We start from the raw sequence: 57,671 nt of genomic DNA, 5'->3' as shown, positions 1-57,671 counted from the left end.
AATAGATCGTTTGGAACAAGAGAAGAAAGAGTTAAGTTCGAAACTAGCAGCAGCAGAAGAAAAAGTAACTCAAGTAAGTGAACAATTAAAGCTCAAAGAAACACAACCAATACAACAAACTCTCCCAGCTGGAGTTGGAAAGAATGTTGAGCCAATTGATGAACTACAAGTTAGTAATCCATTACATATTCATGGAAATGAAGGGGCGATGTCTGCTCATAGTCAACTCTCTTTGTTTGGTATGAAAAAATCAGCATCCACCGGAAATCTTATTGGCTTGATGCAAAAAGATATTTTAAGAGGAAATAGCGGCCTGTATTAATGCTTCTTAATACAGGCTTGCCCTGTTTATAGTGAAGAAGGAGTTAATGTAGCTTCGATGTCCAAAGAGATATCTTGTTCTAATGAACTTCCTTTTTTCTCTGAAGTAGCTAATAAACCATTCCTCATAAGCCCCTGTGTTACCATGTGCTTGGTCGCAGGTTGTTGCCAGACCGGTGCTGTAACCGGTATTTGTCCAAGAGCAATTGGTGGCTGGGGTATCGGCCTTCTTTCTGGATTAAGTTCATGTTCCTCTGCTTCCAGTAATTTAAGTTGCTCGGCGGTAGGCGTTTCGATTTGGCTTGTATAGATAAAAGGTAACATACGAAGTTTTAAAACCAACATAAATGCCTCGAATTTATTACTTAACTCACTATATCCATGTCGGGATGGAGCAGCAGATGTTGCCTGTAGTTGAGATGGTGATAAGATCTCTATGTGATTAAGATCGGTACGGTAATAAATTTTATTGTCGTCGCCTAACAAAAGTAAGGGCTGTGGTTGTCGGTATTCTTCATCAATATCAGGCATTTGTTCCAGGCCGCCATATTGTGTCTGTTGGGGCAATTTACTTCCGTTAAACACAAAGTTTAAATCTTGTAGTGAACATGCCATACCTGCCAAACAGGCTTGTTTATTAAAATAATTTTTTGCAACATCAAAATCATCATCACCACCTGCGGTAACCGGCGGCTCGCTTTTATCGGGTGATGGATCATAAATGCGTTTGGTGTAAACGGTTATTTTGTTTAATTCATCATGCAAACTGTTGACTAAAATACTTCCCCAAACCCCAAAGCGCTGTGGAAGCAGGGCACGTAAATCACCCACAAATGAAATATGACCAGCAGCAAAGTGGTCGGTATAATAGTGAAAACAGAAAAACTCCATACCCAATGCCAAAGCCTGATATCGATGGGCCAGATCCTGCAATTTGTCTCGATCCAAACCATGAGGAGTGTGTTTGAGAACCCTAAGAAGTGCATTGAATTCACTGTTCTTTGATTGATAATTTGTATGAGTAATATACTGTTTTAACTCATAATAAATGCGTGCATATTTGAGGGCTATAAGATGACCTATAGTGTAAACACGGACAGACCATGGGGTAAAATGTGATAAATTTCTATTCAAAATGTCACTGTAATTTTTTACCCGTAGAGCAAACATAAGTTGTTGCGCGTAGAAATTTAAAGTACTTGAAAATGGGATGTAATTACCATTATTTATAGTATAAATAGTATCAATATCACTTTGTTGTACGTTTTTATTTGCCAGCCTTTTATAAGAACTAATTAATTTTTGTTCCTCGCTCTCGGTAACTGGTTTTTTAATTAAATACTTCCCTAGCGTTTCACTGGTCCCTTTGCGATCAAAAGCTCTTCGATTAGCTTTAAACTCACCAATGCTTGGTAAATCAAGGGATACTTCTTTTCCACCAAAATAGTCGCCAGACATGGCGATAATGACGCCTGGAGATACGTTTAATCCAATGGGTTCAGGAAGCCCAATTTCATTAAACCCTTGGATCTGCAAATGCATGCTTCCTTGTACATCGAGCGTGATATATGGATTGCCTTGTAAGCTATCCCATTCTTGAAATCGTAATGCATCACCCAGTTCCGTGTGTTCATTTGTATTCATAAGCAAGCTCCATTTTTTATTTTTATTACGCTCAAAACAATGAACTTATTAGGCCAGTTACATTTCGACTATCCTGGTTAAAATGAGCAGTTATTGCGCGATGTAAAGAGGCCCCAATGCTATTCAAATATCAGTTTTAAAAAAAAGAAAGGTTAAAAAAATAAATATAGAAGTGGGATGCAATATTTTCAAATAGGATAATTTGCTTCTTGCTTTGTCTCATAGAGTTAGTATTTCGTATCTGTAATTAAAAATAATTCAGCCATGTCAATCGATAAATATTTGATTATTTTTATTTTCGATAATTTACAAATTTTCGAAAATAATTAATACTATCCGAAATTTTAAACTAAAGAACAATTTAAAATGTCGCAAATAAAAATAAAACAATCAAAGACGAGTACGGTATTAGAGAAATTGCGTCTAGATCTCGTGAGTGGCTATTTTGAGCCAGGCCAAAAATTGCAAATGGAACAATTAAAAGAGCGTTATGAAGTAGGATACAGTCCTTTACGTGAAGCGTTATCTCGCTTGGTAAGTCATGGCTTAGTCAGCTTTGAGGATTTATGTGGATTTTCTGTTCCTTATTTATCTTTAGCAGAATTATACGATCTTTATGCCGTCAGGTTTCAGATTGAAACACGTGCTCTGGAGTTATCCATAAAATATGGTGATGAATCTTGGGAGGCAGATATTATTGCCTGTTGGCATCGATATGCAAAATACCTTACCTCATCATCAAATAAACGATTAAATCCTATTGAATGGGATGCGCTACAAAAAGAATTTACCTTTACCCTTATCAAAGCCTGTCAATCTCCTTGGTTACTCAAAATCCAGGATATGTTGTATGACCATTCATCACGTTATCGCTTTTTATGCTTGGGGCACCATCATAACGATGAACAGGTATTAACGGAATTCAAACAAGAAAATGAGGAGTTAGTCGCCGCCGTATTAGCGAGGAATACTGAAAAAGCAATTCAGATTTCGCAAATTGGCTGGGATAACTCAATTCAAATTATGGCAGACAGTTTGAAGGATAAGGATATTTTGGAGTAACTCAATGACTGGACATAAAAAAAATTATTTGCTCATTCCCTCGGTACCTACACCTAATGGTCGTCTGCATTTAGGCCATATTGGCGGTCCATTTTTGAGTGCAGACATACTGGCAAGATACTTCCGACTTTGTGGGCATTGCGCGTGGATAATCTCAGGAACCGACAGTTATGAATCCTACGCAGCAGGAAAAGCGGAGGAGGAACATTTAAGCCCTGAGGTTACATGTCATCATTATCATGCCTTAATCGCACAGGATTTAGAACAAATGAATATTCAATGTGATGAATTTATTAATCCACTCGATAAGAAATGGAATGCATCCTATCAAGAATGGCATGAACAGATTGTTCAACAGTTATTAGATAACAACGCTACGACGCGCTTAAAAGAAAATATGCTTTGGGATGAAACAAATCAACGTTATCTCACAGGATACTGGCTTCAAGGGAATTGTCCTATATGCTATGAAAGAACAGCGAGTTATTTTTGTGAGAATTGTGGTGCCCATTTTCGACCAGAGGAAATAATTCATGAGGGCGGTTTAGAGCAAAAGGAGGTTGAAAATATTTTTTTACAGCTTCCAAGAGATGTTGATCTCATTTCCAAAGGAATTAATCAAAACATCCAAGCACTATTTCAAACTTATCAAGTGTTACAGAATCATCGATTCCGACTTACGACTCAGTGTGATTGGGGTTTAGCGGATAAGACTGATCCTAATCATTCAAGAACGTTGTTTAGTTATGGTTTTGTATTTGCCTATTTTTTGATGTTTGGGGAAATAGCGGCAAAAATCATGGGTATTAACAAAAATGCATTTGCTGTTGATTCTGATGTGATTACTATTTCCAGTTTTGGTATCGATAATGCATTACCCTTTTTAAGCAGTGCCTTGGGCATTAGTTCTGGATGCCCTCAATATAAATCATTTGATTATTACCTCATGAATTATTTTTATTATCTTGATGGCAGTAAATTTTCAACAAGCCGACAGCATATGATTGGAGTGGATGAGGCCATCAATCAAAAAGGACTTTCCAGTGATATTATTCGGCTGTACCTTGCTTCGATTGATGTACGAAATCAAACAGGAAATTTTGTTATGGATGATTTCATCCAATATTACAACAAAATTGTGGATTGGCTTGAACAGCGTGTTATTCAAGGTATACAAAATCTACCTGAGCGGGTCATTAATTCTTGCACTCAATCGTTGCAACATCAATTATTCGAACTGTTTACAACTCAGGAACATGTGTTACAACCCACTCAATTTTTACCCCATATAGGAGTTCAATCTCTAAATGACTGGATGGTTTTAAACCAAAGTATCGATCCTTGCACCGATGATTACTTCTGGTGGTTAAAAGGGTTTTCTATGGTGATTTATCCCTACATGCCAGAACTCGGTGAAACAATCTGGCATGCGCTGGGATATGAACAATTGCCTACGTACGCTGACTTTTTTGTTAAGCCAACTCAGTCATTACAGAAACAATTACAACTCACCCTAAAACCAATTACTCAGGAATTTGAGGCACAAGCAGAGGGAATCTGTTATGAACAAAATAAATCATGAAATTTCCGATTTACTTGGAGTCGGTGTTGGACCATTTAATTTAAGTTTAGCGGCGCTTTTGTCGTCAGTTGATGGGATTTCCAGTGTTTTTTTTGAACAAAATAAGGAAATGATTTGGCATCCTGGAATGTTATTTCCCAAAGCTGAAATTCAGGTTAGTTATTTAAATGATTTGGTTACGCTTGTTGATCCTACTAATCCTTATTCATTCATTGCGTATCTTGCAAAACACAAACGATTGTATCGTTTTATTAATGCGCAATTTAAACAGGTGTTACGAACTGAATTTAGCCATTATTTAAATTGGGTGAGTCGGTCATTACCTAATTTAGTGTTTAACGAAAAGGTTGAAGGCGTTTATTTTGATAAATCTCATTTTGTTATGCAAACAACGAAGAGAACAGTTAAGGGAAGGCATCTTATTTTGGGTAATGGCTTAACGGCAAAAGTTCCTGCTTGTGCCAAACGTTATTTAGGTAATAATGTATTACATAATAAGAATTTTTTACTTAATCCTATAAATTGGCAGGGAAAAAGAGTTGCTATTATTGGTGGCGGGCAAAGCGGTGCTGAAATTGTGCAACATATTTTATCTCATGGTGAGCAATTACCTGCTGAATTAAATTGGATTTCGAAGCGATATCAACTATTGCCGATGGATACTTCTCCATTTGTAAATGAGTTTTTCACTCCTAAATACGCCGAATATTTTTTTCATCTACCTGAAAAAGAAAAAGACTTTTTATTGCAGGAGCAACTCTTGGCCAGTGATGGTATTTCTTTGGATTTGTTACAAGCAATTTATCAAAAACTTTACAGCCTCGAATTTTTGGAAAGTAAAGCTAAGTTTTTTAAATTGTTCACTCGTCATGCATTAACAGATATGGAGATCGAGTCAGGCGCTTATCAGTTAATTTTGACCGAGCTTGGTACCATGGGAAAAAAAATAATTTCTGCGGACATTGTTATTCTATGCACAGGCTATCAGTGGGAATTTCCCTCTTATCTTTCCTCGATTGCAGATAAAATACCATTAAAGAATGGCGCATTTTGCATAAATCCGGATTTTTCCATTGTATGGGAGGGCCCCAAACAACATCGCATTTATGTCCAAAATGCAGCGCATCAGTCTTATGGGATCGCTGAGCCTAATTTAAGTGTTATGGCATGGCGAAGTGCAAAAATAATTAATAGCATTGCGCAAGCGCAAATCTATGATCTGAATCATGAGAGTACGGTCTTGGATTGGGAGCAGGAATTATTTCATGAGGAACAAAAATATGCCTCAATTGCCTGAATCTAATCTGTTTGTAAACCCCAGGTTGGTTTTTTCTAATCCCGAACATATTGCTCCCGGCGTTGTAGTAAACCCTATTGATTTTGCACAAAAAAAAGCATCCGCTCCTTTTCAAACAACTTATTTTGAAGTGATGCCTCAATGTGAAACGCCACTGGATTACCATCAAGAGCAAGAGGTTTGGATTGTATTAAATGGAAGTGGCATTTTGACTTATGAAGGAACTGTTCACTGCCTTAAAGCACATGATTTTTTTTACTTTGCGTCGTTAAAAAAGCATCAAATCCACAACCCTATGCAAATCCCGCTTCTTATTTGCTCTATTTATTGGTAAGGGATTATTGGGGGACGGCATTTGGGTAAGTGGTAAAAAAAATCCAATGGATGCGTTATAACTAATTGGGAATTTTAATGAAGAAATACAAGGTGCGATGGTTGCAGTCCATTGATGAAGAAAACTGGTTCGCAATGTGGCGTGAATATATGGAGTTTTATCAAGTATCTCTACCTCCAGAAGTAGTCAATAATACATTCGAAACATTACTTTCTGCAGATAAAAAAACAGGATGTATTATTGCCTGTGACTCCCAAAATATGGCAGTTGGGTTTCTTACTTTTATTATTCATTTAAGCACTTGGAGTATCGCCCCAGAATGTTATTTGCATGATTTATATGTAAAACCAGAACATCGAAAAGCTGGATTGGCTAGAATGCTCATCGAAGAGTTAAAACAAGTTAGCAAATTGCAGCATTGGCATAAAGTCTATTGGATCACCAAACCAGATAACCAGGTGGCTCGAACATTGTACGATAAAATTGGACGAGGCGAACCCTGGATCGTCTATGTTATGACAGATTAAGTTAGGACTTACGAAAAAAAACAATCTCTTCGTGATTAAATGTTTTTAATTCGGTCATTTAGTATATCTAAACTCCCCCATTTAAAACATTTTTTGCCTCGACCTAGGGGGGGCGTAAGTCCTGTAAGTTAATCCTCATTTTCCTCCCCACATCCTGGAGGAATTTTTAAATAGTTAAATAAGATATTTTTTGACGTTAAATTCTAATAGACTATTAGTTTCGATGAAAAATAGGGATATTTATGCGGGACTTCATCAAACCGGCACTTTTTAATGCACAGTTAGTAAGAAGTTTAGGATGTGCTACTTATCAAGGTGCTGAAATTGGAGAATGTTTTGCCATAGCAAATCAAATTGAGCCAGGTAATAAAGAAAGCTGGTATGACCGATGGACTGCCTTTGGTGATAGCAATTTCAGTATGGCTGAAACCTATCATAGTCAAGGGTTATACTATGATGCGAAAATGGCTTTTCTACGCGCATGCACTTATTATCGAACGGCGTTTTTTTTCCTGGAAGATGTACCTACTGATCCAAGGATTACACACGCATTACAATATAGCATTCGTGCTTTTCATAAAGCTCTTGAGTATTTTGAAACTCCGGTGGAAAAGGTAGAAATTCCCTTTGAAAATACGACATTGCCTGGATATCTTTACCTAAATCATACTCGGCCCAATCATCCGAAACCCATTTTAATAGACACGGGTGGGGGCGATGGCACTAAGGAAGAATTATATTTTAGTACGGCAGCTGAGGCGTTAAAGAGAGGTTTTCATTGCTTAAATTTTGAAGGTCCGGGCCAAGGTAGTATGCTGCGATTAAATAAAATACCCTTTATCCCAGATTGGGAGCGGGTAATTGAAAAAGTCGTCGATTTTATTATTAATCGCCCTGAAATCGATCCGAATAAGATTTTCTTAATTGGTCGAAGTTTTGGTGGTTATCTTGCTGCTCGAGCCGTAACAAAAGAACAACGAATTGCAGGCTGTATTGTTGATCCCGGTATATTTGATGCAAGTGGTAATCTCGAAGCCAAATTTAATTCCCTTAGGACTCAGTTCCCAGATCTGCAGGATGTTCCTTTAGAGCATGCTTTAACACACCTCCTGAAAACAGATGATCATTTACGCTTTATGCTGGAAAGTCGAACGTGGCGATTTGGTGCGAAAACCGTTGAAGAAATGCTCAATAGAACTCGTGCTTACACTTTGAATGGATTGGTCGAGCGCATTAAGTGCCCCATGCTGGTTTGTGATAATACCTTAGAATACATTACATTAGGCCAAGCAAAAAAATTATATGACCAGTTGCAATGCAAAAAACAATATATTCTTTTTCATGATGAAGACGGTACTGGTGGTCATTGTGAACCGCTTGCGCCAAGATTATTTAGTGCAAAAATCTATGCATGGCTAAATACACTATAAATTTTTTTCCGCGTTTACAATGAAATGCATTATCTAATAGACAACGCATAGGATGGGAATAAATGGATTTGCAATCGTTAGTTACTTTGGATAACCAAGCAATATTTGCCAAATTAAATAGTTCTTTTGCTGGATTAACCCACTCGGAAGTTCAAAAAAGGCAAACTTTATATGGATTTAATGAAATTACACAAAGTCCTTATCGACTTCTTATTATGGAAGCAATTTCACATTCGACTAATCCACTTGTCGCCATATTATTGATTGCCGCAGTAGTTTCCGCGTTTACTGGAAATGTTGTGAGTTCTGTTATTATTATCATTATGGTGATTATGAGTATTGGCCTGGATTATTTTCAAAGTCATCGCTCTTTAGTCGCGGTTAAAAAATTACAGAAGAATATTGCTTCCACTGCAAATGTTTTACGAGATGGCCAATGGAATGAAATTCCATGCCGCGAGTTAGTTCCTGGTGATATTGTCAAGCTCATAGCCGGTGATTTAATCCCTGCAGATGCGCTGTTGCTAAAAGCAAAAGACTTACATGTACAGCAAGCCGCGCTTACGGGTGAATCTTTGCCGGTTGAAAAAGAAGCCACCCAGGAACCTATGGTAGCTCAAAACATTGAAGAAGCAAAAAATGTAGTTTTTTCAGGCTCCTCAGTAGTGAGTGGTACTGCCACCGCAATTGTTGTTGCAACCGGTCAGAACACTCAGTTTGGTTACATCGTCAAAACCCTTTCCAAAGCCGCTCCGCATACTGAATTTGAAAAAGGCATTGTCCGCTTTGGATTGTTCATTATGAAAGTGGTCTTTTTTCTCGTTCTGTTTGTATTTGCAGTCAATATTTATTTAAAACGATCTTTGCTCGAATCGTTGCTATTTGCGGTCGCTTTAGCTGTGGGACTGACCCCGGAATTATTACCGATGATAACGACGGTAACGCTTGCTGCCGGCGCAGTCCATATGGCAAAGAAAAAAGTGATAGTCAAAAACCTATCTGCAATTCAGAATTTTGGCAGCATCGATATTCTGTGTAGTGATAAGACTGGTACTTTAACCAGTGGTGAAATGATCTTGGAACAACATATAGATCCATTAGGAAATAAATCAGAAAATGTAATGTTATTGGCTTATTTAAATAGCCTGTTTGGCACGGAAATTCCTAATCCATTTAATGCTGCGGTATTAAATAAAGTAAATATTAATCCTCTAGATGCAGCAATCCTAAAACATGATCATCCCGATGTGCAAACCTATCACAAAATCGACGAGATTCCTTTTGATTTTGAACGTCGTCGTTCCAGCGTTGTTGTTGACAAAAGCAATTCGCATATTCTCATTACCAAAGGCGCTCCTGAGTTTGTGATCCGTGATTGCACTTATTATGATTTGGCTGGAGAAATCCATCCATTAGATGAGGTGGCACGCAAAAAAATTGAATCTGTTTTTTTATCATTAAGTGAGCAAGGATATCGTACATTGGCCGTGGCGTACCGAACAATTGAGATCAAATCTTCATACCATGCTCCAGATGAGCAAAATATGGTCGTGGCTGGATTTCTTGCCTTTTTTGATCCTGCACTCAAGGAAACTCCGGCAATCATTAAGAAGTTGTCCCGGGAAGGGGTCAAGATAAAAATTTTGACCGGTGATAATGATCGTGTCACACGGCATATTTGCCAGCAAGTAGGCCTTGATGCAAGCCGCATGCTTCTGGGGGAAGAATTAAATCATATTACGGATGCGGCATTGGGTGACATCGCGGAAAAGGTCGATGTGTTTGCCCGCATTTCACCAATGCAAAAGCAGCGTATTATTAGCGTTCTTCGCGCGCGTGGGCATGTAGTGGGCTATATTGGTGATGGAATTAATGATGTTCCTTCTTTGCATACCGCAGATGTAGGAATTTCAGTTGCGGGAGCCGTGGATGTAGCTCGCGAAGCAGCGGATATTATCTTATTAAAACGTCATTTAAGCGTGTTGTTGGCTGGAATTCTTGAAGGGCGAAAGTCGTTCGGAAACGTCATGAAATATTTAATGATGGGAACCAGTTCCAATTTTGGGAATATGCTAAGCATGGCGGGTGCTATTCTCCTTTTACCGTTTTTACCGATGTTACCAACACAAATTCTTTTAAATAATCTTCTTTACGACACATCACAAATTGTAATTCCAACCGATAATGTAGATCCCAGTTTTGCACGCAAACCAAAGCATTGGGATATCGCGATTATTCGTAAGTTTATGTTTTATATTGGTCCTATAAGTTCTATTTTTGATTTTATTACTTTTTTTGTAATGCTGAAGGTTTTTGCAGCAACAGAAGCATTATTTCAAACCGGTTGGTTTGTAGAATCTTTAGCTACACAAACATTAGTCGTATTTGTAATTCGCTCGGTAAAAAGTCCATGGCAAAGCAGACCCAGTAATCCCTTAATCATTATGGTCTTATCTATAGTTTCGCTTGCTGCAGTATTGCCTTTTACACCGCTTGCAAAATTTTGGGGATTTGTCCCTTTACCGGCCACTTATTTCCTTTTTCTGATTGCTGCGACAATTGCTTATCTTTTCTTGGTAGAAATTATTAAAAAGAAATTAATGTGGAAATGGATAGAAGGAAAATAAGCGACCTAATTTGCTGAAAAATTAAACTATTTATGAAATTGGAATGTAAATTATAAGGTATTGCCATCGCATCTTATATACATGGGCTTGTTTTTTTGCTCATATTAAAAAAATACTTTAAATTAAAAGAATCTTATTTTTTCGACATCCAATTTTGATGTTTCATGGATAGATAATTATTTCATAAAAACAAGGAGTTAAGTTTTGAAAATAAAATCGATTGTAATTTTATTGACGGGAATTCTGGCAAAAAGTTCTTTGGCTGGAACTATGGGAGCTATTGAGCCCTCTTCATTCCCTTGGGTTGGGGCTCTCAGTATCGGCCCTGTTTGGGAAGATGGTGGTAAAAGTCAAAGCATTTTCCTAACTCCCGATATTGAAAAGACCTATGCTGCGGATAAATCAACGGATGCACTTGCAAATTTTGAGGTATTTTTAGGTTTGCACCGTTTATTTAATCCTACGATTCAGGGGCAATTAGGGGTGGCGGTTGCTGCAACTACCAATGCTAGTCTTTCCGGAGATATTTGGGATGATGCGGATCCAGAATTCGATAATTTTACCTACAGTTACAAAATTCAGCATACCCATGTTGCCTTAAAAGGGAAGTTATTGGCTGATATGGGATTCGTAGTGATGCCTTGGGTGAGCGGGAGTATTGGTGTAGGTTTTAATGAGGCGCGTTCTTTTCAAAATACTCCGAAGATTTTTGAAGCCTTACCTAATCCTAATTTTGCCTCACATACTCAAACTGCTTTTACCTATACTGTGGGCGCAGGAATACAAAAAGCATTGAATCAAAACTGGCAAGTAGGTGCAGGCTATGAGTTTTCTGACTGGGGTAAGAGTCGCCTTGGAAGGGCAGAAGGTCAAACCCAGAACTCAGGTATAACACTTAACCATTTATACACAAATGGCCTAATGTTTAATTTAACCTATACAGCGTAAGGATTACTGTATGATAAAGAATTTACCCGGTTTTTGTTTTTTTCTAGGATTAAGCTGCATGTCCTCTGTACAGGCGGGGCAGCCTCTGTGGACGATGACTTTAGAGGCTGGCAATAACAAACAGGCTCTTCCTGAAAATGTTACAGCGACGATTACTTATACGGTACAAAACCAATCAAGAAAATCGAAAATTTTAGCGCTACAACCCACACCAGGTCTTGTCCAGACTAACTCGTGTCGTCTGGCACCTAAAGGGGCTAAGGGAGATAGCTGTTCGGCCACATTTAAAATTATTGGACGCATGCTCCCGATTGCTGGTTTACATCATGGTCCAGTGCTATGCCAGGCAAATCCAGATGGAGGTGCTAATCCAAATCAGTGTTATCAACCTGATAAGAACAATATTTTGTCGATTACCAAAACGAAAGAATAGCGGATTGGAATAACTGGGGACAAAATATTCAAAATAGTCAGCACAATATCAACTCAGGTATTACTGTAGATAATGTGAAAAAAATCGTGGAATTATGCAAGATTGATTATACACAGGGTCTTGTACCTACTCCATCAAATACATCAAACTTTTCGAACAGTGCCAAACCAGTCATTGTAAATGACACTATATATTGGACTGGTTTTGCTGGAGTAATAGGAGCTCATCAAATTCAGCGAGATGAGTATGGTAACTTTATAGGATGTAATCAACTTTGGGTACAAAACGTAAGTACTTTAGTCGGTCTCGTTCTTCCTTTTGGGTATCTACCTTCAGTTCGTTCTTCACCAGCTTATTATGAGCGTGGTAATGGTCAGGGTACACTGCTATATACTGCTATTGATAGCATTTTTTCATTACCACCCAGTTTATGGTTTATAACCCCTCCCTTTGCAATCGCTCTTGATGCAAAAACTGGCGAAAAATTGTGGCAAATAGACTTGGTTGACCCAAGCGAGGTGGCTGTGGGAATGGATGCGGTTACACCAAGTACAACAGCAAGTCCTCGCATCTATAAAAATACAGCTTATCTTGGTTTTTCAAGTTTAAATAATGCTTTTGGTAACCTTCCGATGACTTTTAGAGGCCATATGATCGCCCTGGATTTAGGGGGGCAAGGTTTATCTCCAGATATGCCTTCAATCAAGTGGACTCAATACACTATTCCACCACGTCCGGCTAACTATCAACCTGGTACTTGGTTTGCGGGAGGTGGTGTTTGGGCTAGTGCCCCTTCTATTATTCCAGAGCTTGGTCTGGTTATTTATGGTTCGGGACAACTTTATAATTATCCAGATTTTGCTAGTGCATGTATGCAAAGACCGCAGTCGATTACCACGGCTACATTTAGTACTACGCAAAAGGGGCAAACAGGAAAAGGGGCTGCTGAATGTTTGAAAGAAGCAGAAGCTCGATTAAAGCAATTAGGAATTACACAACCACTTGCAACGAACTCTATAATTGCTTTGAACATGAAGGATGGTAGTTATGCTTGGCATGTGCCAACACAGGGGCTTGATAATTGGCAAGGTGCTTGTGGACTTAATATCGATCAACCTTGCAATGTTCCAGTTCCTGGTCCTGACTGGGATATTAGCGGTAGCTCTCCAATTGTGGCTGATCTCAAATCATTAGGTAAAGTGGTTATTTCCCATAATAAGGGAGGGGCGCTTTTTTGGATTAAGGCAGAGACTGGAAAGGTTATTAGAAAAGCTGATGTATGTGTAGGAAGCGCTATAGGGGGAACTCACTGGGGATTAAGTTACGATCCAAAAAATGAAACGATCTACGTCGCTTGTTCAGCAGGTGGAATTGTGCCTAACTTTGGAGGGATTGTAAATTATTTATCCATATTGGCGAATGGTCGGAAAACGTGTATGTCCGGTTATCTTAATGCGATTGACGCGAATACCGGGCAACTAAAATGGCAGACTCTACCTGCACGATCAGAGATCGTTGATGTCAATTCCTCTGGATGTCCCGATCAGCTTTATCCGGTCGATGAACGTTTTAAATATGGCTTAAATTTTGACATCGTAATAAAAAATAATCAGTTTAATGTACCAGTCAACGTAATGCCTAACAGCAGCAAAATTCCTTTAGCACATCAACAAAAAGCAAGAAGTAATGGTATACCTGCTAATGCGAATGACATTGTTTATTGGCCTGTCTATTATGGAACAGTGTATGCGCTAGATGCCAAAACAGGTGCCTATTTAAAGGAAATGAACTGTGATGAGGGTGCTTTGTATGTAGGACCATCTGTTGCCAAAGGTCTAGTTATGCTTGGTTGCGGTTATGGTAATTTTAATTCTGCTGATGTTGGTAAATCCATCATGGTTTATGGTTTGCCTAACATTATAACGAATCAGACCAAAAGTGCTGGATAGATCATAATTAATCTTCGATCAAGATTTGAATGCGTTATCACTATTCAAATCTTGATCCATCCTGAACAATTAAATAATTGTCATCAACAGAAGCATTTTTAGTACGGATTTAATGAAATAAATGCCTCGTGACTGTTTCTTTAATAAAAAAATAGATGAAGCCAAGATAAAAAAATAATCCCAGTATATCCTACAACAAGAACAAGCCATCTCGCTCTGCTAATCCCAGACTAAAAATAATAAGTAGTGTCGCAACGATAAATTACTTAACGGGATAGGCAAACCCGCATTAAGAGGATAGATTAGCCCAAAGGATTAGGAAATTTTTGTAGATAGAGCATTCCTAATTGGTATGAAGCATAATCTGTAATATGGCCTACATCACGATATATTGGAACGCCATTGATGTCTGCTTTGCAAATATTGTTTTCGCATTGTACTTCTTTAGGATCAATTATAATTAATTGCGGGTATTTATTTTTCATTTTATCAAATAACTGATGAAACCATGGAGCCTCATAAAAGGTAAAATCACATTCATGTGGCGCGTAGGATCTCCTTAATTTTATATGTTTAAAAACGCAATCATGAAAATTATTTTGCATTAAAGCGGTTGCGTGTATTAATACAGGTTTTGCTCCCGAACTGGTAATGATTGATAGTGCTTTATCCAAAGCTTCTTCCAATCGCTTTTTGGTCAAGATTAAAGAGCGTTGATCATCCAAATTATTTATGATGTTTTCTGACAAATAATCGGCCCATAATTGCCCAATGATGACATAATCATAATGATTACTTTGAATCATTTGATAATATTTTTGGGTTAGTTCATGGCAGAGTGTATAAACTTGATTTTTAAAGTGCCACCAGTCATAAAGATAAATATCAGGTAAGGTTAAGCAGGATGATACGGTTTGCATTAAAATGGAGACATTTGCTGCTTGCCCTAATACATCCGCAAAACCCCAATAATGATTTGAAAATGAATCTCCGATCATTAATGCGCGTTTACTATCTGATTTCTTTGCACCGGCGAGACATTGCATATTGATTTCATGCAGATGATCGGTAACACACAAATCCCTTAGAGGGTTGTTGTATTGGTCTAATTGTTGATATACGGTTAATAGCTCGCCATCAAATCGTTGAGGATACCCATGATTTTTTTTTATCATATAGTCAGTCAGGTGAAAAACAAGCATGGGAGCTAATAACAGAAGTGCCAAGGTATAACGAAATGGCATTTTCTTCCAGCGTTTTGATGGTTTTTCAATAAAACGCCAAGAGAGATAGGCTAAAACAAAAGTAAGCCCAAAAGCAGCAAATAAAATGATGGGGGTTTCTTCAATGTTTTGATATCGTAACACTGAGAAAATAACCCAATGCCAAATATAAAGCGAGTAAGACAACAGACCTATGAACACTAATGGTTTGCTGGAAAGTAATTGGCTTAAGATGTTTTTAGGGGAGCAGGTTCCTATGGCAATAAGGAATCCTGTTACACTGCAAACTGCTAATGCATCCACATCAGGGTAACCTGTTAACACGGGATTAAGTCTAGCGATATAGAGCAAGAATATTAATGCCATACCCCCCATAATACTTAAAAGATATTCATTGACTGAACGCTTCTTCATTGGGATGAATGCAACACAAGATCCCATTAAAAACTCAAAGATTCTGCTGGAGAGTAAGTAATACGTATGTGCAGGTAGCGTTCTGGCATTGTATAGGGAACCGAGTATAGCAATAAAGGTCAATCCAATTAGAATGGGAATCAAATACCTCTTAGGCGAGAAACGATGTAAAAAATAGATAAAGACTGGTAAAAGTAAATAGCATTGCCATTCTATTGAAAGAGACCATGTATGAAGTAAAGGAAGTTGATGTGTATCCGGGGAAAAATAACCGGTTGTCGTCCTGTTAAAGAATAAATTGGACAAAAACAAAGAAGTTTTGCGAGCGCTCTTGCTGTATTGCATTAAATCATCAGGTAAAAAAAACAATAAAGTTAAAGCGGTTGTCAAAAGGAGCAAACAAATAAATACAGGTTGTAAGCGCCAGAGCCTTCGATTGTAAAAATCTAAAAAAGAGAAGGAATGATTTTGGAGTGATTTATGGATGCTCCGAGTAATGAGATAGCCAGAGATAACAAAAAATACATCGACACCTATAAATCCTGAAGGAAAAAAAGAGAGTCTTGCGTGATAAATTAAGACCAGTATAATTGCAATGGCTCTAAGCCCATCAATATCGGGACGGTATTTCATGCACGTTCAAAGATAAAATATTAATGCTATCACCTTGGTTACACTTTATCTATAACCCATTGTTGGTGGGGGATTAGACTCACTGTGAATAAATTCATTTAGTTGATTCGCTATTTTTTCCTTATTGATGTATGCAGCGTCATAAGTTGCGATCAGTGGGTAGGGGGGCTTGTCTTTAAACCGTAAAGCCAGACGATAAACAATTGAGCCTTTAGAACTTTGCATTTCTTCAAGAATCACTTTATCAACGTCAGTTAAGGGAAATTTAATTTCTTCAATTTGACCCCAGAGCCCCTTGTGTCTAATTGTGACTGTTTGTAGTGTTTTATCAAATATAATGATCGCATCCTTAATTGACAGCAACAACAAACCGACTATAAAGAAAATAGCATCAAGGAAAATAAAAAGCCTATTGGCTGGATAGGGGATGTTAAAACTTTTCTCTAAGCTTGTTTTTATGTAGGTATTGATTGCATTGGCAGCAATTTTCTTACCGTGTTGGCCACTGGAGCTGCCCGCAGAAAGGTTAATAGAACCATGATCGGTATATAAATACAATGAAAAAAGAGTTCCACCTTTACTAACATGGCTAGATTCTACACGGGCCTCTCGTAATTGACCTAAAATCATCGTGCTGTGGTAAAAATTATAAATAGAGCTCTTTAGGATGCACTCATTTGCCTGATTGTATTGTTTTTGCTTACATACAATTTGATATTGCATCATAAGGAGTAAAAATCCAAAAATACATCCTAAGACTAATAAGAATCCAAAAAAACGGATTAAACGCTGCTTAATTTCTAATTGCTGTTTCTCAGTACTGATCCTGATGAGTTTCATAATCGGTTCAGCCAGCGCGATTGATTTAATAATTATTCTAGCAGTAAATAAACGCTTTTATGTTGGTGATTCAATAATTGAATATCTTAGAAGTGTTTATAATGACTCTGTGTAACGAGTTTTTAAGTCTATAGTGCTCAATTTTGTTTTGGCAATACTATTATAGTATATAGTACCAGTTCTTTTGATGAAGGATACTTAAGGATGCTTCATTTAATGAATAATGAATCAATTTCTCCTGAGGAAATGATGCACACGTTACGAGTATTTTTTGCAATTCTCCTTCCGAAGGAAACTCAGGTTCGTCTATCCAAGAGTTTAAAGACGTTACAACACATCATGCCTTCGGAATATATTCGTTGGGTCCATATAGAAAAAATGCATATCACACTACAATTTTTCGGAAACTTACCGCAAGATCAGTTGATGACTGTGACTGAAAGTGTAGGCACTGCAATAAAAAATGCACCTGCATTTCAACTTGAATTCGGTCCTATGGAATGGTTTCCCACCTTGCGTCATCCTAAGATTCTTTCATTATCTGTTCAACCCCAAGCTACTTTGGCAACGCTGGCCGATACAATCGGTAGAGCGCTAATTGCTCTAAATATTCCGATTGAAACACGCCCATTTCGCGGACATTTGACTATGGGCAGATTGATTCGGCGAGGAATGCGCTATGAGTTGTTGGAGGTAATAAAAAAAACAACTATCCCTGCAATCACAGTTAATAAGATCCATCTTATAGAAAGTAGATCAGAAAAGGGGGTGCAAAATTACTATCCATTAGCAGAGTTCAAATTAGCCTCACCGTAGCCATGCATAACATGGGCGGAGTTCTTATGCAGTACCCATCCCATCCATGAATACAATGTTACAATTACCCATAGACACGCAACAAATACTCCATGACCGCACGTAATCCCATCACTTCGCCACCTTCGGGTTTTCCGGGGGTACTTTGCTCGCTCCATGCCATGATGTCAAAATGCACCCAAGGAGTTGTCTTGGTAATGTACCGCTGGAGAAATAATGCCGCGATAATAGCTCCAGCATAAGGATAGTCACTGCAATTTGTCATATCCGCAAGAGATGAGCACAGAAATTTTTCATAAGCCACAAATAAAGGCAAACGCCATATGGGATCGGCTGCTTTATAGGATGCATCAATTATTCCTGCGGCTAAAGATTCATTATTGGTAAAAAATGCTGACATTTCAGTTCCTACAGAAACGCGAGCTGAGGAGGATAGGGTAGCGAAGTCAATCAATAGTTCGGGCTCCTCTTCACAAGCCTTTACCAAAACATCGGCTAAAATCAAACGTCCTTCGGCATCTGTATTATCGATTTCTACCGTTAAATCATTACGCATAATTAAAACATCGCCAGGTCTAATAGCATTAGGACCAATAGCATTTTCCACCACGGGAATAAGTAAATGTAAGCGAATAGGTAAGTTTCTTTTCATAATCCAGTGAGCAAGGCCTATCACATGTGCTGCACCGCCCATGTCTTTTTTCATTATTCGCATCCCGTATGGGGATTTAAGATTCAATCCTCCTGTATCGAAACAAACGCCTTTGCCTATTAGGGTGATACGAGGATTTTTTTCATCCCCCCAGATTAAGGAAAGCAGACGTGGTTGTGATTGGGCGGCACGGCCAACTGCATGAATGGCAGGAAAATTGGCCTCTAACAGTTCATCGCCAATCCATTGTTCGAATTGTGCGCTATGTTCTGCAGCTAATACCTCAACCGTATTTGCCATTTCTTTAGGTCCCATGTCACTCGCAGGTTGATTGATTAGATCACGTACTAAAAAGTGAGTTTGGGTTAAATCGATTAGATCAGAGAGCATTTGTGGCTCAACAACTAAGACTCGAGGAGATGCAGAGTTTTTTTTGTATTGTTCAAAACGATATTGTGCTAATGCCCAATATAAGGCTGCTTCCTGAGAGCAAGCCTCTTGTAGTTGGTAATGGTTTGCTGGTAATAATAAAGCGGCATGAGCCATCGCTGATATCTGATTTTCATTTCCCGTCCCAATATAGACTTTCTCTAATAAGCCATCGGAATTATGAAACAAGCAATATTCGCCGATTGTTCCATTAAATTGAGTTTGGACAAAATAATTACGCTCTACAGTGGTTAACGTCGCATTTTGATTCTGTAATTGTCTTGGCGATAATAAATAAAGCGGAATAGAGTTGACACGATTTATTGTAAAAAAATGTTCAGCGTGCATATCATGTTCTCTGGTAAATAGTGAACTGATCTTAAGGTTGATAATTAATTATCAATTCTGATTTGAAATTTGTCAAAAAGAGATGAATCACTCCTATTCAGTTCATGCAAAAAAGTGATATCACTAAAGTCAGACTCGGATTAGAATGAGTCATTTTAATCTGGAGGCAGCGCAGCGACACCCGGGTTCCACTCTTGGCACCCAGGCTTTGTACTATTCAAAAGCAAGGTTTTATTGTTTAAATCTTTGGTATAGTCCAACTAACTCCGCTTCACCGATAACATGTCCCGTCATGGCATTCAAAAGCAAATCTCGCGTTGTGCCATCTCCCAAACTTAATACTGTATCTAAAGCATATAATTTAAAATGATAGCTATGAGCAACTCCAAAAGGAGGGCAAGGGCCTCGATATCCTAAGCCACCCCAACTGTTTTTTGCATTGGCAGCTCCTGAAGGAACTGGGCTTCCAGCTTCTAATTCTATTACGGTGGGAGGTATATTAAACATAATCCAATGTGTCCAGACGCCTTCAGGAGAATCAGGATCATCTACAATCAGTGCCAACGATTGAGTTTGGGGGGGGATATCGCTCCAAGCTAAAGGAGGAGATTGATCGGCTCCTGTACACGTATATTGGTTTGGAATTAGCGAATTCATTTTAAAGAGAGGGCTTGTTATGGTGAGTGAATAGACAACGCCATTGTATTGAAATAGAGACAGCATTAAGAACAAAAGTAGAGAATATTTTTTCATTATATTTTTACTCCGACTTATCTTATTTAATAAAACAGATAATAAAGTATGGCACTGAAATCATATAGATAAGAAAGAACAAATGATATTTCAGTATTTTTTTATCTGCAATTGGGATAACTCCCAAGATAAAAATAGGGATATAAAATGGCCAATGAATGTGTTATTGACTTAATCGTGGCAAAAAAGGAAAAATCGTTTATTGTTTTTGAAGACGAGCATTTTATCGCCTTTCTGGACTCTCGGCCTCTTTTTCCCGGCCATACATTGTTAGCTCCTAAAATGCATATTAAAACATTGTATGAAGTACCTGATTCTATGGTCTCTCCTCTTTTTTTACTCACGCAAAGATTGGGGGCCGCTGTTGAAAAAGCGATGGGCGCTGTGGGAAGCTTCATTGCAATAAATAATACAATTAGTCAAAGTATCCCCCATCTGCATATACACATTGTTCCTAGAAATAAACATGATGGGCTTAAAGGTTTTTTCTGGCCGCGAACTCATTATAAGGATGAAGTGCAGATGTATGAAGTGCAAGAAAAAATTAGACAGCAGTTAGACAAACAGACAATCTAAATAGCCTTTTATTTTTTGGGGCTAGACTGCAAAACTTGAATATTGTCTGGAGTCAACATGAGTTGATGATTTTCCATTCTCTTTAAAAGGTCAATAGTATATTATTGATTTTAATCCCAAAACTGATGCAGTTCTGAGTTTCAATAATATTAGGGATAATCATGTATTTTCTCTCATTTATAATACTAGGATGGGTTACAATGACTTCTAATTTATCAGCAGCTGATACACCGCATCATGACAGTGCGTATGATTATTCATTTCATACATTACGAGGACATGAATCCCTACCCTTATCTTCCTTTAAAGGAAAGGTGTTAATTGTAGTGAATACGGCGTCAAAATGTGGTTTTACTCCGCAATACGCACACTTAGAGAAACTTTATGAAACCTATAAAGATAAGGGCTTAGTTATACTCGGAGTCCCTTCAAACGATTTTGGTGGTCAAGAACCAGGCGCTGAGCAAGAAATTGCACGTTTTTGCCAGGTTAATTATGGTGTCACTTTTCCGATGGCTGCTAAAGAAGTGGTTTCAGGAAAAAATGCACATCCTTTTTATCTGTGGGCTAGACAGAAATTAGGGTTTGGCACGGCACCAAAATGGAATTTTCATAAATATCTTATCAATCGTCACGGTGAGCTTATTGACTATTTCTATTCAACTACTTCTCCAGAAGCAGGAAGATTCATCAAGGCTGTCGAACAAGCGCTTGATGAAAAAGCGTGATTTAAGAGCGATGCAGCGGAACCTGGGATAAAAATAGATTATATTCCGAACTCCGCTGTTTGAGGTATCGTCAGGTTTATGCTGCCACTTCAATCAGGCAACATATCAGTAAGTTAAGCCGCATCATATCCTCCGGCAACAGCATTATATACTTGCACAATACTATCGAGTAATTGGGCTTTTTCTTGAATTAAACTTAACTTACTTCGATCAAGATTTATTTTTGCATTGATTACATTGCGATAATCTTTTGCTCCAGCTTTATATTGGGCCAGTGCAATCGCATATGCTTTTTGGGCTGCCAAATGTCCTTTGTGGGTTTGTAAATAAGATAAATTGTTTTTCTGCTCACTTGTAAGAGCATCATCAACATCTGCGAATGCAGAATGGAGGGTTCCCAGGTAATCATAATAAATTGCTTTGAATCCAGCATGAGCTGATTTGATATTTTGATAGGAACTGGCATTAAGCACTTTTGTTGAAGCAGCGGCTTCAGCAATCCAAAGGTTAGCACTCAATTTTAATAGTTGTGTTAAATCAACTGATGCCCCACCAAATAAACTAGTCAGGGAAATAGTTGGGAAAAAAGCGGAATAAGCGACCCCAATTTGTGCTTGCGCCATTTTCAAGTTATTTAAAGCAATCATAATGTCAGGACGATTTTTTAAAACTGATGAAGGTAAGGATTTAGGAATCAGATGGGTTAAATTTAATGAAAATAAGCTACGATGAGTAGCAATTGGCCCGGGGTTTTGATTCAATAAGAGGTGAATCGTATTCTCACTTTGTGACACTATATTCTCAATTTGGGGAATCTTTGCCTCCTCTTGGGCAATCTGTTGATCTATATTAGTGATAGTCTCGATGTTACTGGCGCCTTTTTTGAATCGAATCTGTTCGAGCTGACGTAGTTTTCGTAAATCACTACTCAGCTTGTGCTCTACTGCCAATTGCTCTCGTTGACTCAAGAGCATAAAATAAGCACCGCTCATTTGGCTAATAATTCCTAATTTTATTGACTGAGCTTGAGCTTCTTCCATCGCTAAAGAGGCCTTGGCTGCTTTAATGTTGCTAATATTATTTAATATATTGAATGTGTACCCTGGGACAAATCCGGCGTCATATCCTCTAAATCTCAGGTTGGAAAGATTTCCAAAAAAAGGAGTATTTGCCAATTGTCCTTTAGGAGTAATATGGGTATTCCAGGTCCCACCTGAAAAACCGGTAGCGCTTGCATCCAGAGTTGGGATCCAGGCATATTGAGCTGCTTTAAGTTGCGCTTGTGCTTGCTCAATTGTCGCATAGGAACTTCTAATCGTATTATTACAGGCTAGGGCTTGAGCGATAAGCTGATTAAGCTCTGGATCATGCAGCTTTTTCCACCAGGCGACACGACTTAAATCGGCTTGGTTTTTGATGTATTTTACTCCACTACGCGTACTATTCGGATAATTCACTTTTTCATGAGTAATGCAGTTTTTGCAACATCCTCCAAGTAATATGGCAAATAGATTGAGCAAGATGATTTTTAGTTTCATATTTTGGCCAATTTTAAATAAATTTAATTAATCGAGCTTTGTTCTAAATATTTTCCCTGTCAAAAGAATCAAAATAAGAGAGATCAATAAAATAGGTAAAATATTAGGGACAATTTGAACGAGTGTATTGCCCTTTAGTAAAATTCCGCGTGCAATTCGGACAAAGTAAGTCATAGGTAGGCAGTATCCTATGAACTGCGCCCACGTCGGCATGCCATAGAAAGAAAAAATGTAACCCGATAAAAACATTGAAGGTAATTGAAAAAAGACACTCAATTGCATTGCTTGCATTGGCGTTTGGGCAATGGTGGAAAAAATCATACCAACCATTAAATTAGCGATAATAAACGGAGCCGCGGCTATATAAAGCAACAAAATGCTTCCTTCGATAGGAATATGAATTAATAACTTGCCAAAAATGAGGACGCTGGTGAGTTGTAAATAACCTAATACAATGTAGGGGATTACTTTGCCCACGATGATCTCCAATGGTTTTAATGGAGTACTTAAGAGCATTTCCATGGTACCGGATTCTTTTTCAGAGGTGATGGCAGTTGAAGTCAGCATCCCCATGGTTATCGTAAGCAGTACACCAATTAAGCCAGGAACGATATTATAAGAACTTGTGTTTGATTCGTTATAAAGTCGGTGGATGGTGAAATTAATGCTTCTATCCAAATGCGTTGGCGAGGGGGAACCTAAACCTTGTTGATTGAATGTATTCAAGGTTTGATTCAATATGGGCAGCGCATTGCTGAGAGCACTGGCACTGCTTCCAGGATCTGACCCATCGATTTCAACCAGTAACTGGGGATTTTCTTTACGAATGTACTTCCGAGTAAAATCGGGAGGAATGGTAAAAGCGAAGCTTATTTTTCCATTCGCGAAATCTTCATTCTTCTTATCTTCATTTAACAGTTCGTTAGATACTTTAAAATAGCCTGAAGCTTCAAGTGCGCTGATGTAGCCTCTAGTCAACGGTGAGTTATCGTAACTGATGATCTTAGTGGGTTGATTTTTTGGATCGAATTGTATTGCATAGCCAAAGAGAATGAGTAGCATAATCGGTAAAATAACTAGCATCGCAATGGTGCCGTGATCGCGAGTAATAAGAATAAATTCTTTATGTATTAAACCTGTAAGACGAGTTAGGGATATTCCTTGTAATAGATTTTTATAGTTCATCGCATTAATCCGATAAAAACTTCTTCAAAAGAAGGTTTGATCTCTTTAAATGAAAGACCGCTGTTTTCTTGAATGACTCGATCCAATAAGTCATGATCACGTGATGAAATTCGCAGTTCATTATTTACAATTGAAGCTAATAGTTTTGGATATAGAGCAAGCAATTTTTCCATTAATTTATGTTGCTCTTTTCTATGAACATGAATTAAATATGTTTGGACTTTAGATTGGGGAATTAAATCTTTTGTGCTGCCTGTATACAAGAGTTTCCCTAAATTAATATATGCCAGATCGGTGCATTTTTCGGCTTCGTCCATATAATGGGTGGTTACCAGAATTGTGGTACCATCACGTGAGGAAATCTTATGTAAATAATCCCAGAAGTCTTTACGCGCTTTGGGGTCAACCCCTGCTGTAGGCTCATCCAAAAATAATAATTGAGGTTTATGAAGCAAGCTGCAAGCTAGGGCTAAGCGCTGTTTCCATCCGCCGGATAAATTCCCTGCTTGTACTTTTTGATAGTCTTCAAGGCCGAGTTCCTTAATCATTTCTTCTATTACTTGAGCCGAGTTTTGTAGCTGAAAAATATCAGCAATAAAGCGAAGGTTTTCATAAACAGTCAATCCCGTATAATAGCTGAATTTTTGAGGCATATAGCCGGTCCGCTTTTTTATCTCATCGCTTTGGGCTTTAATATCATATCCAAGGCAAGACCCTTCTCCATCTGTGGGAGTTAAAAGACCACAGATCATTCGAATGGTTGTTGTCTTGCCACTACCATTTGAGCCAAGAAAACCAAATATGGATCCTTTTTCTACTTGTAGGTTAATGTGATCCACTGCGACTTTGTTATCGAATTTTTTTGTTAATCGTTCCACCTCAATTGCAAAATCACTCATCAAGCTAACTCCAAGGTAACCGGTTGCCCGAGATGAATTTTTTCCAGATCAGGGGAGTCAATCTTTACTTCGATTCTGAATACAAGACGTTGACGCTCCTCGCGAGAGTAAATAATAGGAGGGCTATATTCAGCAATATTTGAAATAAAGAAAATATGACCTTCAGCAAAATGCTCATTGTGATCGGAATTAATCTTAACGCGCGCATTAAGGCGCAATTGATCAAGTTTTTCTTCAGGAACGAAAAATATAGCTTTGATATTATTTTTGGTAATTAAGGAAAGGACAGGAGCACCTGCTTGAACAAATTCACCCTGTGTATAATAAGTATCAAATATTATTCCTAACTCTGGTGCAAAATTTTCCTTGCGTGTCATCTGCCATTTTTTATCAGCAGTATTAACCTGATTGTTCTTGATTTTAAAATCAATATCATTAAGTTGTTCTTTTGAAATGTTTAAATCTCTTTGAGCGGCATCAAGATCATTTTGGCTTGCTGCATTTTGCTTACGCATTTCCAGGGTACGCCGATAGTTGATTTCATTGTAGTTGAGTTGGGTCAAAATTTGTTGACGTTGAGCAAGTAGATCCTTTTGGGTTAGTTTGCTCATTTCGACATTATAAAGTTCACTGGTTTGCTCGAGCTTGAATAAAAATTGATTATTTTTGACTAACTGCCCTTTTAATACGGCTAAATCGGTCAGTCGTCCTCCAAAATCAGCAGACAAATAGACAAGATCAGTATCAATATATCCACTAAATGTATTATTTTCTTTTTCGCAGGCTGTGAGCAGGAAAAGAGTAAAACCAACGAGCAGTAACTTATACATTTCAAACCCATCCTGAGTTTTATTGCTTAAACTGATATGCAATCTTAAGGCATTTAAGCTATGTATAATAAGCCTAAGAGTTCTGTGTGTCAAAAGTGACAATTAACCAAGCGGATACTCACATATAATTCTTGTCTGTTATGAAATTCCATTTGGGATTGATCGAGTAACATAATCAATCCCATGTATATGGGCAAACTCATGGATCTTAATTACTAGATAAATAATTTATAATTCTCTTCATCAGTTGCTGAATGCATGCTTTTAAAGCATTCTGTAGCATCCTGAGGTGAGCTTATTGTAAATTCTTTTTGAGGGAAGAAAAGCCCGGCATTGAACTTGATATTCATTTTATTTAACGAAGCCTGAGTATTGCTTTTACTTTCAAAAAATGACTCCATTTTTTTGGAGAATTTTAGGCTATTTTTTTCCAGAGCTTCAAGCCTTTCGATTTCTTCCTTGAGGGATGAGTGTCTCAATCGAGTAACCACCATTTTTATTGCTAATTTTTTGAGCTCTTGAAGCATGAAATTCTGCATATTATACTGATGATCTTGATAGTTGTTATATTGATCAGGAATTACTTCTGGTTTAAAAACATCATCCATTTGCGTTTTCATTTGCGTATCTGACATTCTTGGAGTAACTATTTCAGCAGTGAATTGCTTTTTATGTTCTTTAATTGCTTGTTGATAATTTTTTCTTGTTAGGATTTCAGCAATAATAATACCTAGAGAAAAAATATCATGGTCTTTTTTGTAGGGTTGTTGATTGTCAATACTACTAATCTCAGGATCTGTATAACCTTCGGTGCCACAAAGCTCTTTGATTTCAGAGTCTAAAGGAACAGCATCTCCAAAATCGATTAGACGTATCTTTATTTCTCCACTTTTAAGGCATATTTTAATGTTTGCAGGTTTTAGATCTCGGTGTGATAATTGAAATTTTTCATGAAGCTTTAATACTTCTTTCATCAGATTAAGTATTATCTTATATTGTAAATCAACACTAAGATTTTTTTTGCTTAGACAATGACTCGAGTAGATATCATCTTGCGAAACCCCATCATCAATAACATAGAGAAAATGCAATAAAGTATCTCCAGGAATTCGTTTCATAGCTATAGCAAACTCGCCTTCTTTTAATTTATAACAGCCATAAAACCATCCTCGCTTTGTTAGATTTTCAATTTCGATGTCACGTACTTTAGCCGTTACTGCTGAGTTAAGAATTTTTACTGCAAGAAGATTTCGGTTGATTAAATCATATCCTTTAATTACTTTGTTAGCACCGCATCCCTCAATTTCTTTTCTATTAATTAAAATAACAGTCTTCTCAGAGAGCACCCTATTGTTTTTCATGTCCCTGTGAGGCGTTACAATAAGTTGCAAGTCAGGCCGATCTTCATCATGCATGACATGAATGTTATTATCTATCTCTTTTAAGTAAGTTTTTGCAAAACTGAGATATTGTTGAAAAATCTCCTTACTTATGGGGAGTTGTTCAAGAAAATCATTGCTTTTGGGTGATTCTTTTATTTTGACATGAGTGCTTGGATGTGATTTTTGGCGTTTTGGTGAATATCCTCCAGCGCTACTTCCTGTAAGTAACCATCTTGGACTACCAGAGTTTCTTCGTGCAGGAGAGAGTGACGTTGTTTGGGGCTCACTTGATTTTGTTAACGTCGTACATCGTGGACTACTAGAATTTCTTCGTGCAGGAGCGTGTGACGTTGTTTGAGTCTCGCTTGATTTTGTTAACGACGTACTTCTTGGACTGCCAGAATTTCTTCGTGCAGGAGAGTGCTGCATTGTGTGAGCCTCACTTGATTTTATTGTCGCCGTTTCAGATGTATTTTTTGGTGATTTTTGTTCTTTTGGGTACTCTTCTTTTTTATGTCCATCTAAATTAAGCCTCAATTTTTTATTCAGTCCGGAATTTTTTCTCATTGAATGGTTTTGGGGGGGGCTATGTTCACATGTATTTGTTGCCTCAATGGAGCTGTTTTGCTCTCTTTCGTTAATCGATGATGGAATAGCAGTATTTTTATCTGCAATTGTTTGTTTACCTACAATAACGGTCTGCTCCAGTTCAATATCAAGTAAGTGTTTTGTTAATTCGAACAATAACAATGTTTTTATATCTGGCGTAATCGTGCTGTCTTTCAGAATAGATTCTTTTAATTCATTTAACAGGGATTCTTTAATTTGGGCTACTGCATCTTGTTCTAGCATTTCTTGAATTTCATTAAGGCTTAACATCTTTGAATTTCCATAAGTATCAATATGTCCTGTTTTCAATAAACGGGATCATATTTAAAAAGTGAATCATATGATTTTTTGGCATTTTATAAGCAATTTTTATAAAATTTGCTACTTATTTTTTTATCAATATGCATAGAGCAGATTGAAGCCACTTGCTATTTGAGCCGGGTAATTCCTATTACTAACAAGAACTGGGCGGCGTAATAGAGAAACATGATTAAAATAGCGGTTAGCTTATTAGCCGGCAGTACAAATAAGTCTAATGACAAAACAAAGTCTGAAAGTAAAAAAAGACATGCCCCTGTGCGTATCAACAATGCTTGCTGTTTTACTTGAAAGGAACAAAACACCATTAAGGTCAGCAGGCATAAATAAGCAGCTACTGGTTTTTTCATTTCTTCGAGATATGGAGATAAAAAGTAAAAGCTTATCAGGACAAAGACTAAAATTGGTAAAAAGGAAAGCAAGTTTTTTCTTTGAAATCGCATGTTCTTTAAAAATATACTAATAAACATGCAATGTGATCCCATAAACGCCAGGATGCCTAGTTGCAATGCAACCTTTATTGGAAAAGTCAAAAAGATATCACCAATTAGTGAAAATCCTAAGGCACAGAGTAATAAGATTTTTACTTGTCTTTGTGGATTGATTTGAACAGTAAATATCATCAACAAAGCAATGGGAATTGCTTTGAGGAAGGTGGTCAAAGGATATTGAATAACAGAGAGTAACAAAAGATAAAGCATCATACTGAACAAAATAAAAAGTATTGTTATTTTAAAAGGCTGTTCTAGCATATAAAAATCCTTATTATTCAGTGATCTTTAGTCCTTTCAGTATACATACTCTTTGCCGTCCTCCTCTAAATTTTTTGTTTATTTAGGAAAACTATGGTTTAATAAAGAGCTTGTTGTCTTAATTGAGATCTGTTTATGAAAAAATTAATCTTACTTCTACTCATTACTTCTATTTTTTCTGTAGGCCATGCCAGCAAGCTTAGTAAATTTTTAAAACAAATGGATGAAGAAGATAGGGCTCGTCAAGAAAGAGAATGGCAACAAGATATGAATTTCGGTGATTTCTCGTTTCGATTAGATAGGCGGTATACCGATGATCATGGACAACGTTGTCGCGATTATAAATTTAGATCTCGCAGTAATCCTTTTCGCCATGGGTATTATACCGTCTGTGATGAACGCTAGGTTTTAACAGATTTGCAGGAGATAAAGTATTATGATGCTTTTTCTCCTTGTAAGTAGTGGATAATTCCTTAATATTCTGATGGCCAATTTTATGAATTAAATGGAGAAATCCATTCCATATTCTACAATAACATCATATAGACCTAAATCTTGCTGTGGAGATGCTTCAATTTTAAGGATGCATTTATGAGTAAGTCTATGATGATGCTTCTTCTCTTAATATGTACTTCTTGCGATTATGCCAATATTGCCAATGATATCTTATTAAGTAGAACATCAGAGCAAAAAACACAAATTCTAAGTGGTATTATCAACGCAGCAGGCGAGCCGTGTATTGCTTTTGAATCATTTTATCAGGGTATTGATCGCAATGATGCAGCCTATTGGAATATCGCATGTTCCAATGGGCAGTCATATGTCATTCAAATCGCAAATGACGCTGCCGCGACAACAACAATAATTCAATGCAGTGCGATGAAATCATTAGGTACCCAGTGCTTTAAGCGATTTGGTTATTAGCTGAGCATAAGATCTGGATATACGAGCGAACTATTTACAATAGATTGACAGGATAAATATTAATGGAGTTGAACGATAGCTGGTTGTATACTCCATAAGATGAGAAATTAATTATATTAGTGAATAAAAAAAGGATTTTTTATGGCGCAAACAGTAGAACATCGTGTTATCAATTTAATTGCAAGAACCCAAGAAATCCCACCTGAAGAAATTGATTTGGATCAATCAATCGACCAAGTTGTTCCTCGTTCTCTGGATTTAGTTAATTTATTCTTTGACTTAGAGGATGAGTTTGATCTTGATATTCGTAACGACATCCATAAGGAAAAGACAATCCGTGAAATAGCACTTGATATTAAACAATTAATTACGAAAAAAAAACAAGTGTAAATTGCTCCATTTTAATAAATAGATTAGTACCATTTTAAAAAGGAAATTTATTCCTCTTCATAAGAAAAAGAATAATAAATCATAAAGTTATTAACTAATATTATTTTACACATTTACTCATTGTTATTGTTCTAAATAAAATTTAGAATGCCTTTTTTATTTATGAGTAGACTAAAATGTCATCAGTATTAACAACTTTAGGATTAATAGACGAACTTCCTTATACTTCAATGTCTCAATTGGGTATTGACAGTGATCTTAATAAACTGCAATTGGAGTCCCAAATTTATTTTACTATTGCAAAAGGAGCTTATGCAGCTGATAGTAATATACTCGGCGTTACTATTAGAGAAGGGCAGCAGTTCCAAATTCCTGCTCATACCGATTTTTTAAAGCGATGTACTGCGCTGGTAAGAGAAAAATCCACACAACTCAAGAGTATCGATCAAAAAATCATAGGAAGTGTTGTCTTTGGTGTCACCGCAAGCGCCTTGTCGTTTCTGCCGGTAATTGGTTTTTTAGGTTGGATAGGCTGGGGGGCAGCTGCTTATTTTATCAACCAGCGTGCTACTGCATATACTGAATATCACGAATCTTTAGCTCTTTTAGTGAGTGTATGTAATTGGAGTCTTGGTGAGGGTGAGAATAAACGTAAATGCGGTGTTCGTGCTTTGACAACGAATGAATCAATACGAGATATGATGGCAGTGCTTTATCCTGTTCTTACTGAAAAGCAAGTAAAACATCTCATTGCGGATGATATTGAGTGTGAATTTACTCTAGAATTACAAGAATATGAGAAAAAATTTCAAATAGGTTTCGATCCACATCGATTCTTCTCTAAAACAGATGATACGATTGCGCTAAGTAAAAAAGGTGCGGAATTTAGCCGTTGCATTTACGGTTATAATAAAGGCGGTGTTACTGATTTTCTTGATGCCATTGTCTCGATCCTTCCCGATTTATATAGAGCCGCACTGTATGGTTGTCAAAAACTACAATATTGGTGGCAAGAGAAGGGGCACTCCTCAGAAATAGAAGAGGCTGATGATTCGCAAACCGCTGTCCTTCCAACTAAAAAATAGATAGTCCTGACTCACCCTAAAGTCACGATATTATCCTCGGACTTTAGGGTAATATTATTTAATATAAGCTTTTGTTTTTCTGGATGGGAAGAGATGAGCTATTATTTTTCCATCTCACTGATATTATTAGATTTAGATTCTAAAGTTTAGTTATTGCGCGTTAGGAAATGGGAGCTTCATGATTCGAGAATAATCCGCTCGTCTGTTTAAATGATATGACTGCAACATGATTATGAGGAGAAAAAATGGAGCTTAAGATAGAACAAAGTAACGATGCAGATATTTTTATCTACGCTAAAATGGAGCCTGGTGAAACTAATAAGATGCTTTTCTCTAAGGTAGAATGGCTAAATATTCAGTCTGATTTCTCAAAGATCACCGAGCTACAACAAAATGGCGATAAATTATGGCTAATCCGTGATAGTCGAGTTGATGGCTTGCTTACAGTTCAGTCGCTTAGCTGGGATAAAGAATTATCACTATGGGGAATTAACGAACCTCAGCGCTATATGTTATCCAATTACCAAGGATGGGTTGTAAATAATTTTCCTTCTGAGAGCGACATGTTTCTTGCAGTTGTTGATTCAGTGGGTGGCTTTATCGATATGACGGATGAAAAAGCAAAACCTCATCTTCCTGGATTATTAAAAATTCTCTCTGAGAATGGATATCATGTAGAAAATAGAATTAACCCAAAAGTTGGGCAGCAAACAAAATTAAAAGGATACACAAGCTACCATATTGATGTATCGAAACCCAAACAAGAAGTTGTGGGTTCAAAACTGGAAGCCACAGTAGTTACTTTACCCGAAGGAATAATTATTGCGCTTACTTGCCCGATTACGATACTAAAGACGGGGCAGATGAACGTAATGAAAGACCCAGTGACACAAGTTAGTGATGGTATTTCCTATGAGCGAGACTATTTATTGGAAAAATATCCTGATTTGAAAGAAGGAACCGATTTTTATCCAAATATTAAACTAAAAACAATTATTAACTATATTTCTGCAACTTCTCTGAAGCCCGAAGAATATTGGGCTAAATTACAGAAAGTTGATGAGGATATTAAAGATCCTATACTTTCTGAGACTATGAACGATCCTGTTTTAAGCCCCAGTGGGCATTCCTACGAGAAAAAATCTATAGAGACGTGGATGAAAAAGAAGCAACTTGATCTGCCGACGGTGAGTAATATAATCCCAATTCCTGATCCAATGACCCAGCAGAACATTAGAGGTAAGCATCTTGTTCCTAACAAGAATTTAATGCTATTTATTAAAGCTTGGCCAGCTTTTTATGAGGACCAAGAGTTCAAATTGGCAATAACACTTTCCACAAATCTTCTATCATAAGTACTACTTTTCACCCGGATGAAAAGTGTATCAATCATCTATTAATTATTCTTCATTTGAAACAATTAATGTTTGAATGAAGAATTGTTCTCAAAAGGCTGTATTTATCTTCGCGCGGTTTTTTATGTTATAGTTTTTATGGTCATTTTATAAGGAAGTTTTAGGGATGCGCACGGAATACCAAGGAGTAATTACACGATTTCTTCGTCAAGATGAGCGACTCATCTTATCTGAAGAACATGAAATGCCACTGGTTATTGAGGCAAATGACGCTACAGATATTGAGTTTTTGCAACAGTTTCTTATATCCAATTCCCATCAAATTATTGAAGATATGGCTCATTATGGAGCCATTCTTTTAAGAGGTTTTGACATCAATACAGACGAACAATTCGAAAAGATTGTTTTGAGTATCCCTGAATTTCGCGGTATCAGCGAAGCGTTTATGTCTGAAAATGGTCGAGTTCATGTCGATAATCTTCAATTTGTTTTACATACTAATTCTGTTTATAAAACTGGCGGAACTCTTTATCTGGGTGGTTTTCATTCTGAAAATTATTATTCCGCTGATGTTCCGAGTTATCTTTGTTTTTGTTGTTTTCAACCATCAGAATTAGGTGGTGAAACCGGTTTAATTAATACGCAAAAAATCTACAGTCATTTGCATGATGACTTGAAACAAAAACTAGAAAATAATTCCTTTTTTGTTTGTAAATGGTCTGTTGCCGAAATTGCTGAGCGATATCAAATTACTCACGATGCAGTAAAAAAAATATGCAAAAAATTCAATCTCCCTATTGTTGGCGAGGAAGAAGGTCAGTTTGTTTTTATGTATAAACCAAGTGTATGGGAGCATCCCCTTACTCAAGAAAAGGCATTACAAATCAATATGTTTGAGCTACCTACCCTTAATTATGAACTGCGAAAGTGTTTTATGGATGACTATAAAGGACCCGTTTGGTTTTGGCATCGATTTTTTTGGCGCTTGCCAACTTCAATGTTCAATTTTGTAGAATCACTTGCCATTGTGTGTATTTCCTTTTTTAATTCACCCAAAAAAGCATATAAAATTGTACGGACAAAACTATCTAATTTTAAAGCGAGTAGAAAAAGTAAATGCTTACCAGCGAATATAGTGAAAGTGGGAAATTGTTTTAGCGATAAAGAGGTTAAAGAACTCGCACAACTTATGCGGAACTATTATTCATCTTGTTTGTGGAAAAAAGGGGATATATTGCTTATTGATAATAAAAAAGTAATGCATGCGGGAATGCCTGGAAAGGGGCCTAGATTAGTTCGAGCCATGATATGTAATCCTCTGGATATGAATTATGCATCTGAAACAGGGGTCTTAGTGGCTAAAGAGCGAGTAAGCAATACCATTGGTGCTTGTATGGTTGAACGTACTGTTAATTAATACAGTAACTTGGGTGTGTGCCGCGAAACCAGGGGAAAATTGGTCCTCAAACCTCCGGGTTCCGCGAGCCTTACCCAGGTTACAATTTAGATGTTATTTCCGTGAATAGTCATTCCAGATTCCTTCAGGAATAAATAATACGCGCGAGTTCAGCACCCAGGCGCGCATTGTTTTTAATTAAAGCAATATTAGCAAGCAAGCTTTTGCCTTGTGTCAGTTGAGCTACTTCGGCTAAGAGAAATGGAGTTAATTCTTTTCCTGAAATATTATTTTGCTCGGCTTTTTGTATGGCATTCATAATTACTGGCTCAATCACCTCGAGTGGAATATTAAACTCTGCAGGAATTGGATTGGTGATCAAAAGCCCTGAAGACATGCCTATATCCCAATGCGCTTTTAATATATGAGCAAGAGCTGGTACATCTTCCACCCAAGTTGATAATGGATAATGGGTTGAGTCAGTATAAAATGCGGGTAATACCTGGGTGCGAAACCCAATGACAGGTACGCTCATCGTTTCTAAAAACTCCAAGGTACGCGGCAGGTCCAGTATGGCCTTCGCACCCGCACAAATCACAGCAATTGGCGTTCTGGAAATTTCAATGAGATCAGCAGAAATATCTTGGGCATCGCCGCGATGGACCCCACCAATCCCTCCAGTAGCGAATAATTTAATACCTGCTTTAGCAGCACAAAATAAGGTTGCAGCAACAGTTGTTCCGGCTGAATGCTTATTGGCCACCATAAATGGTAAATCACGTCGGCTTGCTTTCAAAACCTCCGTATTGCTTGCAAATTGCTGCAATTCATTTGCTGTTAAACCAATTTTGATTTTTCCATCAATCACAGCAATGGTTGCTGGTGTGACATCGTGTTCATGCACAATCTGCTCCACTGCTTGCGCGGTTTCATAATTATCAGGATAAGGCATGCCATGGGAAATAATCGTCGACTCTAATGCCAATATCGGCTTTTTATGCTCGAGCGCTGATTTTACTTCTGGGGAGTATTCAAAAAATTGATTCATGATGTATTTCTCTTACTGAATGGTTTAACTGAATATTTTTTAGTGCTTCATAATTTATCTGTTCATTTACAGTGTGACAGGATTGTACGGTTAAAGCGGCCATTGCTGCCCCTGTGTGACAGGCATCAATAATTGGTTTATTCTGTTTCAATTCATAGAGGATCCCTGCAATAAAAGCATCTCCTGCTCCACTGACATCTACTATCGGATCGATAAAAAATGCTGGAACATGTTTTTGAACGATTTCATTAACAATCACATAACCGGCTTTTCCCAAACTGATGATGCAATTCCTTACGCCTTTATCTAACAATAATTGTCCTGCTTTGATGCAATCAGCTACCGAATGAATACGGGTTTGAGTCAATGTTTCAGCCTCGAAGCGGTCCGGTTTTAACAGAAAAATATTCTCCAGGCAATGAGGCAATTTCTGGGCTTTTGTTACAGAAACAGGATCAATGCATAGCTTGATATTTTGGGTGCGAGCTATTTGCATCGCATATTCAATGATTGCATGGGGTAAATTGGTATCCAGAAATACAATTTCTTCATTATTCCATTCACACCAAGATTGCGTGAATTGATCCAACGGAACATGGTCAAAAATCTCCATATCCGCTAAAGCAAGAAATAGTTCTCCTGCTTCATCGAGAATAACATCATAATGAGCTGTGGGTTTACCATGAATTGTGAGAATATTTTGGATTCCGACATCCAGGTTTTTCAAATCAGCAATTGCCTGTAGTCCATCATTATCTTGGCCTACCACGCTATAAATATGAACATTGTTAGTCAATAATGCAAGATTTTTGGCTACATTATGAGCAACACCACCAAACGTTGAGAGGGATGAAACGGGATTAGATGTCCCCAATTGCAATTTATGAATTGATGTTAATTTTCGATCAATGGTTATGCCGCCAACGCATATTATTTTTCTATTCATTAATGGGTCAAAAAATGATTTGAGTAATGCATCATAACACGAGAACTGCAGAGTTATCCCGGTAGAAGATAAGAATAATTGAATAATTCCTGTGCTGTTGTTTTCTGATATCGGTTAAATATTAATCTATAATTGCTAAAAAAGCAGTTGTCCTGATATAAACTGATTTTGTAGCGTTACTTTAATAAATTTATAAGGAAAAAAATCATGGGACTTCTCGTTGATGGTCAATGGCATGATGTTTGGTATGATACTTCTAAAACTGGAGGGGCGTTCAAGCGAGAACCTACCCAATTTCATTCCGCGATCAGTCATGAACCCAATGCTCGATTTCCTGCTGAAAAAGGACGTTACCATTTGTACGTATCTCTTGCTTGTCCATGGGCGCACCGTACTTTGATTTTCAGAAAACTCAAAAAACTGGAAGATTATATTGATGTCTCTATAGTGCATCCGCATATGCTTGAAAAGGGGTGGGAGTTTAAAAAAGAAATGGGTGCTACGGGAGATACTCTTTATGGGTTGAACTATTTATATGAACTTTATGTTAAAGCCGACACCAATTACACCGGCCGGGTTACTGTTCCTGTTTTATGGGATAAAAGGGAAAAAACTATAGTTAGTAATGAATCAGCAGAAATTATTCGTCAGTTTAATCAAGCATTTAACCATCTAACAGGGGATGAGCAGGATTTTTATCCAGAACCACTACGAGTGGAAATTGATGCACTGAATGACCGAATTTATAATGCAATTAACAATGGAGTTTATCGTTGTGGATTTGCGACAACTCAGGAGGCTTATGAAGAGGCATACAACAAATTGTTTCTTTTGCTTGATGAACTGAATGTACGCTTGCAGAATCAAAAATATTTACTGGGTGAGCAGTTAACGGAGGCTGATTGGCGCTTGTTTACCACCTTAATTCGTTTTGACGCGGTATATTACGGTCATTTCAAGACCAATCAGCAGCGAATCAGTGATTATGAAGCGTTACAGCCTTATTTAGAAAGACTGTATCATCACCCTGGAGTGCGTGACACTGTAAATTTTTTACATATCAAGCAACATTATTATTTTAGTCATAAAACCATAAACCCCACGCAAATCGTACCTTTAGGACCCAAGCTAAACTTCGATTCATGATTACTGTTAGTGGAATGATACCTGTAGGTTGGGTCATTTTGAACTGATGTCTCTACTTTTTTCCTTCATCTATAGGCAACGGTTCTTCAAAACAGGTGGGATTTAATATCCTGTTCTTGGGTGTTTTTATTTCTGGATAGGGCATGTCCAAAGTTGTGGGATCAGTAATCACGCCAATCAAGGCGGATGCAGCTGCAGCTTCTGGGCTATAAAGAAAAACCTTATCTTCATCTGTTCCCGAGCGCCCATGAAAATTTCTGGGTATTCGTAAGCTGTTTTTTTCAGTTGCCGGGGCTTGTCTCATCCCAATACATCCATTGCATCCTGCTTGATGAATACGAGTCCCTGAGGAACAGCTAATTGTAAAAATATAGCACAATGAACTAAATGCACTTGAGATAAAAAGTATGAGTTATATGTTACAAAAAGGTCAGAATGATGATGCGGGAGCTACTTTGCGACTTTATAAAGTATGAGCTAGACTTCAAGTTGACGGATCGTTTTGGAGAATAGGACAATGAACTACGATGATCGATATCAAGCAGGTCGTGTTCTCACGGATTTACTAAAAGATTACGCGAAACGAACAGATGTAGTCGTACTCGCATTACCTCGAGGTGGAGTCCCTGTTGCCTACGAAATTGCGAGTACGCTCTCGCTCCCACTTGATATCTTTATTGTTCGTAAACTCGGTGTTCCTGGGCATGAAGAGTTGGCTATGGGAGCCATTGCTTCTGGAGGAATAACTGTTTTTAACGAAGAAATAGTCAATGCTCTGCATATATCAAAAGACGCGATTAGTAAAATTCAAAAGTCGGAACAAGAAGAATTATCACGCCGCGAATTGGTTTATCGTGGTAATAAACCTTTCCCCATGTTATCAGGAAAAACTGTAATTCTTGTAGATGATGGTATCGCGACAGGCTATACAATGCGCGCGGCAATTGCTGCATTGAAACAGCAAAATCCAGCAAAAATTATTGTCACAGTTCCTGTTGCTGCACGCTCAACCTGTGACGAAATCGCTCCTTTAGTTGACGAAATTATTTGCCCAATGCGCCCGGTTAATTTTTATGCTGTAGGGATGTGGTACAATGATTTTTCACAAACAACTGATGACGAAGTGATGCAATTATTGAAAAAAATCTGAGCCTGTACTCAAATTTGACTTTTCCCCCAAGATTTTCAACTTGCTGATTAGAGACAGCATCAAGCTTGTAGGTGCAGAGATGAATTGTCAACATACCCTAATAAACAGTAAAATTTTGCGCTTGTAAGAAATAAAGGGGAAGAGATGAACGATTTAACCAATAGAATTATTTTAGTTACAGGAGCTTCCAGTGGAATTGGTCAAGCTTGTGCTCGATTGTGCGCGCAGCATGGGGCGCGGTTAATACTCTGTGCTCGACGAGTCGAACGTCTCGAAGCTTTAGCAAAAGAGTTAACTCAACTTTATGGAGAGGAACATTACGTTTTACCTTTAGATGTATGTGATCATGAGCAAGTCAAAAAGCAATTGGGATCTTTACCTAGTCAATGGCAATCTATTGATGTCTTAATTAACAATGCGGGATTAGCTTTAGATACTTTGCCTTTGCAAAAGGGAATTGAAGAACATTGGGATATCATGATTGATACCAATATTAAAGGACTACTTTATGTCAGCCGCACTTTAATTCCAGGTATGTTACAGCGAGGTCGTGGTCATGTAGTAAATATCAGTTCCGTGGCAGGACATGAATGTTATCCAAATGGTAATGTTTATTGTGCAACAAAACATGCAGTACATGCTCTTTCAAAATCAATGAGATTAGATATGTTAGGTAGTCCGGTTCGAGTTACTGAAATTGCGCCTGGCGCTGTGGAAACTGAATTTAGTGAAGTACGATGGAATGATAAACAAAAAGCAAAAGAATTTTATCAAGATTTTCAGCCTTTGTTAGCAGACGATATAGCAGATGCAATAGTGTATTGTATTACTCGCCCGCAACATGTGGATATCGAAGAAATGACGATTATGCCCACAGTACAAGCTTCTGCGAATCATTTATCGAGGAATATGAAATAAGTAAATTTTGTGCAAAAATTGAACATAAGCAATCCTTGATAGTCTATCCTTTATACATATAGGTGATGACTCATCCCGACTGAACCATTTAATAGCTTCAGATTGGGAGGTTGTGTTGGAGAGTGGTGTGCAAGCCTATGTAGTTAGTAGGAAACCTAAAGCTCTACGTAAACCTCCATCGTAAATCATGTAAGCGGCTCAGAGTACGGGAAGCCGTTGCCTATATTCCTAATCGCAAACCAGGATTAGATATAAATATGCCTTAATTGATTAAAATAAAAACATATCGTATACTTAAGCTGCATAAATTAGACTTGTAATAAGTGCCAGGAGGCTATTATGAAAAAACTAATTATTTCCGTAGTATTAAGTACTCCGCTGTTCTTAACCGCTTTGCCTGCTTTTTCTGCTCCCCCATCTGGTCTTGAGAGTCCAGCACTAAGGACAGATGTTTCAGGGGTTAACTATAATTTACCGAAAGTAACCCAATACGCCCATTGGGATCGATGGCATCACTGGGACAGGCACAGATGGCACAGATGGGACAGATGGCATCATTGGCACAGACGGCACCACAGGCATCATTGGCACCATTGGTAATTATTTAGCTAAGTCTCTTAGGTTGCAATACAGAGGAAGAGATTATGAACAAATTAATATTAGCTTTAATGGTGTCAGGGATAACATTTTTAGTCACAGGATGTGTTACGGAGCGTGTTTATTATACTCCATCCTATACTAAAACGTATTATACCCCAGCTTATAGGACTCCAGCTTACACCTATTCTGTTGGCTATCATACTAGCCCCTATTGGGATGTAGATTATTATAATGATAGCGATGCTTATTATTATGGCTATAACGATTTAGGTGATGTGGGTTATTGGGGGATGTACAATTCCTATCAGGTTTATTAATTGCGTCGCTTGGGGTTACCAGGTTTATGTGCTAGATCCTCGTAGCTAACTGCGAGGATCTAATCAATTTCATCTAATTTAATTTAATCTAAAATGAAAATTTGGGTTTCACGTGTTCACTTCTCAATCAAAACTCTTCAAGAATTGGGGACTGATTCGTTTGAGTTATTCCTTAGCGCGAGAAACGTACTCCCCTTTGCGAGTATCTACTTTAATTAACTCTCCAGTTTGTACAAATAAGGGAACACGTACAACAGCGCCAGTTTCTAAAATGGCTGGCTTTCCGCCACCTCCAGAGGTATCGCCTTTTAATCCCGGATCCGTTTCGGTAATTGCTAAAATCACAAAATTTGGTGGTGTCACTTGTATTGGTTCATTATTCCAAAGAGTAACGATACAAATATCTTGCTCTTTTAACCATTGTGCTGCATCAGCGAGTGTTTCTTTGCTTAAGGCATATTGTTCAAAATTATCAGGAACCATAAAATGCCATTGTTCGCCATCGTTATAAAGATATTGCATTTCCACATCGGCAACGTCAGCAGAGGGTAAGGTTTCATTCGATTTGAACGTGCGCTCTACAACTCGACCGGTTTTCAAGTTACGGATTTTAATGCGAGTAAAAGCTTGTCCTTTTCCTGGTTTTACAAATTCACAGTCGAGAATGGTACATGGGGCGTCATCAACCATTACTTTCAAGCCATTTTTAAATTCATTGGTGCTATAAGTTGCCATTAGTGCTCCACAGTTGAGATTTTGTTCGGTTTTAGTTAAAGTTCGCACAGTTTATCAAGTCTGTGTAATTAATGCGAGATACCTCTTTAAGTTGGCAAAAAAATTTGGCGCAAGGTTTTACTTCGGTTACTGAATTATTAAATTTTCTGGAGCTGCCTTTATCTGCTGGAAATGTACATGCTGAAAAGCAATTTCCAAGTCGAGTTCCTTTGGGATTTGCCAAGCGTATGCAAAAAGGAAACCCCCTCGATCCTTTATTGCTTCAAGTTTTAGCGACCGAAAATGAATTACAGAGCAACAAAGAGTATAGTATCGATCCTTTAGAGGAGCGCAGCAGTAATCCAATTCGAGGATTAATGCATAAATATTATGGTCGTGTTTTATTGACTTTGACCGGGGTCTGCGCTGTGAATTGCCGTTATTGCTTTCGCAGGCATTTTCCATATCAAGACAATAATCCTGGCCGCAATGGATTTAAAGTTATTTGTGATTATATAGCCCAAGATACCAGTATTACAGAGGTAATTTTAAGTGGCGGCGATCCCTTATTGGCATCCGATTTGGTACTAGCCGAGTTAATAAAACAATTGGAAGAAATTCCACATTTACACACTTTGCGTATCCATACACGGATCCCCGTGGTTTTTCCTGAGCGGATCGAACATGGATTACTTTCGCTATTAAAAACAACTCGATTCAACAAGGTAATTGTGTTGCATTGTAACCATGCTCAGGAACTTGATGATTCGGTACGACATGTGCTACGTGAGTTACAACAAATAGGATGCCATTTGCTGAATCAAACTGTTTTATTGGCAGGAATAAATGATGATGCTCATACTTTGGCTGATTTGAGTCAAACTTTATTCGCATATGGGGTTTTACCTTATTATTTACATCGATTGGATAAAGTAAAAGGAGCGGCTCATTTTGATTTGCCTTTTGATACGGTACAAGCTATTTATCAGCAACTACAAAATCTTGTGCCAGGATACCTTTTGCCTCGCTTGGTATGTGAAGAGCCAGGAAAATTAAGTAAAACTCTGTTAATTTAAATGTATACTGTATCCATTTACATCGCTTTCTCTAAAATAAATTGCAATAAAATAGATTTTATCCCAAGTGAAAAAATTTTTAAGAGATAAAGAATGAAAAAATTACCTATATTAAGTCCTGGAGATGCGATTGAAATTATTGCGCCTTCATCTCGTAGTACGGACATTCAATTGCTTGGTTTAAAAGAGTTATTAGAGTCTTGGGGGTTAAAATGTATCGTTCAAGAAGATATTTTTGCTCAGGATTTATTATGTGCTAATACAGATGAGATGCGTTTTAAACATTTGAAAAACGCCCTACGCAATCCCCAAACAAAAGCAGTAATTTGTGTGCGTGGCGGTTACGGTTCAACGCGTTTGATCCCAAAATTAGCAGAAGTTGATCCTCCTGAAGCGGTCAAGCTTTTTATTGGCATCAGCGACATCACGTGTCTGCATCTTTATTTGCAGCAACACTGGGGTTGGCCAACAATTCATGGTGCTGCTGCGCCTGATAAATTTTCCAAAGAATCAATTGCCGCTGTGAAGTCAATTTTATTTGGAGAGGGACCTGCTAAGTTCACTGGCTTAATTCCATTGAACAAACATGCACAAAAAGAGGGTTTTATTAAGTCTCAGGTAACTGGCGGTAATTTAGCAATCATTCAATCTGGAGTTGGCACCTGTTGGCAAATGGATGGTCGACATAAAATTATTTTGCTCGAAGAAATTGGTGAGCGAGGATACCGTGTTGACCGCATGCTGGAACATTTAAAACAAGCAAACATTTTTACACATGCTGCTGCAATTATAGTTGGAGATTTTCTCAATGGTCATGAACCGAATGGTTCTTCTTTGATTGAGCCAATTTTACAACGTTTTGCTGAAAGTAGCGCTATTCCAGTACTAAGAATTGCAGGAGTAGGTCACGGTAACATTAATTTTCCTATTCCTATGGGAACAGAGGCTCATTTACAACTTGGCGAAAGTGCCCAGTTAACGTGTTTTCGTTAATATAACTTGGTTATCCATCATAGGTTTTCCCGGTTACGGTGATGTCTTCATGAGTTTACAGTTTTTTTAAATAATGGTTCCGTCATCTTGATAGAGCTTAATCAGTTTTTCTTGGGCGCAATTACTTCCTTGAGTTACTGGCTTATAACTGCCGTCACTTTGCATTTCCCAAGTATTGCTGTTGTCTTTAAGGTAGTTTTTAATAATTTCTTGCTTGATCCGCTTTTTGCAGTTCTCATCCAGAATTGGAAACATAATTTCAATCCGGTGGTATAAGTTTCTCTCCATAAGATCAGCGCTAGAGCAAAAATAATGTTCATTTTCATGGATACGAAAATAAAATACGCGATGATGTTCCAGGAAGCGTCCAATATAGGAAAGTACGCGGATATTTTCCGAAATCCCGGGTATTCCAGGTTTGAGACAACATACGCCGCGCACAAGCAAATTTATTTTCACTCCAGCTTGTGATGCCTTATACAAGGCTTGAATTATCGTTTTATCAGCTAATCCATTTACTTTCAAAAGGATTTCGGTGTCTCCTTTTTTTAATGCCGCGGCAGTGCATTGCTCGATATATTGCAACAGTGTTTTTTGTAACGTAAATGGCGAATGACTTAGTGCTTTGAGTTTAACTACTTTGCCAAGACCAGTTAATTGTTGAAAAATAATTTGAATATCGGAGGTAATTGTAGGTTCACAAGTTAATAAACCTAAGTCAGTGTATCGTTTTGCTGTGTACTCATGGTAATTTCCTGTGCTTAAATGGACGTAACGCTTTAGTTTCCCATGAGCGCGTCGAACAACCAGGGTCATTTTAGCATGAGTTTTATACCCTACTACCCCATAAAGCACGAGAATGCCCGCGGCATGTAAACGATTTGCTAATTTCAGATTGGACTCTTCATCAAAACGGGCTCGTAACTCGATAACTGCCGTCACTTCCTTACCTGAGTGAGCCGCATCAACCAACGCATCGACCATTACGGATTCTGAGCGCGTGCGATATAAAGTTTGACTAATTGCCAAGACATTGGGATCGCTTGCTGCCTGTCTTACAAAATCAATAACCAGTTCAAAACTTTGATAGGGGTGATGAAGGAGAATGTCTTGCTCATCAATTACATTGAAGAGATTTCGTTCAGACCTGGGGAATTGTGGGTATTGCGCTGTAAAGGGTGGGTAATTCAAGTCAGGTCTATCAATGCTGTTAATCGCAGTTAAATGGCGTTGTATATTAACTGGTCCGTCACAATAATAGGTATCTTCATGACGAAGATGATATTTTTGCAATAAAAAATCGACTATTTTTTCTGGGCAATTTTTTTCAATTTCAAGTCGAACCACATGACCATAATGACGAGAAAAGATCTCGCGTTGCACGGCCTTGGCCAAATCATCAATTTCTTCCTCGCGTAAAAAAAGATCGCTATTTCGGGTAAGGCGAAAAGAATAACAACCACTTATCTCCATTCCTGGAAATAAACTATTAACATGGGTGGTAATGATAGAAGATAGATGAACAAAATAATGAGCATCCCCACATAACTCCGAAGGCAAATGAATGACCCTGGGAATCGATCTGGGGGCATGCACTACTGCATAATTAATATTACGGTCAAATGCATCTTTGCCACTTAAAGAAATAATAAAGTTTAAGCTTTTGTTAATCAGTTGCGGCAAAGGATGTGCCAAATCAAGAGCTATAGGACTAATTACTGGTTGGATCTCATGTTTAAAATAGTGTTTTGCCCATAAATGGATGTCGTCTGTCCATTGTTCCGTATCAAGAAAATAAATTTTTTCCTTAGCTAGTGCGGGAAGAAGTTGTTTATTAAATATGGAGTACAGCTGATCAATGAGTTTATGTGTTTTTTGGCTAATTTGGCTAAATGCTTCATCAGAGCGCAAACCATCAATAGTTAGTTTTCCTGATGACATGGCAATCTTTTCTTTAAGTCCGGCAACACGTATTTCAAAAAACTCATCAAGGTTACTGCTGCAAATACTAAGAAAACGCATTCTCTCCAGCAAAGGAACGCGTTCATCATTTGCCAACATCAGAACTCGCTGATTAAATGCGATAATAGAGAATTCTCTATTGATATAGTATTCTGGATTATCAAATACAGTTTCCAAGGGTAACTCCATTATTTTCTTACAAAAAGTAATATGGCCTGGCTACGTTACTATTTTAGGTGTTAACGAACCAGAAAAAAACATACCGCTATAAATCCTATAAATCCATAAAAGGGTGATAAATTCCAAAAGGTTAATGCAAGAAAAAACACAAAACAACACAGAGCAATTGGAATTGAAAAATACATATCTACAACGCCTTGAGCAACTGAGTAACTGGCTGCTGCGAGTAGGGCTAATGCACCATATTGTACGCCAATCATGATTTTCCGCATTCCAGGTCCATTATGGCTCGTAAGCCAATGATAGCCTACTATGGCCATCAATAATCCTGGCAAATTAATACTAAGAACGGCAAGAACTAAACCGGTAATTCCTGCAGCTTTGTATCCAATAAGGGCAGATAATTTAACACCGGTTAATCCTGGAAAAATAAAACTTGAACCTACCATGGCGATAAACTCTTCCTGTCCTATCCAGTGTCGATAATCAACAGCCTCATATTCCAACAGCTTTAACATGGAGTTCCCACCACCCAAGGATATAAGACCAATTTTTCCAAAGCTTAGGACGATCGCAAACAAGGTGTTTATCATAATTTCAGTAAATTTTTCAGGAAAGTTACATATTGGCAGGAAACAGGTTCATCCAGCAAGTGTTTGGAAATAGTCTCTACCAAACGAAGCGATTTTCCCTCGATACATAAGCTAAAATAAATTTTGTTGCATACTTCGAGACGAGCGAGCTCAATTTTTACGGTAGGGTTTGTCGGTAATTTATAGATAAGTGCTTCTTTTTTTACATAAACTTCTATTCCTTCCTGTTCAACTTGCTGTGCTATTTCCCGTAAATCTGGGGGGAGAGGTTGGTCTGGAAGGTCACTAAGAATTATTTTGGCTCCATAGCCTGCAGCATGGTTTGATTGTTTGAGTAGAGGCTTGTAAATCAATTGCTCTCTACGTTTCTTAATGTTGTAGTTTGATCCTGGCAGCAAATAATAGCAATCTTCTCTATGTTTTTGCTTGTATTGAGTTAGAGCGAGTAATGACTTATCAATAGTATTTAAAACAATTATCTTATTATCCGGCCAAAAATAACGCGTTTCCCATTTTATCTGTTCGTCTTTTTTATCCACTAAAGTTGCCAAAGACAAGCCTGTTTTGGGAGTAAATTCGAAATTCCAAACCAAACGTTGGTTCATGCTTAATTGCTACTCGTAAAATAAAGAGTATATACTACACCTTTATTATACAAAGCAAGGGAAGGTATTGATATTATGGCCATTCTATTTTTTTTAGTTTACCTAATATTTACTTTAGTTGTTCTTTATCGAGCAATGAATCCATTAGTTTGGGAATTGGGAAGCGTTTTTTATTTGATTGTTGCCACGTTTGCTATTGGTTTGCCTTGGATCATTGGTTTTCTGCTCTGGCTGGTGATTATTGTGGCATTACTCGTAGTCTATCTTGAGCCGTTACGCGCAACGATTGCCGATTATCTTTATAAGACAGCTGGTAAGTCGGTTCCTAAGTTATCCAAGACTGAGGAAGAAGCACTCAATGCAGGTGATACTTGGTTAGAACAAGATATTTTTACTGGAACACCTGATTGGAACAGATTAGCGAATGTATCTACAGCACTTTCTGCAGAAGAACAAGCCTTCCTGGATAATGAAACGAACATTTTATGCAGCATGATCGATGAGTGGGAAATTAGCCAAACACGTGATTTACCAGAGAAAGTTTGGACATACATGAAAGAAAATGGATTTTTTGGGTTAGTAATTCCAAAAGAATATGGAGGTAAGGGATTCTCAGCGCGTGCGCATTCTGATGTGGTAATGAAAATATCCAGCCGTTCGGGGGTCGCTGCGGTGACGGTGATGGTCCCTAATTCCTTAGGCCCTGGCGAATTAATCAATTATTATGGTACTGAGGAACAAAAAAATCATTACTTACCACGCCTTGCAAAAGGGATTGATATTCCCTGCTTTGCTTTAACCGAACCAGGGGCGGGTAGTGATGCAACCTCCATTCAGTCAACTGCAGTCGTCATGAAGAAGAAAGTTGATGGCAAAATGGTGCTCGGATTAAACATTACTTTAGATAAACGTTGGATTACTTTAGCACCGGTAGCAACCTTAATTGGTCTCGCCGTGAATGTGAAAGATCCCGATGGTTTGTTGCAGGGTGAAGGAGAAGAGGGTATTACCTGTGTGTTGATTCCACGTGATACCAAAAATCTGGAAATTGGCAATCGCCACTTACCCTCAGATCAACCATTTATGAACGGCACGATTCGTGGAAAAGATATTTTTGTGCCAATAACAACCGTGATTGGAGGGCAGAAGCGTATAGGTAGCGGATGGCAGATGTTGGTTGAATGCCTATCGATTGGTCGCTCCATTTCTTTACCGGCGCTTGGAGCTGGCTCTTCCTCTACGTGTTATCTTGCAACGAGTGCTTTTGCACGCATACGTTGTCAATTTAATGTTGAAATTGGCCAATTTGAAGGAATTGAAGAAAAACTCGCAGAAATCGCTGGTTTAAATTATTTGATTAATTCAAATCGGTTGCTGACTGTAGCTGCTGTGAATGAGCATAAAAAACCTTCCGTAGCTTCGGCGATTGCAAAATATTTTAATACAGAATTGGCGCGCTCAGTGGTTAATGCATCGATGGATGTGCATGCGGGACGTGCGGTGGTCGTTGGTCCACGTAATTATCTAACTAATTTTTACAACGGAGTGCCTATTTCCATTACTGTGGAAGGAGCAAATGTGATGTCACGTAACTTGTTGATATTTGGACAAGGTTCGATGGCATGTCATCCTTATATCCGCCATGAGTTTTATGCAATTTCCAATCAGGATAAAGACGCTTTTAGAGAGGTTATCTGGAAGCATATTCAATATTTCATGCAAAATTTTGCCAAAACAATTTGTTCTGGATGGACTGGTGGGATATTTATTAGTGCTCCTAAGCAAAAAATGAAACGTGAGTATAAACGTTTGGCACGTCTGAGCCACGCTTATGCCTGGCTTGCGGATTTGTCTTTGATTGTACTCGGTGGGGATTTAAAACGTAAGGAGCGTCTCTCAGCGCGTCTTGCGGACGGAATGTCCTATCTATATATGGCAATGGCTGTTTTGCGTAATGTGCAATTGAATAATGAAAATCCTGATGATTTATTGCACGCTCAATGGGCAGTTTCCTATTGTTTTTATCATGCACAACGAGCAATGATCGCATTGTGTTACAATTTCCCATCCAGATTTTTAGGTGTTTTTGCACGTGTATTGGCATTTCCTTTGGGGCAAACTATGCGTTATCCAACAGATAAGTTGGATCAGAAATTAGCACGATTGATGACCAAAAATAATCAGTATCGTGATCGACTGAAAAACATTGTTTACTTAAGCGGGGATCCAAAACAACCAATAGACAAAGTAGAACATGCCTTACAGCAAATCATTAAAACAGATGAACTTTCCAAAAAGGTGGGGGATATAAGACGGGTTAAATTTGGTAAATTAAGAGATAAATTAAAAGAGAAAGTTGCAAATAATGAGCTTACTCAACAGGAAATGGATGCCTTACTTGCAACTGAAGCGGCTCGATGGGATGCTATTTTAGTTGATGAGTTTACTTTTGATTCAATGAAAAACCAATTATTTAACTCAGTTATTGATGAGATTAAATCTCCATTTATGCAGGAAGATGTTTCTTCTTAAAGAAGAGATGCCCGCGGGAAACCGCGGGTTTTAAGTTTTGGATAGCTGTAGCAGGAAAGAATGAAAGAACGAGCAAAGCGTGATTCATGCAACCTATATTTACAAATTTTTAACAGGCGACCTAAAAAACCAGTAATCTTCTATACACAGTAAGTTTGCTATAATTAAGTCAATACAATAAATAGAATTCATGTGAGAGATTAATGTATGTCTGCAAATTCATCTGTAATATCATCCGTTGATGATAGAGCATTCGTTAGAGAAGATCTTTTAAAAGCGATGCAACTCGCAGGAAACTCAGCAGAGTTAGCTCAATATTTAACAAAACAAGTTCATGAAATAGTTGATAACTCAAGGGTTTTTAAGAAGCCAGAGAAGATGCAAGTTGGGCAACAAATACTTAAGGCGGTAGATGAATTTGCTCAACTTGTAGCATACAAATTCTCTGAAGAAGCAAAGCAAATCTGGGCCGGTATCACACCTAGTACCAAGTTTGAAAACATACACCGTGGAATCACTCAGGAGGCGGTGGAATCCTTATCGAAAAAAGGTTATGAAGGTATTCGATTCGATTTTGCCATCAAACAGACTGGAGAGGAGAAAGGACATTTTGTTCGCGGATATGCTTCTAGTGAGAAAGGGGCTCCTCCTTTGGATGGAGAAACAGTTGATTCCTTGGATCGCTTGTTTAACGCATGGTTAGCAAATGAACATCAGGTTTTAACTGAGGATGGTTTTTTCTTTAAAACAGATGCAGAAGGGAATAAAACAAGACAACTGACCCTTGACGAAGTGGAAGAGATAATGGCTGATTCAGCACAAGGTTTTAAGGATTATTTACAAAGTAATCATGTTGAAACGCAACTTGTGTCTCGACAACGAGAATATCCAGGCGAACATCGATTGGAAGAAACCAAGAAGGCTGCAGCTCAAAAAGCAGTAGAACGAGTAATAGAAGCTGAAGAGGCGGAAAAAGTCGAAGCTGAAGTTCAACCCACCCATATCGGCCCCACCTAGTTAGGGCCGTTTTTTTACTTCTGAGTGAGTAACAAATACGATAGAGATGCCATTTTAAATCTTATTTACTGCCTGCAGCCTCTCTAGAGTTCCTATATCAAACCAAACGCCATCATATAGACAGGCAGTTACTTTATTTTGTTCAGCATATTGTCGGATTATAGGTGCAACCGAATAGCGACCTTGTTTGTAATGTGTAAATATCTGTGGATGATAGCAGCAGATACCTGCAAGAGTATATTCTCGATTTGAGTTACTCAACTGAGTTTGATTGATTAACCCGAAGTCTCCGGGATGATTAAGGGCTGGATTTTTGTTTACTAAAATTACATGAATTGCATCAGTATTTTCAGGTTGTAATTGAGAAAAATCAAAATCCGTGTAGATATCTGCATTGACAGTAATAAAAGGTTTATCTCCGAGCAGCGGCAATGCATTTACAATGCCACCTCCTGTTTCTAAGCCTCCTGGAGGTTCTGGTGAATAACAAATTTCAATTCCCCAGCGTGTTCCATTGCCTAAATACTGACGAATTTTCCCCCCAAGATAGGCATGGTTTATTACTAATCGTTCAAAACCAGCTTGTGCTAAATTGAATATATGATGCTCTATTAAAGGTTTTCCTTTAACAATACACAGAGCTTTGGGGGTGACATCAGTAAGTGGTTTTAAACGGTCGCCACGTCCAGCAGACAAGATCATCGCAGTTTTCATGGTAGATAAACTCTCATTTGCATAAATTGGAAGAATGGATGTAATTCTGCATAAGTTTCAGCGCATTCAAGTACATATTTTAAGGTTAAAGGTAAGTCTTTAAGATAGCCAGGTTTGTTATCTCTTAAATGCAAGCGACAAAAAATTCCTAAAACCTTTAAATGTCGTTGTAAGCCGCAAAGATCAAATGCTCGGATAAATTCAGGCAAAGAATAATCCCTGGTTAAAGTACTTTGAGTATAATAAAACTCAACTAACTCTAGAATCTTACTTCGTGGCCATGAAATATAACAATCTTTGAGTAAAGAAACCAAATCATAAGTGAATGGACCAATCATCGCATCTTGAAAGTCAATGACTCCCAAGGTTGATTCCCCTTCATTTTGTAAAAGCATTAGATTGCGGGAATGATAATCACGATGAATAAAAGTCAAAGGTTGCTGCGCTACTTCTGCGGCAATCCATTCCATGGTTTGTTGCATTAAAGTGTTTTCATCCGGATTTAGCTGCAAATCAAGATATGCTTTAAAAAACCATTCGGGGCATAAGCTCATTTCTTTGAGCATATGCGTTTTATCAAATCGTGCAAGCATTGGATCATGCGTTGAACAAGTTTGAATTTTAAATAAAGTCTTTAAGGCATGACGATAATGAGCATCCATGTTTTCAGGGTGGAGAACATTCAAAAGAAGTTGATCTCCTAAATCGCTTAATAATAAAAATCCATCTGCTAAATTTATCGCGAGAATTTTTGGAGTATGAACCCCCGCGTTTTCCAGCGTTTGAGCAATATGGATAAAAGGTTTTAGATCCTCCTTTCCTGGGGGCGCATCCATGACAACTTGCGTAAGTCCATTATATTGAAGACGAAAATATCTTCTAAAACTGGCATCTCCAGCCAAAGGAGTTAATTGGAAATCTCGCTGTTTTAGGGTATGAATTAACCATTCTTTCAGTGCGTTTTCTCTTGCATGCATGATATACTTTCCCATCATTATTTCTGGTTGTAACTTATAACTAAGATCTCTTCTCTCATGAGTAGACAAAATAAAGGAGTTGGTTGTGGTATGAATTATACCGCAATACCTTTAGCGTAAGTGCGAGGATCTGTGATAAGGTACATGTTTTTTGTGTGAATAATAAGGCATTTTATTACCCGTGAACAAGATTTCATTTAAATGGTTCTCGATGAGCATATTTACGATCCTACTTATTTTGCTCATGGTAATTTATCATGCGTTAGCCCATTCTGCTTCTTTAATTAATGAACCTGTCCAAGCTTGTGTCATCGCACGTGATGTTGATTTAACAGATGCAGTTAGATCAAGATTTGCCCAGTGTTTGGGGTGGCACGCCGATAAAAGCTCTCCTATTTGTCTTGGCTCGTACCAACCACTCACGGTCACTCCCCTTGCCTCGCCGGATGAAATAAGGATAATGGCGGATCAAGTCTCTTTTTATCAAGATAAACCGTCAACGTTAACTGGACATGTTGAAGTACAGCAAGGCCAAAGAATAGTCAATGCAGAAACAGCACATGTATATCGAGATCCCAAAAGTAAGCAGGTCACGAAAATTGAGTTTTTAGGTAATGTTCGTTATCTGGAGCCTGATCGATTATTGATTGCTCGTAAAGCAACAATTAATCCTCAGGATAAATCAGGTCAAACTGAAGACGTACTCTACCGTTTTAATACCAACAAACGTACGGCGATATTACCTGCATGGGGAAGAGCCAGCCTAATGCAGCGCTTTCCTAATTCAGATTACTTGTTACGTCAGGCGACTTACACTACCTGTGCACCACAAGATAAAGCTTGGGATATTGAGGCTAAATCAATTGTTATCGATAACAAGAAAAAAATGGGGGTCGCCAGGAATGTGAAGTTGCGTATCCGTGATTGGCCTCTTCTTTATGTTCCCTATCTGAGTTTTCCTACAACTAAAGAACGTAAATCAGGTTTCTTAATGCCTTTAGTTGGCTATTCCAATGTAGGTGGTTTTGATCTGGGACTTCCTTATTATTGGAATATTGCACCAAACTACGATTTGACTCTAACACCGCATATTTATACCGAGCGGAATGTAATGTTAAGTGGGGAATTTCGATTTTTAACTAAAAACAGTGTAGGATTTCTTACCGGAAGTTTTTTGCCGAATGATGCGGCATACCGCAATTTTTTGAACAATCATGTGGAAGAATTTCCTTCCTTTAAAGATAAGTCAACAAACCGATGGTTCTTTGGTGTTCTTGATACCACCCAATTGAGTCCCAATTTGCGTTTAAATGTTAATGTTCACCAAGTTTCTGATGATTATTACTTTCAGGATTTTAGTACCAACTTGGCTCGGATCACTCAGCGACAGTTATTGCGTCAAGCTGATTTAACCTATTCAACAGAACATTGGACTTTTAGAAGTATGGTTCAAAGTTTTCAAACATTGCATCCAATTAATGAGCCTCCTATTCTTGATCAATATGAACGTTTACCGCAATTAAATGCTCGTGGCTATTATTATGAATTGCCTGCTCATGCAAATTTAAATATAACAGGGCAATATGATCAGTTTGTTTGGCCCATATCAACACAGTTTCTGAGAAGAAAAGTGCCCCAGGGGCCTAGGTTTCACCTTAATCCGATCCTTTCATTGCCGCAGCGAGCTAATTGGGGATTTATTACACCATCAGTAGAGTTCGTAGAAAACTACTACCAAGTACAGAATAATTGGATGGATACGAACACTGAAGATAACCGCCTTATTCCGCGTTTTAGTACTCATGGCGGGTTATTTTTTGATCGAAACTTTAACTGGAATGGTAATTCATATGCTCAAACATTAGAGCCAAGTTTATATTATTTGTATGTACCTTTTTATAATCAAAGCCAGCTACCAATATATGATACTGCTAATATGATTTTTAATTTTGATCAGCTTTTTAGAACTAATCGTTTTTCGGGGTTTGACCGAATTGGTGATGCAAATCAATTATCCTATGCAGTGACTACTCGTTGGCTGTCAGAAAGAACAGGCGCTGAATTCGCTAGTCTTTCTGTTGGTCAAATCAAATATTTTTCAAATAGACAAGTACAGCTCTGTCGCAGTCCGACAGGCATTTGTACTGCAAATCCTCTTGAAATGGGATATATATCTCCATTTTATGGAACCTCACCGATAGCTTCTCGAGCGATTCTCTATTTCAGCCCCTCTTTAAAAATTCTGGGTAATTATGTATGGGATCCTGCTACTTCTGCGACCAATAATGGTGCCTTAAACTTACAGTATCAACCTAAGCTTAATGCAATTATTAATTTTGGCTACAGCTATTTAGTTAATGGAGATGTGACATCTGTTAGGAATAATGCAGGGGTAGATAATGCATTACATCAAGGGATAGTCTCTGCCGCTTGGCCAATAAGTGATAGATGGACTGCTGTTGGCGCATACAGCCAAAATATTAGTAAGGATTACAGTATGATGTCTTTATTAGGGATGCAATATGATAGTTGCTGCTGGGCGGTGAGAATTTTGGGAGGAAGAACGTTTAAGAGTTTAAGTGAAGAATATTTGCCTCGATATAATAACAACATCTATTTGCAAATTTTATTAAAAGGCTTAGGATCTGTGGCAAGTAGTGACCCAGGAAGTATCTTGAATACTTATATTCCGGGGTACAATGATCCATTTCATCATTAGATAGCGGTATAAATTTAAACAGGGCCGCTTGTTTTTTGAATAAAAATAACCTAAATTGCTCGAAAAAAAGTAATAAGGATTAACATGTATAAAAAAATAACCCTTGCATGCATATTGTTTGCTGTCGTTGGTGTGACAGAAGCGAAACAATTATTGGATAAGGTGGTTGCAGTTGTTAATAATGGAGTCATCACCGCAAGTGAACTAAACAAACAAGTTGAATTAACAAAGAAACAAATTATTGCACAAGGAATGCAAGTTCCAGAAGCTTCAGTGTTGCGTAAGCAAGTACTTCAACATTTAATTGATGTGAATGTGCAGCTGCAAATGGCAAAGCAACATGGTCTTACTGTAGATGATACTGAATTAAATCAGGCGATTGAAAAAATAGCTACAGCGAACCACGCTACTGTAACTCAGCTACGTGAGGAAATTACCAGGCAAGGGATGACTTGGGATGAGTACAGAGAAAATATTCGCAAAGAAATTCTCCTTTCTAACTTGCAACAAAAAGCGGTAGGGCGAGACGCTGTCGTTACGAATGAGCAAGTTGAACAATATCTTAAAACTGAAGGCGGAATAATCAACCGTTCTGCGCTGACCTATCATCTTCAGAATATTGTTATTCCATTAAACGAAGAACCTACATCAGAAGAAGTAAAAAAAGCTAAAAGCAAAGCAGAGTCTTTATTAGTGCAGATAAAAAAAGGTGGCGATTTTAGCCGCCTGGCTATAGAAAATTCCAGTGGAGAATTTGCATTGGAAGGAGGGGATTTAGGTGAGCGTCATTTAGCCGAATTACCCGAATTGTTTGCAAAGGAAGTAGTGAACATGAAAGTGGGACAAGTATCAGGCCCCTTACGTGCAGGTAATGGTTTCCAGTTAATTAAACTGGTTTCTATTGGTGGGGACAACCAGCATCATGTCATCACAAAAACTCATGTCCGTCATATTCTTTTAAAGCCTGATCCAAGTATGCTTCCTGAAGATTCAAAAAAACAAGTGAATAATATTTATCAACAATTAAAATCAGGTAAAGATTTTGCACTTATGGCAAAGCAATACTCCCTGGATTCATCAAGTGCAGTAAAAGGTGGTGATTTAGGTTGGGTTTCGCCAGGGGTGTTAGTCCCTGAATTTGAGAAAGTCATGGACAAGCTTGCTGTCAATGAAATTAGCCATCCGGTAAAATCACAATTTGGTTGGCACCTTATTCAAGTGCTTGGTCGTAAACAAGAAGATGATTCAGAAGCTTTTAAAAAGCAGCAAGTCCGACAGTTTTTACAACAAAGAAAGTTTGCGGAAGCAGTTCAAAATTGGCAACAACATATACGTTCAGACGCATATGTTAATATTATTGAAAAGGAACTGGCGTGAAGCCGCTACTTATTAGCAGCGGAGAGCCAGCTGGAGTTGGTCCAGATTTATGCCTGGCTCTTGCGGGATATGATTTTCCTTTGGTAATTTTAGGAGATCAGGCAGTACTAGAGGCCAGAGCTAATGAGTTAAATTGCGATATTTGTTTTACGCCCTATAAAAGCGGACAAGTTACTGAGCCTAAGCCTGGCCATCTGACAGTATGTCATGTCACGTGCCCGGATACAGTACAAAGTGGCAGTCTCAATCATAAAAATGCCACTTATGTTATAGAGTTATTAAATCAGGCCGCCATATTATGTGGACAAGGTGATTTTTCTGGATTAATTACCGCTCCAGTCCACAAGGCAATTATTAACGAAGCGGGTATTGCATTTACTGGCCACACTGAATTTTTTTCACAATTTTACAAGGTAGATGTGGTGATGATGTTAGCGTGTAATGCGATGAAGGTCGCATTAGTCACTACACATCTTCCATTACGCCTGGTGCCTGATGCGATTAGTTCAGAACTCATTATTAAGGTGATTACTCAGGTACACCAATCATTAATCCAAGATTTCAATATCAAAGATCCACGTATTAAGGTAGCCGGTTTAAATCCACATGCAGGCGAGTCAGGATATCTGGGACGAGAGGAAATTGAGATCATTTCTCCCGCTTTAGCGGTATTAAAAGAACAAGGCATGAATGTTCAAGGACCAATGCCAGCAGATACTATGTTTATTAACAGTCAATTAAAAAATTGTGATGCTTTTGTTGCTATGTATCATGATCAAGGCTTACCAGTAATTAAGTACGCTGATTTTCATAATGCAGTTAATGTAACTTTAGGGTTACCTATAATACGTACTTCAGTGGATCATGGAACTGCTCTAGAATTGGCAGGCAAAAATGTGCTTGATTCGGGCTCAATGTTTGCCGCAGTCGATATGGCAAAAGCTATGGCACTATCTAGGATAAAATCATGATTAGTTTAATTGCTGCAATTGATGAAAATGGTGGGTTAGGTTTCAATAATCAACTACTTTGCCATTTACCTGCCGATTTACAACATTTTAAGTCAATAACTATGGGAAAACCCATTATCATGGGAAGAAAAACATTTGCATCTATAGGAAAACCGCTACCCGGACGCATAAATATTGTACTTAGCCGCAGTGTAGAATCAATTGAGGGAGTTACTGTAGTCGATTCTTTAGAGAAAGCCATCAAGCAAACAAAAGAATTTTCTGAAATTATGATTATAGGCGGTGCCGAACTTTTTGCTGAGACAATGGAAAAAGCAAACCGCCTATATATAACAAGCATACATCACCAATTTACTGCAGATGTTTTTTTTCCAGAAATTGATGAATCAATTTGGCATTGTTGTGATGAGCAATTCAGGCCCTGTGATGAAAAAAACAAATACGACATGACTTTTCGTACTTATGAGCGCATCAAGTAATAACTATACTTCTATAATTCAACTTAGAGCAAAGTTTAACTCCATATTTTAGTTTTACAATAAATTAGAGAATCACTAAGTTGTCATCGATGAAACATTTAATAAATCACATCTCAACACTCAAAAGGTAAAGTTAGGCTCAATCATGTGATGCAAAAAATGCCCAACATGGGCATGTAAAGATCGATATGGGCCACAGTAGATAAACAAAAGAAAACATTTTAAAAAAAATGCAAAAAGTGTTTGACACTGTTGGCGAAATCAGTAGAATACGCAGCACGCCTTCGGGGCAAGTTCATTAAGAAGATAGAAGACAAACTGTGTGGGCACTTTGAAGAACCTTTGAGTGCTAAGAAGAAATAAATAAGTAAAGAAGCTGGTTTTAAACTAGCACAGGAATTGAACTGA

General features: G+C 37.9%; 53 protein-coding genes (1 of these 53 running past the window's edge). 33 read left to right on the top strand and 20 right to left on the bottom strand.

The genetic code is table 11. The features are described from left to right. Positions 1–322: the 3' end of a coiled-coil domain-containing protein gene (locus tag ELY20_RS06575; RefSeq protein WP_110141867.1), read on the top strand. It extends 1,079 nt beyond the left edge of the window; 322 of the gene's 1,401 nt are visible here — the last part of the coding sequence; its start codon lies beyond the left edge, outside the window; the stop codon is at positions 320–322. A 26-nt stretch (positions 323–348) separates the two neighbouring features. On the opposite strand, the gene ELY20_RS06570 is transcribed toward ELY20_RS06575, so the two are convergent. After that, a complete protein-coding gene (locus ELY20_RS06570) occupies positions 349–1,965 on the bottom strand; it encodes a hypothetical protein (protein ID WP_110141868.1) in 1,617 nt (538 codons plus the stop codon). Between the two features lie 366 nt (positions 1,966–2,331). Here ELY20_RS06570 and ELY20_RS06565 point away from each other — a divergent pair, with 366 nt between their 5' ends. The 10 genes from ELY20_RS06565 to ELY20_RS06520 all read left to right on the top strand — a co-directional run bounded on the left by ELY20_RS06565 (position 2,332) and on the right by ELY20_RS06520 (position 14,154). Beyond that, positions 2,332–3,027 carry a GntR family transcriptional regulator gene (locus ELY20_RS06565; RefSeq protein WP_110141869.1) on the top strand — a complete coding sequence of 232 codons (696 nt, stop codon included), beginning with the start codon at positions 2,332–2,334 and terminating at the stop codon, positions 3,025–3,027. Between the two features lie 4 nt (positions 3,028–3,031). Further along, entirely contained in the window at positions 3,032–4,609 is a 1,578-nt protein-coding gene (locus tag ELY20_RS06560; RefSeq protein ID WP_110141870.1) for a methionine--tRNA ligase, read from the top strand. After that, positions 4,590–5,906 carry a lysine N(6)-hydroxylase/L-ornithine N(5)-oxygenase family protein gene (locus tag ELY20_RS06555; RefSeq protein WP_110141871.1) on the top strand — a complete coding sequence of 439 codons (1,317 nt, stop codon included), beginning with the start codon at positions 4,590–4,592 and terminating at the stop codon, positions 5,904–5,906. The genes ELY20_RS06560 and ELY20_RS06555 overlap by 20 nt, the downstream gene beginning before the upstream one ends. Continuing rightward, a complete protein-coding gene (locus ELY20_RS06550) occupies positions 5,890–6,240 on the top strand; it encodes a cupin domain-containing protein (protein ID WP_110141872.1) in 351 nt (116 codons plus the stop codon). Before ELY20_RS06555 ends, ELY20_RS06550 begins: the two co-directional genes overlap by 17 nt. Positions 6,241–6,317: 77 nt before the next feature. Further along, on the top strand, positions 6,318–6,767 hold the full coding sequence (locus tag ELY20_RS06545; RefSeq protein WP_110141873.1) for a GNAT family N-acetyltransferase: 450 nt from the start codon (positions 6,318–6,320) through the stop codon (positions 6,765–6,767). 242 nt (positions 6,768–7,009) lie between these two features. Beyond that, complete coding sequence (locus ELY20_RS06540) at positions 7,010–8,197, top strand: alpha/beta hydrolase family protein (RefSeq protein ID WP_110141874.1); 1,188 nt, start codon at positions 7,010–7,012, stop codon at positions 8,195–8,197. A 62-nt stretch (positions 8,198–8,259) separates the two neighbouring features. Beyond that, positions 8,260–10,824: a magnesium-translocating P-type ATPase gene (mgtA, locus tag ELY20_RS06535; RefSeq protein WP_110141875.1), complete on the top strand. Its 2,565-nt coding sequence runs from the start codon at positions 8,260–8,262 to the stop codon at positions 10,822–10,824. 270 nt (positions 10,825–11,094) lie between these two features. Then, positions 11,095–11,772, top strand: a complete 678-nt coding sequence (locus ELY20_RS06530) for an outer membrane protein (RefSeq protein WP_110141923.1) — start codon at positions 11,095–11,097, stop codon at positions 11,770–11,772. 10 nt (positions 11,773–11,782) lie between these two features. Next, positions 11,783–12,205 carry a hypothetical protein gene (locus ELY20_RS06525; RefSeq protein ID WP_126955499.1) on the top strand — a complete coding sequence of 141 codons (423 nt, stop codon included), beginning with the start codon at positions 11,783–11,785 and terminating at the stop codon, positions 12,203–12,205. A 74-nt stretch (positions 12,206–12,279) separates the two neighbouring features. Further along, on the top strand, positions 12,280–14,154 hold the full coding sequence (locus ELY20_RS06520) for a PQQ-binding-like beta-propeller repeat protein (protein WP_110141877.1): 1,875 nt from the start codon (positions 12,280–12,282) through the stop codon (positions 14,152–14,154). A gap of 302 nt (positions 14,155–14,456) precedes the next feature. Here the strand turns inward: ELY20_RS06520 and ELY20_RS06515 are convergent, their stop codons facing one another. Both ELY20_RS06515 and ELY20_RS06510 read right to left on the bottom strand, forming a co-directional pair. Continuing rightward, positions 14,457–16,424: an acyltransferase family protein gene (locus ELY20_RS06515; RefSeq protein ID WP_110141878.1), complete on the bottom strand. Its 1,968-nt coding sequence runs from the start codon at positions 16,422–16,424 to the stop codon at positions 14,457–14,459. Positions 16,425–16,469: 45 nt separating this feature from the next. Next, positions 16,470–17,264 (bottom strand): hypothetical protein, encoded by a 795-nt coding sequence (locus tag ELY20_RS06510; RefSeq protein WP_110141879.1) that lies wholly within the window; start codon positions 17,262–17,264, stop codon positions 16,470–16,472. 216 nt (positions 17,265–17,480) lie between these two features. Between ELY20_RS06510 and thpR the strand changes: the two genes are divergently transcribed. Continuing rightward, complete coding sequence (gene thpR / locus ELY20_RS06505) at positions 17,481–18,080, top strand: RNA 2',3'-cyclic phosphodiesterase (RefSeq protein ID WP_233590512.1); 600 nt, start codon at positions 17,481–17,483, stop codon at positions 18,078–18,080. Between the two features lie 64 nt (positions 18,081–18,144). On the opposite strand, the gene ELY20_RS06500 is transcribed toward thpR, so the two are convergent. Beyond that, positions 18,145–19,509: a M17 family metallopeptidase gene (locus ELY20_RS06500; protein ID WP_110141880.1), complete on the bottom strand. Its 1,365-nt coding sequence runs from the start codon at positions 19,507–19,509 to the stop codon at positions 18,145–18,147. 231 nt (positions 19,510–19,740) lie between these two features. Next, entirely contained in the window at positions 19,741–20,262 is a 522-nt protein-coding gene (locus ELY20_RS06495; protein WP_110141881.1) for a YbhB/YbcL family Raf kinase inhibitor-like protein, read from the bottom strand. Positions 20,263–20,409: 147 nt separating this feature from the next. On the opposite strand from ELY20_RS06495, the gene ELY20_RS06490 reads away from it, so the two are divergent. Both ELY20_RS06490 and ELY20_RS06485 read left to right on the top strand, forming a co-directional pair. Beyond that, positions 20,410–20,838 carry an HIT family protein gene (locus ELY20_RS06490; protein ID WP_110141882.1) on the top strand — a complete coding sequence of 143 codons (429 nt, stop codon included), beginning with the start codon at positions 20,410–20,412 and terminating at the stop codon, positions 20,836–20,838. A 200-nt stretch (positions 20,839–21,038) separates the two neighbouring features. Further along, positions 21,039–21,566 carry a glutathione peroxidase gene (locus ELY20_RS06485; RefSeq protein ID WP_110141883.1) on the top strand — a complete coding sequence of 176 codons (528 nt, stop codon included), beginning with the start codon at positions 21,039–21,041 and terminating at the stop codon, positions 21,564–21,566. Positions 21,567–21,679: 113 nt separating this feature from the next. Here the strand turns inward: ELY20_RS06485 and ELY20_RS06480 are convergent, their stop codons facing one another. The 6 genes from ELY20_RS06480 to ELY20_RS06455 form a co-directional block, all read right to left on the bottom strand. Beyond that, entirely contained in the window at positions 21,680–23,104 is a 1,425-nt protein-coding gene (locus tag ELY20_RS06480) for a TolC family protein (protein WP_110141884.1), read from the bottom strand. A gap of 27 nt (positions 23,105–23,131) precedes the next feature. After that, positions 23,132–24,289 (bottom strand): ABC transporter permease, encoded by a 1,158-nt coding sequence (locus ELY20_RS06475; RefSeq protein WP_110141885.1) that lies wholly within the window; start codon positions 24,287–24,289, stop codon positions 23,132–23,134. Then, entirely contained in the window at positions 24,286–25,188 is a 903-nt protein-coding gene (locus tag ELY20_RS06470; protein WP_110141886.1) for an ABC transporter ATP-binding protein, read from the bottom strand. Before ELY20_RS06470 ends, ELY20_RS06475 begins: the two co-directional genes overlap by 4 nt. Continuing rightward, positions 25,188–26,018: an HlyD family secretion protein gene (locus tag ELY20_RS06465; protein ID WP_110141887.1), complete on the bottom strand. Its 831-nt coding sequence runs from the start codon at positions 26,016–26,018 to the stop codon at positions 25,188–25,190. The genes ELY20_RS06470 and ELY20_RS06465 overlap by 1 nt, the downstream gene beginning before the upstream one ends. A 215-nt stretch (positions 26,019–26,233) precedes the next feature. Next, positions 26,234–28,279 (bottom strand): protein kinase domain-containing protein, encoded by a 2,046-nt coding sequence (locus ELY20_RS06460; RefSeq protein WP_110141888.1) that lies wholly within the window; start codon positions 28,277–28,279, stop codon positions 26,234–26,236. Positions 28,280–28,437: 158 nt separating this feature from the next. Beyond that, complete coding sequence (locus ELY20_RS06455) at positions 28,438–29,079, bottom strand: lysoplasmalogenase (RefSeq protein WP_110141889.1); 642 nt, start codon at positions 29,077–29,079, stop codon at positions 28,438–28,440. Between the two features lie 135 nt (positions 29,080–29,214). Here ELY20_RS06455 and ELY20_RS06450 point away from each other — a divergent pair, with 135 nt between their 5' ends. From ELY20_RS06450 to ELY20_RS06425, 6 genes are all read left to right on the top strand, one after another. Further along, positions 29,215–29,484 carry a hypothetical protein gene (locus ELY20_RS06450; protein WP_110141890.1) on the top strand — a complete coding sequence of 90 codons (270 nt, stop codon included), beginning with the start codon at positions 29,215–29,217 and terminating at the stop codon, positions 29,482–29,484. Positions 29,485–29,670: 186 nt separating this feature from the next. Continuing rightward, entirely contained in the window at positions 29,671–30,003 is a 333-nt protein-coding gene (locus ELY20_RS06445; protein WP_110141891.1) for a hypothetical protein, read from the top strand. Positions 30,004–30,144: 141 nt separating this feature from the next. Next, positions 30,145–30,393 (top strand): acyl carrier protein, encoded by a 249-nt coding sequence (locus ELY20_RS06440; RefSeq protein ID WP_110141892.1) that lies wholly within the window; start codon positions 30,145–30,147, stop codon positions 30,391–30,393. Positions 30,394–30,569: 176 nt separating this feature from the next. Further along, positions 30,570–31,478 carry a hypothetical protein gene (locus ELY20_RS06435; RefSeq protein ID WP_110141893.1) on the top strand — a complete coding sequence of 303 codons (909 nt, stop codon included), beginning with the start codon at positions 30,570–30,572 and terminating at the stop codon, positions 31,476–31,478. Positions 31,479–31,723: 245 nt separating this feature from the next. Beyond that, entirely contained in the window at positions 31,724–32,833 is a 1,110-nt protein-coding gene (locus ELY20_RS06430) for a U-box domain-containing protein (RefSeq protein WP_110141894.1), read from the top strand. Positions 32,834–32,999: 166 nt separating this feature from the next. Continuing rightward, positions 33,000–34,250, top strand: coding sequence for a TauD/TfdA family dioxygenase (locus tag ELY20_RS06425; RefSeq protein WP_110141895.1), 1,251 nt, complete (start codon positions 33,000–33,002; stop codon positions 34,248–34,250). 124 nt (positions 34,251–34,374) lie between these two features. On the opposite strand, the gene ELY20_RS06420 is transcribed toward ELY20_RS06425, so the two are convergent. Together ELY20_RS06420 and ELY20_RS06415 are read right to left on the bottom strand one after the other, a co-directional pair. Further along, positions 34,375–35,277, bottom strand: a complete 903-nt coding sequence (locus tag ELY20_RS06420; RefSeq protein WP_110141896.1) for a pseudouridine-5'-phosphate glycosidase — start codon at positions 35,275–35,277, stop codon at positions 34,375–34,377. After that, on the bottom strand, positions 35,261–36,223 hold the full coding sequence (locus ELY20_RS06415; RefSeq protein WP_110141897.1) for a carbohydrate kinase family protein: 963 nt from the start codon (positions 36,221–36,223) through the stop codon (positions 35,261–35,263). Before ELY20_RS06415 ends, ELY20_RS06420 begins: the two co-directional genes overlap by 17 nt. A gap of 207 nt (positions 36,224–36,430) precedes the next feature. On the opposite strand from ELY20_RS06415, the gene ELY20_RS06410 reads away from it, so the two are divergent. Then, on the top strand, positions 36,431–37,369 hold the full coding sequence (locus ELY20_RS06410; protein ID WP_110141898.1) for a glutathione S-transferase family protein: 939 nt from the start codon (positions 36,431–36,433) through the stop codon (positions 37,367–37,369). A 52-nt stretch (positions 37,370–37,421) separates the two neighbouring features. On the opposite strand, the gene ELY20_RS06405 is transcribed toward ELY20_RS06410, so the two are convergent. Continuing rightward, positions 37,422–37,673, bottom strand: a complete 252-nt coding sequence (locus ELY20_RS06405) for a hypothetical protein (RefSeq protein ID WP_233590511.1) — start codon at positions 37,671–37,673, stop codon at positions 37,422–37,424. 213 nt (positions 37,674–37,886) lie between these two features. Here ELY20_RS06405 and ELY20_RS06400 point away from each other — a divergent pair, with 213 nt between their 5' ends. From ELY20_RS06400 to ELY20_RS06385, 4 genes are all read left to right on the top strand, one after another. Continuing rightward, positions 37,887–38,519, top strand: coding sequence for a phosphoribosyltransferase (locus ELY20_RS06400; RefSeq protein WP_110141899.1), 633 nt, complete (start codon positions 37,887–37,889; stop codon positions 38,517–38,519). A 144-nt stretch (positions 38,520–38,663) separates the two neighbouring features. Then, on the top strand, positions 38,664–39,437 hold the full coding sequence (locus ELY20_RS06395; RefSeq protein WP_110141900.1) for an SDR family NAD(P)-dependent oxidoreductase: 774 nt from the start codon (positions 38,664–38,666) through the stop codon (positions 39,435–39,437). 339 nt (positions 39,438–39,776) lie between these two features. Continuing rightward, positions 39,777–40,037: a hypothetical protein gene (locus ELY20_RS06390; protein ID WP_110141901.1), complete on the top strand. Its 261-nt coding sequence runs from the start codon at positions 39,777–39,779 to the stop codon at positions 40,035–40,037. Between the two features lie 44 nt (positions 40,038–40,081). After that, positions 40,082–40,354: a hypothetical protein gene (locus ELY20_RS06385; RefSeq protein ID WP_110141902.1), complete on the top strand. Its 273-nt coding sequence runs from the start codon at positions 40,082–40,084 to the stop codon at positions 40,352–40,354. A gap of 165 nt (positions 40,355–40,519) precedes the next feature. Here ELY20_RS06385 and efp read toward each other — a convergent pair whose 3' ends face one another. After that, a complete protein-coding gene (gene efp, locus ELY20_RS06380) occupies positions 40,520–41,089 on the bottom strand; it encodes an elongation factor P (RefSeq protein WP_058467197.1) in 570 nt (189 codons plus the stop codon). Between the two features lie 71 nt (positions 41,090–41,160). Here efp and epmB point away from each other — a divergent pair, with 71 nt between their 5' ends. Further along, positions 41,161–42,144: an EF-P beta-lysylation protein EpmB gene (epmB, locus tag ELY20_RS06375; protein ID WP_110141903.1), complete on the top strand. Its 984-nt coding sequence runs from the start codon at positions 41,161–41,163 to the stop codon at positions 42,142–42,144. A gap of 93 nt (positions 42,145–42,237) precedes the next feature. Continuing rightward, on the top strand, positions 42,238–43,137 hold the full coding sequence (locus ELY20_RS06370; RefSeq protein ID WP_110141904.1) for a S66 peptidase family protein: 900 nt from the start codon (positions 42,238–42,240) through the stop codon (positions 43,135–43,137). 66 nt (positions 43,138–43,203) lie between these two features. On the opposite strand, the gene ppk1 is transcribed toward ELY20_RS06370, so the two are convergent. The 3 genes from ppk1 to ELY20_RS06355 all read right to left on the bottom strand — a co-directional run bounded on the left by ppk1 (position 43,204) and on the right by ELY20_RS06355 (position 46,477). After that, positions 43,204–45,276, bottom strand: coding sequence for a polyphosphate kinase 1 (ppk1, locus tag ELY20_RS06365; RefSeq protein WP_199739217.1), 2,073 nt, complete (start codon positions 45,274–45,276; stop codon positions 43,204–43,206). Between the two features lie 62 nt (positions 45,277–45,338). Next, positions 45,339–45,872: a chromate transporter gene (locus tag ELY20_RS06360; RefSeq protein WP_110141906.1), complete on the bottom strand. Its 534-nt coding sequence runs from the start codon at positions 45,870–45,872 to the stop codon at positions 45,339–45,341. Beyond that, on the bottom strand, positions 45,869–46,477 hold the full coding sequence (locus ELY20_RS06355) for a hypothetical protein (RefSeq protein ID WP_110141907.1): 609 nt from the start codon (positions 46,475–46,477) through the stop codon (positions 45,869–45,871). The genes ELY20_RS06360 and ELY20_RS06355 overlap by 4 nt, the downstream gene beginning before the upstream one ends. A gap of 75 nt (positions 46,478–46,552) precedes the next feature. Between ELY20_RS06355 and ELY20_RS06350 the strand changes: the two genes are divergently transcribed. Next, entirely contained in the window at positions 46,553–49,009 is a 2,457-nt protein-coding gene (locus ELY20_RS06350; RefSeq protein WP_110141908.1) for an acyl-CoA dehydrogenase, read from the top strand. A gap of 207 nt (positions 49,010–49,216) precedes the next feature. Then, on the top strand, positions 49,217–50,026 hold the full coding sequence (locus tag ELY20_RS06345) for a hypothetical protein (protein WP_110141909.1): 810 nt from the start codon (positions 49,217–49,219) through the stop codon (positions 50,024–50,026). A 54-nt stretch (positions 50,027–50,080) separates the two neighbouring features. Here the strand turns inward: ELY20_RS06345 and murU are convergent, their stop codons facing one another. Both murU and ELY20_RS06335 read right to left on the bottom strand, forming a co-directional pair. Continuing rightward, a complete protein-coding gene (gene murU, locus ELY20_RS06340; protein ID WP_110141910.1) occupies positions 50,081–50,740 on the bottom strand; it encodes an N-acetylmuramate alpha-1-phosphate uridylyltransferase MurU in 660 nt (219 codons plus the stop codon). Beyond that, the gene (locus tag ELY20_RS06335; RefSeq protein WP_110141925.1) at positions 50,737–51,717 is read right to left on the bottom strand and encodes an aminoglycoside phosphotransferase family protein; all 981 of its coding nucleotides are present in this window, start codon (positions 51,715–51,717) and stop codon (positions 50,737–50,739) included. The genes murU and ELY20_RS06335 overlap by 4 nt, the downstream gene beginning before the upstream one ends. Positions 51,718–51,928: 211 nt before the next feature. Between ELY20_RS06335 and ELY20_RS06330 the strand changes: the two genes are divergently transcribed. The 4 genes from ELY20_RS06330 (at position 51,929) to ELY20_RS06315 (ending at position 57,263) form a co-directional block, all read left to right on the top strand. Next, complete coding sequence (locus ELY20_RS06330) at positions 51,929–54,436, top strand: LPS-assembly protein LptD (RefSeq protein ID WP_110141911.1); 2,508 nt, start codon at positions 51,929–51,931, stop codon at positions 54,434–54,436. An 84-nt stretch (positions 54,437–54,520) separates the two neighbouring features. Then, complete coding sequence (locus ELY20_RS06325) at positions 54,521–55,813, top strand: peptidylprolyl isomerase (protein WP_110141912.1); 1,293 nt, start codon at positions 54,521–54,523, stop codon at positions 55,811–55,813. Then, complete coding sequence (gene pdxA / locus ELY20_RS06320; protein ID WP_110141913.1) at positions 55,810–56,784, top strand: 4-hydroxythreonine-4-phosphate dehydrogenase PdxA; 975 nt, start codon at positions 55,810–55,812, stop codon at positions 56,782–56,784. Before ELY20_RS06325 ends, pdxA begins: the two co-directional genes overlap by 4 nt. Continuing rightward, complete coding sequence (locus ELY20_RS06315; RefSeq protein WP_110141914.1) at positions 56,781–57,263, top strand: dihydrofolate reductase; 483 nt, start codon at positions 56,781–56,783, stop codon at positions 57,261–57,263. Before pdxA ends, ELY20_RS06315 begins: the two co-directional genes overlap by 4 nt. The last annotated feature ends 408 nt before the right edge of the window (positions 57,264–57,671 follow it).

The organism is Legionella qingyii (assembly GCF_003990155.1).
GTDB classification, from domain to species: Bacteria; Pseudomonadota; Gammaproteobacteria; order Legionellales; family Legionellaceae; genus Legionella; species Legionella qingyii.
The sequence above is the reverse complement of the archived record's forward strand: the minus strand, read 5'-3'. Positions and strand labels throughout refer to the sequence as shown.

Coding starts and splice junctions, on each gene's coding strand:
- ELY20_RS06570 (WP_110141868.1), bottom strand. CDS start 1,965: ATGAATACAAATGAACACACGGAACTGGGTGATGCATTACGATTTCAA.
- ELY20_RS06565 (WP_110141869.1), top strand. CDS start 2,332: ATGTCGCAAATAAAAATAAAACAATCAAAGACGAGTACGGTATTAGAG.
- ELY20_RS06560 (WP_110141870.1), top strand. CDS start 3,032: ATGACTGGACATAAAAAAAATTATTTGCTCATTCCCTCGGTACCTACA.
- ELY20_RS06555 (WP_110141871.1), top strand. CDS start 4,590: ATGAACAAAATAAATCATGAAATTTCCGATTTACTTGGAGTCGGTGTT.
- ELY20_RS06550 (WP_110141872.1), top strand. CDS start 5,890: ATGCCTCAATTGCCTGAATCTAATCTGTTTGTAAACCCCAGGTTGGTT.
- ELY20_RS06545 (WP_110141873.1), top strand. CDS start 6,318: ATGAAGAAATACAAGGTGCGATGGTTGCAGTCCATTGATGAAGAAAAC.
- ELY20_RS06540 (WP_110141874.1), top strand. CDS start 7,010: ATGCGGGACTTCATCAAACCGGCACTTTTTAATGCACAGTTAGTAAGA.
- mgtA (WP_110141875.1), top strand. CDS start 8,260: ATGGATTTGCAATCGTTAGTTACTTTGGATAACCAAGCAATATTTGCC.
- ELY20_RS06530 (WP_110141923.1), top strand. CDS start 11,095: ATGGGAGCTATTGAGCCCTCTTCATTCCCTTGGGTTGGGGCTCTCAGT.
- ELY20_RS06525 (WP_126955499.1), top strand. CDS start 11,783: ATGATAAAGAATTTACCCGGTTTTTGTTTTTTTCTAGGATTAAGCTGC.
- ELY20_RS06515 (WP_110141878.1), bottom strand. CDS start 16,424: ATGAAATACCGTCCCGATATTGATGGGCTTAGAGCCATTGCAATTATA.
- ELY20_RS06510 (WP_110141879.1), bottom strand. CDS start 17,264: ATGAAACTCATCAGGATCAGTACTGAGAAACAGCAATTAGAAATTAAG.
- thpR (WP_233590512.1), top strand. CDS start 17,481: ATGAATAATGAATCAATTTCTCCTGAGGAAATGATGCACACGTTACGA.
- ELY20_RS06500 (WP_110141880.1), bottom strand. CDS start 19,509: ATGCACGCTGAACATTTTTTTACAATAAATCGTGTCAACTCTATTCCG.
- ELY20_RS06495 (WP_110141881.1), bottom strand. CDS start 20,262: ATGAAAAAATATTCTCTACTTTTGTTCTTAATGCTGTCTCTATTTCAA.
- ELY20_RS06490 (WP_110141882.1), top strand. CDS start 20,410: ATGGCCAATGAATGTGTTATTGACTTAATCGTGGCAAAAAAGGAAAAA.
- ELY20_RS06485 (WP_110141883.1), top strand. CDS start 21,039: ATGACTTCTAATTTATCAGCAGCTGATACACCGCATCATGACAGTGCG.
- ELY20_RS06480 (WP_110141884.1), bottom strand. CDS start 23,104: ATGAAACTAAAAATCATCTTGCTCAATCTATTTGCCATATTACTTGGA.
- ELY20_RS06475 (WP_110141885.1), bottom strand. CDS start 24,289: ATGAACTATAAAAATCTATTACAAGGAATATCCCTAACTCGTCTTACA.
- ELY20_RS06470 (WP_110141886.1), bottom strand. CDS start 25,188: ATGAGTGATTTTGCAATTGAGGTGGAACGATTAACAAAAAAATTCGAT.
- ELY20_RS06465 (WP_110141887.1), bottom strand. CDS start 26,018: ATGTATAAGTTACTGCTCGTTGGTTTTACTCTTTTCCTGCTCACAGCC.
- ELY20_RS06460 (WP_110141888.1), bottom strand. CDS start 28,279: ATGTTAAGCCTTAATGAAATTCAAGAAATGCTAGAACAAGATGCAGTA.
- ELY20_RS06455 (WP_110141889.1), bottom strand. CDS start 29,079: ATGCTAGAACAGCCTTTTAAAATAACAATACTTTTTATTTTGTTCAGT.
- ELY20_RS06450 (WP_110141890.1), top strand. CDS start 29,215: ATGAAAAAATTAATCTTACTTCTACTCATTACTTCTATTTTTTCTGTA.
- ELY20_RS06445 (WP_110141891.1), top strand. CDS start 29,671: ATGAGTAAGTCTATGATGATGCTTCTTCTCTTAATATGTACTTCTTGC.
- ELY20_RS06440 (WP_110141892.1), top strand. CDS start 30,145: ATGGCGCAAACAGTAGAACATCGTGTTATCAATTTAATTGCAAGAACC.
- ELY20_RS06435 (WP_110141893.1), top strand. CDS start 30,570: ATGTCATCAGTATTAACAACTTTAGGATTAATAGACGAACTTCCTTAT.
- ELY20_RS06430 (WP_110141894.1), top strand. CDS start 31,724: ATGGAGCTTAAGATAGAACAAAGTAACGATGCAGATATTTTTATCTAC.
- ELY20_RS06425 (WP_110141895.1), top strand. CDS start 33,000: ATGCGCACGGAATACCAAGGAGTAATTACACGATTTCTTCGTCAAGAT.
- ELY20_RS06420 (WP_110141896.1), bottom strand. CDS start 35,277: ATGAATCAATTTTTTGAATACTCCCCAGAAGTAAAATCAGCGCTCGAG.
- ELY20_RS06415 (WP_110141897.1), bottom strand. CDS start 36,223: ATGAATAGAAAAATAATATGCGTTGGCGGCATAACCATTGATCGAAAA.
- ELY20_RS06410 (WP_110141898.1), top strand. CDS start 36,431: ATGGGACTTCTCGTTGATGGTCAATGGCATGATGTTTGGTATGATACT.
- ELY20_RS06405 (WP_233590511.1), bottom strand. CDS start 37,673: ATGAGACAAGCCCCGGCAACTGAAAAAAACAGCTTACGAATACCCAGA.
- ELY20_RS06400 (WP_110141899.1), top strand. CDS start 37,887: ATGAACTACGATGATCGATATCAAGCAGGTCGTGTTCTCACGGATTTA.
- ELY20_RS06395 (WP_110141900.1), top strand. CDS start 38,664: ATGAACGATTTAACCAATAGAATTATTTTAGTTACAGGAGCTTCCAGT.
- ELY20_RS06390 (WP_110141901.1), top strand. CDS start 39,777: ATGAAAAAACTAATTATTTCCGTAGTATTAAGTACTCCGCTGTTCTTA.
- ELY20_RS06385 (WP_110141902.1), top strand. CDS start 40,082: ATGAACAAATTAATATTAGCTTTAATGGTGTCAGGGATAACATTTTTA.
- efp (WP_058467197.1), bottom strand. CDS start 41,089: ATGGCAACTTATAGCACCAATGAATTTAAAAATGGCTTGAAAGTAATG.
- epmB (WP_110141903.1), top strand. CDS start 41,161: ATGCGAGATACCTCTTTAAGTTGGCAAAAAAATTTGGCGCAAGGTTTT.
- ELY20_RS06370 (WP_110141904.1), top strand. CDS start 42,238: ATGAAAAAATTACCTATATTAAGTCCTGGAGATGCGATTGAAATTATT.
- ELY20_RS06360 (WP_110141906.1), bottom strand. CDS start 45,872: ATGATAAACACCTTGTTTGCGATCGTCCTAAGCTTTGGAAAAATTGGT.
- ELY20_RS06355 (WP_110141907.1), bottom strand. CDS start 46,477: ATGAACCAACGTTTGGTTTGGAATTTCGAATTTACTCCCAAAACAGGC.
- ELY20_RS06350 (WP_110141908.1), top strand. CDS start 46,553: ATGGCCATTCTATTTTTTTTAGTTTACCTAATATTTACTTTAGTTGTT.
- ELY20_RS06345 (WP_110141909.1), top strand. CDS start 49,217: ATGTCTGCAAATTCATCTGTAATATCATCCGTTGATGATAGAGCATTC.
- murU (WP_110141910.1), bottom strand. CDS start 50,740: ATGAAAACTGCGATGATCTTGTCTGCTGGACGTGGCGACCGTTTAAAA.
- ELY20_RS06335 (WP_110141925.1), bottom strand. CDS start 51,717: ATGCATGCAAGAGAAAACGCACTGAAAGAATGGTTAATTCATACCCTA.
- ELY20_RS06330 (WP_110141911.1), top strand. CDS start 51,929: ATGAGCATATTTACGATCCTACTTATTTTGCTCATGGTAATTTATCAT.
- ELY20_RS06325 (WP_110141912.1), top strand. CDS start 54,521: ATGTATAAAAAAATAACCCTTGCATGCATATTGTTTGCTGTCGTTGGT.
- ELY20_RS06315 (WP_110141914.1), top strand. CDS start 56,781: ATGATTAGTTTAATTGCTGCAATTGATGAAAATGGTGGGTTAGGTTTC.